At 59.3% G+C, this 57,671-nt stretch carries 51 protein-coding genes, 7 tRNA genes and 1 pseudogene (1 of these 59 running past the window's edge); 16 read left to right on the top strand and 43 right to left on the bottom strand.

Features of this window, described 5'->3' with window-relative positions; genetic code table 11:
- The 5 genes from DW754_RS05365 to DW754_RS05345 form a co-directional block, all read right to left on the bottom strand.
- Positions 1–1,266 carry the 5' portion of a PTS transporter subunit EIIC gene (locus tag DW754_RS05365; RefSeq protein ID WP_158561615.1) on the bottom strand. Its footprint begins 399 nt before the window's first position, so the window shows 1,266 of its 1,665 coding nt (coding positions 1–1,266); the start codon lies at positions 1,264–1,266; its stop codon lies beyond the left edge, outside the window.
- A gap of 314 nt (positions 1,267–1,580) precedes the next feature.
- A complete protein-coding gene (gene feoB, locus DW754_RS05360; protein WP_117758639.1) occupies positions 1,581–3,941 on the bottom strand; it encodes a ferrous iron transport protein B in 2,361 nt (786 codons plus the stop codon).
- Positions 3,942–4,062: 121 nt separating this feature from the next.
- On the bottom strand, positions 4,063–4,383 hold the full coding sequence (locus DW754_RS05355; RefSeq protein WP_117637613.1) for a hypothetical protein: 321 nt from the start codon (positions 4,381–4,383) through the stop codon (positions 4,063–4,065).
- Positions 4,384–4,845: 462 nt separating this feature from the next.
- Positions 4,846–6,309, bottom strand: coding sequence for a basic amino acid/polyamine antiporter (locus tag DW754_RS05350; RefSeq protein WP_117756912.1), 1,464 nt, complete (start codon positions 6,307–6,309; stop codon positions 4,846–4,848).
- Between the two features lie 109 nt (positions 6,310–6,418).
- Entirely contained in the window at positions 6,419–7,195 is a 777-nt protein-coding gene (locus DW754_RS05345; RefSeq protein WP_117583089.1) for a dimethylarginine dimethylaminohydrolase family protein, read from the bottom strand.
- Between the two features lie 254 nt (positions 7,196–7,449).
- Between DW754_RS05345 and DW754_RS05340 the strand changes: the two genes are divergently transcribed.
- On the top strand, positions 7,450–8,100 hold the full coding sequence (locus DW754_RS05340) for a GntR family transcriptional regulator (protein ID WP_117758640.1): 651 nt from the start codon (positions 7,450–7,452) through the stop codon (positions 8,098–8,100).
- Positions 8,101–8,372: 272 nt separating this feature from the next.
- On the opposite strand, the gene DW754_RS05335 is transcribed toward DW754_RS05340, so the two are convergent.
- A complete protein-coding gene (locus DW754_RS05335) occupies positions 8,373–9,275 on the bottom strand; it encodes an alpha/beta hydrolase (RefSeq protein ID WP_117758641.1) in 903 nt (300 codons plus the stop codon).
- A gap of 246 nt (positions 9,276–9,521) precedes the next feature.
- Between DW754_RS05335 and DW754_RS05330 the strand changes: the two genes are divergently transcribed.
- The 11 genes from DW754_RS05330 (at position 9,522) to DW754_RS05280 (ending at position 21,485) form a co-directional block, all read left to right on the top strand.
- Positions 9,522–10,085: a PTS glucose transporter subunit IIA gene (locus tag DW754_RS05330; protein WP_117583092.1), complete on the top strand. Its 564-nt coding sequence runs from the start codon at positions 9,522–9,524 to the stop codon at positions 10,083–10,085.
- Positions 10,086–10,266: 181 nt separating this feature from the next.
- On the top strand, positions 10,267–11,670 hold the full coding sequence (gene asnS, locus DW754_RS05325) for an asparagine--tRNA ligase (protein ID WP_117758642.1): 1,404 nt from the start codon (positions 10,267–10,269) through the stop codon (positions 11,668–11,670).
- Between the two features lie 249 nt (positions 11,671–11,919).
- Complete coding sequence (locus DW754_RS05320; RefSeq protein ID WP_117758643.1) at positions 11,920–12,705, top strand: hypothetical protein; 786 nt, start codon at positions 11,920–11,922, stop codon at positions 12,703–12,705.
- Between the two features lie 160 nt (positions 12,706–12,865).
- Positions 12,866–13,846 carry an ABC transporter substrate-binding protein gene (locus DW754_RS05315; RefSeq protein ID WP_117758644.1) on the top strand — a complete coding sequence of 327 codons (981 nt, stop codon included), beginning with the start codon at positions 12,866–12,868 and terminating at the stop codon, positions 13,844–13,846.
- Positions 13,847–14,049: 203 nt separating this feature from the next.
- Complete coding sequence (locus DW754_RS05310) at positions 14,050–14,973, top strand: ABC transporter permease (protein WP_117758645.1); 924 nt, start codon at positions 14,050–14,052, stop codon at positions 14,971–14,973.
- Positions 14,966–15,760 carry an ABC transporter ATP-binding protein gene (locus tag DW754_RS05305; protein WP_022093887.1) on the top strand — a complete coding sequence of 265 codons (795 nt, stop codon included), beginning with the start codon at positions 14,966–14,968 and terminating at the stop codon, positions 15,758–15,760. Before DW754_RS05310 ends, DW754_RS05305 begins: the two co-directional genes overlap by 8 nt.
- 333 nt (positions 15,761–16,093) lie before the next feature.
- Complete coding sequence (locus DW754_RS05300) at positions 16,094–16,861, top strand: mechanosensitive ion channel family protein (protein ID WP_117758646.1); 768 nt, start codon at positions 16,094–16,096, stop codon at positions 16,859–16,861.
- A gap of 93 nt (positions 16,862–16,954) precedes the next feature.
- Complete coding sequence (locus tag DW754_RS05295; RefSeq protein WP_117758647.1) at positions 16,955–18,874, top strand: BMP family ABC transporter substrate-binding protein; 1,920 nt, start codon at positions 16,955–16,957, stop codon at positions 18,872–18,874.
- Complete coding sequence (locus DW754_RS05290) at positions 18,871–19,581, top strand: metallophosphoesterase (protein ID WP_117639531.1); 711 nt, start codon at positions 18,871–18,873, stop codon at positions 19,579–19,581. Before DW754_RS05295 ends, DW754_RS05290 begins: the two co-directional genes overlap by 4 nt.
- A gap of 232 nt (positions 19,582–19,813) precedes the next feature.
- Entirely contained in the window at positions 19,814–20,374 is a 561-nt protein-coding gene (locus DW754_RS05285) for an RNA polymerase sigma factor (RefSeq protein WP_117583099.1), read from the top strand.
- The gene (locus tag DW754_RS05280; RefSeq protein WP_117758648.1) at positions 20,355–21,485 is read left to right on the top strand and encodes a DUF4179 domain-containing protein; all 1,131 of its coding nucleotides are present in this window, start codon (positions 20,355–20,357) and stop codon (positions 21,483–21,485) included. The genes DW754_RS05285 and DW754_RS05280 overlap by 20 nt, the downstream gene beginning before the upstream one ends.
- A gap of 351 nt (positions 21,486–21,836) precedes the next feature.
- On the opposite strand, the gene DW754_RS05275 is transcribed toward DW754_RS05280, so the two are convergent.
- From DW754_RS05275 to disA, 19 genes and pseudogenes are all read right to left on the bottom strand, one after another.
- Positions 21,837–22,487: an isocitrate/isopropylmalate family dehydrogenase gene (locus tag DW754_RS05275; RefSeq protein ID WP_233508878.1), complete on the bottom strand. Its 651-nt coding sequence runs from the start codon at positions 22,485–22,487 to the stop codon at positions 21,837–21,839.
- Positions 22,411–22,977 (bottom strand): annotated as a pseudogene (locus tag DW754_RS05270) (hypothetical protein). Before DW754_RS05270 ends, DW754_RS05275 begins: the two are co-directional and overlap by 77 nt.
- 465 nt (positions 22,978–23,442) lie before the next feature.
- The gene (gene rplA, locus DW754_RS05265) at positions 23,443–24,150 is read right to left on the bottom strand and encodes a 50S ribosomal protein L1 (protein WP_117736544.1); all 708 of its coding nucleotides are present in this window, start codon (positions 24,148–24,150) and stop codon (positions 23,443–23,445) included.
- Between the two features lie 117 nt (positions 24,151–24,267).
- Positions 24,268–24,696: a 50S ribosomal protein L11 gene (rplK, locus tag DW754_RS05260; RefSeq protein WP_022093893.1), complete on the bottom strand. Its 429-nt coding sequence runs from the start codon at positions 24,694–24,696 to the stop codon at positions 24,268–24,270.
- 120 nt (positions 24,697–24,816) lie between these two features.
- On the bottom strand, positions 24,817–25,353 hold the full coding sequence (gene nusG / locus DW754_RS05255) for a transcription termination/antitermination protein NusG (protein ID WP_006234984.1): 537 nt from the start codon (positions 25,351–25,353) through the stop codon (positions 24,817–24,819).
- Between the two features lie 3 nt (positions 25,354–25,356).
- Positions 25,357–25,695: a preprotein translocase subunit SecE gene (gene secE, locus DW754_RS05250; RefSeq protein ID WP_089572519.1), complete on the bottom strand. Its 339-nt coding sequence runs from the start codon at positions 25,693–25,695 to the stop codon at positions 25,357–25,359.
- A gap of 76 nt (positions 25,696–25,771) precedes the next feature.
- Positions 25,772–25,847, bottom strand: a tRNA-Trp gene (locus tag DW754_RS05245).
- Positions 25,848–25,860: 13 nt separating this feature from the next.
- Positions 25,861–26,010 carry a 50S ribosomal protein L33 gene (rpmG, locus tag DW754_RS05240; protein ID WP_022093895.1) on the bottom strand — a complete coding sequence of 50 codons (150 nt, stop codon included), beginning with the start codon at positions 26,008–26,010 and terminating at the stop codon, positions 25,861–25,863.
- Between the two features lie 279 nt (positions 26,011–26,289).
- Entirely contained in the window at positions 26,290–27,480 is a 1,191-nt protein-coding gene (gene tuf, locus DW754_RS05235) for an elongation factor Tu (RefSeq protein ID WP_089572520.1), read from the bottom strand.
- Between the two features lie 96 nt (positions 27,481–27,576).
- Positions 27,577–27,653 (bottom strand) — tRNA-Met (locus tag DW754_RS05230).
- 3 nt (positions 27,654–27,656) lie between these two features.
- Positions 27,657–27,732 (bottom strand) — tRNA-Thr (locus tag DW754_RS05225).
- Between the two features lie 10 nt (positions 27,733–27,742).
- Positions 27,743–27,824, bottom strand: a tRNA-Tyr gene (locus DW754_RS05220).
- 793 nt (positions 27,825–28,617) lie between these two features.
- Positions 28,618–28,692 (bottom strand) — tRNA-Thr (locus tag DW754_RS05215).
- A gap of 223 nt (positions 28,693–28,915) precedes the next feature.
- Positions 28,916–29,593 carry an NYN domain-containing protein gene (locus DW754_RS05210; protein WP_006234978.1) on the bottom strand — a complete coding sequence of 226 codons (678 nt, stop codon included), beginning with the start codon at positions 29,591–29,593 and terminating at the stop codon, positions 28,916–28,918.
- Between the two features lie 3 nt (positions 29,594–29,596).
- The gene (rlmB, locus tag DW754_RS05205) at positions 29,597–30,511 is read right to left on the bottom strand and encodes a 23S rRNA (guanosine(2251)-2'-O)-methyltransferase RlmB (protein ID WP_117758649.1); all 915 of its coding nucleotides are present in this window, start codon (positions 30,509–30,511) and stop codon (positions 29,597–29,599) included.
- A gap of 186 nt (positions 30,512–30,697) precedes the next feature.
- Positions 30,698–32,164 carry a cysteine--tRNA ligase gene (gene cysS, locus DW754_RS05200; protein WP_089572522.1) on the bottom strand — a complete coding sequence of 489 codons (1,467 nt, stop codon included), beginning with the start codon at positions 32,162–32,164 and terminating at the stop codon, positions 30,698–30,700.
- A 3-nt stretch (positions 32,165–32,167) separates the two neighbouring features.
- Positions 32,168–32,662, bottom strand: coding sequence for a 2-C-methyl-D-erythritol 2,4-cyclodiphosphate synthase (gene ispF, locus DW754_RS05195; RefSeq protein WP_006234975.1), 495 nt, complete (start codon positions 32,660–32,662; stop codon positions 32,168–32,170).
- Positions 32,652–33,380 (bottom strand): 2-C-methyl-D-erythritol 4-phosphate cytidylyltransferase, encoded by a 729-nt coding sequence (gene ispD / locus DW754_RS05190; RefSeq protein ID WP_117758651.1) that lies wholly within the window; start codon positions 33,378–33,380, stop codon positions 32,652–32,654. The genes ispF and ispD overlap by 11 nt, the downstream gene beginning before the upstream one ends.
- The gene (gene disA / locus DW754_RS05185; protein WP_369831362.1) at positions 33,380–34,420 is read right to left on the bottom strand and encodes a DNA integrity scanning diadenylate cyclase DisA; all 1,041 of its coding nucleotides are present in this window, start codon (positions 34,418–34,420) and stop codon (positions 33,380–33,382) included. Before disA ends, ispD begins: the two co-directional genes overlap by 1 nt.
- Positions 34,421–34,794: 374 nt before the next feature.
- On the opposite strand from disA, the gene DW754_RS05180 reads away from it, so the two are divergent.
- The 3 genes from DW754_RS05180 to DW754_RS05170 all read left to right on the top strand — a co-directional run bounded on the left by DW754_RS05180 (position 34,795) and on the right by DW754_RS05170 (position 37,237).
- On the top strand, positions 34,795–35,373 hold the full coding sequence (locus tag DW754_RS05180) for a manganese efflux pump MntP family protein (protein WP_117758652.1): 579 nt from the start codon (positions 34,795–34,797) through the stop codon (positions 35,371–35,373).
- Positions 35,374–35,500: 127 nt separating this feature from the next.
- The gene (locus DW754_RS05175; RefSeq protein ID WP_117775884.1) at positions 35,501–35,932 is read left to right on the top strand and encodes a helix-turn-helix domain-containing protein; all 432 of its coding nucleotides are present in this window, start codon (positions 35,501–35,503) and stop codon (positions 35,930–35,932) included.
- Positions 35,933–37,237, top strand: a complete 1,305-nt coding sequence (locus DW754_RS05170; protein WP_117758654.1) for a type II toxin-antitoxin system HipA family toxin — start codon at positions 35,933–35,935, stop codon at positions 37,235–37,237.
- A gap of 125 nt (positions 37,238–37,362) precedes the next feature.
- Here DW754_RS05170 and DW754_RS05165 read toward each other — a convergent pair whose 3' ends face one another.
- The 18 genes from DW754_RS05165 to asnB all read right to left on the bottom strand — a co-directional run bounded on the left by DW754_RS05165 (position 37,363) and on the right by asnB (position 56,939).
- The gene (locus DW754_RS05165; RefSeq protein ID WP_117758655.1) at positions 37,363–38,820 is read right to left on the bottom strand and encodes an aminoacyl-histidine dipeptidase; all 1,458 of its coding nucleotides are present in this window, start codon (positions 38,818–38,820) and stop codon (positions 37,363–37,365) included.
- A 148-nt stretch (positions 38,821–38,968) separates the two neighbouring features.
- Positions 38,969–39,490, bottom strand: a complete 522-nt coding sequence (locus DW754_RS05160; RefSeq protein WP_158561616.1) for a PIN domain-containing protein — start codon at positions 39,488–39,490, stop codon at positions 38,969–38,971.
- Positions 39,487–39,846 carry a type II toxin-antitoxin system RelB/DinJ family antitoxin gene (locus DW754_RS05155; RefSeq protein WP_117758657.1) on the bottom strand — a complete coding sequence of 120 codons (360 nt, stop codon included), beginning with the start codon at positions 39,844–39,846 and terminating at the stop codon, positions 39,487–39,489. The genes DW754_RS05160 and DW754_RS05155 overlap by 4 nt, the downstream gene beginning before the upstream one ends.
- A 124-nt stretch (positions 39,847–39,970) precedes the next feature.
- Positions 39,971–42,613 carry an ATP-dependent Clp protease ATP-binding subunit gene (locus DW754_RS05150; RefSeq protein WP_117758658.1) on the bottom strand — a complete coding sequence of 881 codons (2,643 nt, stop codon included), beginning with the start codon at positions 42,611–42,613 and terminating at the stop codon, positions 39,971–39,973.
- A gap of 299 nt (positions 42,614–42,912) precedes the next feature.
- Positions 42,913–44,481 (bottom strand): threonine/serine exporter ThrE family protein, encoded by a 1,569-nt coding sequence (locus tag DW754_RS05145; protein ID WP_233508877.1) that lies wholly within the window; start codon positions 44,479–44,481, stop codon positions 42,913–42,915.
- 418 nt (positions 44,482–44,899) lie between these two features.
- Entirely contained in the window at positions 44,900–46,864 is a 1,965-nt protein-coding gene (lysS, locus tag DW754_RS05140) for a lysine--tRNA ligase (protein ID WP_117758660.1), read from the bottom strand.
- Positions 46,865–46,943: 79 nt separating this feature from the next.
- Positions 46,944–47,414 (bottom strand): transcription elongation factor GreA, encoded by a 471-nt coding sequence (greA, locus tag DW754_RS05135; RefSeq protein ID WP_006234960.1) that lies wholly within the window; start codon positions 47,412–47,414, stop codon positions 46,944–46,946.
- A 106-nt stretch (positions 47,415–47,520) separates the two neighbouring features.
- Positions 47,521–47,796 (bottom strand): twin-arginine translocase TatA/TatE family subunit, encoded by a 276-nt coding sequence (gene tatA / locus DW754_RS05130; protein WP_022094895.1) that lies wholly within the window; start codon positions 47,794–47,796, stop codon positions 47,521–47,523.
- 112 nt (positions 47,797–47,908) lie between these two features.
- A tRNA-Pro gene (locus DW754_RS05125) sits at positions 47,909–47,985 on the bottom strand.
- 52 nt (positions 47,986–48,037) lie between these two features.
- On the bottom strand, positions 48,038–48,931 hold the full coding sequence (gene ispE / locus DW754_RS05120) for a 4-(cytidine 5'-diphospho)-2-C-methyl-D-erythritol kinase (protein WP_117758662.1): 894 nt from the start codon (positions 48,929–48,931) through the stop codon (positions 48,038–48,040).
- 2 nt (positions 48,932–48,933) lie between these two features.
- Positions 48,934–49,230: a Veg family protein gene (locus tag DW754_RS05115; protein ID WP_006234957.1), complete on the bottom strand. Its 297-nt coding sequence runs from the start codon at positions 49,228–49,230 to the stop codon at positions 48,934–48,936.
- A 183-nt stretch (positions 49,231–49,413) separates the two neighbouring features.
- On the bottom strand, positions 49,414–49,860 hold the full coding sequence (gene dtd, locus DW754_RS05110) for a D-aminoacyl-tRNA deacylase (protein ID WP_089572532.1): 447 nt from the start codon (positions 49,858–49,860) through the stop codon (positions 49,414–49,416).
- 3 nt (positions 49,861–49,863) lie between these two features.
- Positions 49,864–50,505, bottom strand: a complete 642-nt coding sequence (gene rdgB, locus DW754_RS05105) for an RdgB/HAM1 family non-canonical purine NTP pyrophosphatase (protein WP_022094898.1) — start codon at positions 50,503–50,505, stop codon at positions 49,864–49,866.
- A gap of 143 nt (positions 50,506–50,648) precedes the next feature.
- Positions 50,649–51,374 carry a ribonuclease PH gene (rph, locus tag DW754_RS05100; RefSeq protein WP_117758663.1) on the bottom strand — a complete coding sequence of 242 codons (726 nt, stop codon included), beginning with the start codon at positions 51,372–51,374 and terminating at the stop codon, positions 50,649–50,651.
- 54 nt (positions 51,375–51,428) lie between these two features.
- Positions 51,429–52,313 carry a glutamate racemase gene (murI, locus tag DW754_RS05095; protein ID WP_035137557.1) on the bottom strand — a complete coding sequence of 295 codons (885 nt, stop codon included), beginning with the start codon at positions 52,311–52,313 and terminating at the stop codon, positions 51,429–51,431.
- 51 nt (positions 52,314–52,364) lie between these two features.
- Complete coding sequence (locus tag DW754_RS05090) at positions 52,365–53,276, bottom strand: HAD family hydrolase (protein WP_117758664.1); 912 nt, start codon at positions 53,274–53,276, stop codon at positions 52,365–52,367.
- Positions 53,277–53,383: 107 nt separating this feature from the next.
- Positions 53,384–54,946, bottom strand: a complete 1,563-nt coding sequence (locus DW754_RS05085; RefSeq protein WP_117758665.1) for a Mur ligase family protein — start codon at positions 54,944–54,946, stop codon at positions 53,384–53,386.
- A gap of 112 nt (positions 54,947–55,058) precedes the next feature.
- Entirely contained in the window at positions 55,059–56,939 is a 1,881-nt protein-coding gene (asnB, locus tag DW754_RS05080; RefSeq protein WP_117563808.1) for an asparagine synthase (glutamine-hydrolyzing), read from the bottom strand.
- Positions 56,940–57,126: 187 nt separating this feature from the next.
- Here asnB and DW754_RS05075 point away from each other — a divergent pair.
- A tRNA-Val gene (locus DW754_RS05075) sits at positions 57,127–57,202 on the top strand.
- Positions 57,203–57,671: the final 469 nt, after the last annotated feature.

The following is a 57,671-nucleotide window of genomic DNA, read 5'->3' as shown; positions in this document are numbered from 1 at the left end:
AGTAATAAAGAACCGGAAGAGGAAGAAAGCTGCCAGGAAAAAGGCGGGGAGCAGAATAAGGTACGGAAGCAGATTAAGCTTCTCGGGGCGGAATAAGAATGGGATCAGGTCCTTGATATTTCCCTGGTACACCGAAACGCCCATTGCCTCCGAGAGAACTTCACCCAGTCCGGAAAGCGGAGCGTAAACGCCAAAGTAGAGCCAGGGGGCGGCAAACAGGAACGTAAAGAGAATGGGCTCCGTAACGCCAAAGAAAACAGTCGAAATCACTGTGGGGATTAAAAGGCCAGCAACCTTCTTGCGGTTCTGGGGCTTGGCACAAGACCACATAGCAAGGGCGATGCCTGGGAACAACGCGTAATCGTTAATGCCATAGCCAGCCATGAAGGCCCTAACCAAGAGCTTGTCGCTGCTGGGAGAAGCGAGCTGTGCAAGCTGAATGGCGCTATTGCCCACCACGCGCGTTCCATCGACGACCATGGAGCCGCCAAGCTCAGTCCAATACATGGGCGTCTCGAGCAGCGGATGCAAGCCAAACGGCACAAGGCTCTCGAGCACCCAGCGATAGACAAACGTACCGACCAGACCGGAGCCTTTCACGAACGTCGCAATACCCGAAAAGCATCCACCGATGACGGGCCAGACGAAGTACATGATGCCGCCCAGGATGCCACCGGCGACCAGCGATACAATGGGGACCGTTCGACTGCCCGCAAAAAACGCCAACGCCGTTGGAAGCTTGGTCTTGTAAAAACGGCCGGTGATCCAGGCGACCAGGCAGCCCACGATAATGCCGCCAAAGACACCAGAGCTGTAGCCAAAAAAGCCGAGCGAGGTAGTGTAGAGTGCGGACTGCTCACTCGCCTGAATGGACGTAAGGCCGACCTTCTGAAGAGCTTCCACCGTTGTATTGTCGGCAGCCAAGCCAGCTGCTCCAAGCAGAATCTCAACCGTCTTGAGCATGGTGAGATAGCAGACAAGGGCAGAAAAGGCAGCCCAGCCCTTCTCTTTGCGAGACAAGGAGAAGGCGCAGCCGACGGCAAACAAAACACCGAGGTTTCCAATGATTACCTCGCCGAGACCCTTAAATACCGAGAAGAACGTAAAGAGCGGCGAAGCGGCATACCAGTCCCAATTAACGCCAAGGGACACAAGGGTCAGTTCGGTCGTAAAAACGCTACCGATACCCAAAAAGAGACCGGAAATGGCAATGAGCGTAATCGGAACGAGCATTGCCTTTCCGAACGATTGGAATTTTTCTTTCATCAATTCCCTCCTCAATGAGCCTCTACAAACGACTATTGCACCCCACGTCCCCACACAGGCGAAACGGAAGACATGTTCGGCAATAGACACAAAGTGATTGTAGAAAGGGGCACACAAAATGCGCATCGGCATCGCGTAATGCGGTTAAATCGACCGACGATTGCAAGTATTTACGAATCCGTAAACGGCAGCAAATAGGCAGCGAACGGCAACCTGCAGCGTAGGACAGTCCCCGCAGGCCGACAATTACCGGTATTTTGGCTCATATTTATTGAATTGTTGCTCGCCCAAAAGCGCGGAGCATCAACGCGCCCCTAAGCCAACCCCAGCAATATGCCCGCCGAATGCACGACAAACGCCACGATCCAGGCGACCGTCACCTGAAACGCGAATACGGCCACGGCATAGCGCGCGCCCAACTCGCTCTTGACGGCGCCGATGGACGCCACGCAAGGCGGGTACAGCAGCGTAAAGACCAAGAACACGTAGGCGGTAAACGGCGAAAACATGGCTGACAGTGCCGCGGGAGAGGTTGCGCCCAAAAGCACCGTGAGCGTCGAGATGACGCTCTCCTTGGCAATAAGTCCCGTGACGAGTGCCGTCGAGGCGCGCCAGTCGCCAAAACCGAGCGGGGCCAACACCGGCGCGATGATGCTACCCAGACCGGCAAGCAGGCTTTGCGACTGGTCGGCGACCACGTTAAAGCGGATATCGAACGTCTGCAGGAACCAGATGACCACCGTAGCGGCAAAGATAATGGTAAAGGCCTTGGTAATAAAGTCCTTGGCCTTATCCCATGCCAGCGTCACCGTCGTCTTGACGCTCGGCAGGCGGTAATTGGGGAGCTCCATGATAAACGGCACCGGGTCGCCCTTAAATGCCGTACGGTTGAGCACCAGAGCCGCAATGCAACCAACCGCAATACCAATCAGATAGAGCGAGACCATGGCGGGAACCGTCGCCTGTGGGAAAAACGCCCCGCACAGCAAGCCGTAAACCGGCAGCTTGGCCGAGCAGCTCATGAACGGTGTGAGCATGACCGTCATCTTGCGGTCGTGCTCGGATGGGAGCGTACGGGTCGACATGATAGCCGGCACGGTGCAGCCAAAACCGACGAGCATGGGCACAAAGCTGCGGCCCGACAGGCCAAAGCGACGCAGCACCTTATCCATGACAAAGGCCACGCGTGCCATGTATCCGGAGTCTTCCAGAATGGAGAGGAACAAGAAGAGCACGACGATAATCGGCAGGAAGGTCAGCACGCTACCCACGCCCGTAAGCACGCCGTCGACAGCCAGCGAGCGCACCACGTCGTTGGTTCCGAACGCCTTGAGGCCCGCATCGGCCGAGGCGATGATGGCAGCGATACCGTCCTCCATGAGTCCCTGCAACGCCGCGCCGATCACGCCAAACGTCAGCCAAAAGACGAGGCCCATGATCACCAGAAACGCCGGAATGGCTGTGTAACGACCTGTCAGGATGCGGTCAATCTTGACGGAGCGCACGTGCTCGCGGCTTTCGTGCGGCTTGACGACGCAACGCCCGCACACGTCGCCGATAAAGCTAAAACGCATATCGGCCAACGCAGATAGGCGGTCGGTGCCGGCCTCGCCCTCCATCTGGGTAATGATGTGCTCGATAGCGTCGAGCTCATTGCGATCCAGGTGAAGCGCCTCGGTTACCAGCTCATCGCCCTCGACCAGCTTAGTCGCCGCAAAGCGCACCGGGATGTGCGCCGTCACGGCATGGTCCTCGATCAGGTTAGCAATACCGTGGATGCAGCGATGCAGCGCACCGCCGTCCGGACCGTCGGGCGCGCAAAAGTCCAGGCGACCAGGACGCTCGCGGAACCGTGCCACGTGCAGGGCGTGGTCCACCAGCTCGCCGATGCCCTCGTTGCGGGCAGCGCTAATGGGGACAACAGGCACGCCCATCAGGCTCTCGAGCAAGTTGACGTCTACGGCGCCGCCGTTGGCGGTCACCTCGTCCATCATGTTGAGCGCGATGACCATGGGACGGTCAAGCTCCATGAGCTGCAGTGTCAGGTACAGGTTACGCTCAATGTTGGTGGCGTCAATGATGTCGATGATGGCGTCCGGGCGCTCGTCGAGGATGAACTGACGGCTCACGACCTCTTCGCCTGTGTACGGCGACAGGGAGTAAATGCCAGGCAGGTCGGTAACGCTCGCCTCGGGATGGTTACGGATGGTGCCATCTTTGCGGTCGACAGTCACGCCGGGAAAGTTACCGACGTGCTGGTTGGAGCCCGTCAGCTGGTTGAATAACGTGGTCTTGCCGCAGTTTTGGTTGCCAGCGAGGGCAAAGTGCAGCGGCGCGCCCTCGGGCACGGCCGTCTTTGCCGCACGGGGCGAATACGTCCCCTCGCCCAGGGCCGGATGCTCCGTCGTGCCGATTGCGGCGTTAGCGCGCGGACCCGTATCGGTGTCGTGAATACCCACGAGCTCGATGCGAGCGGCATCGTCCTTGCGCAGCGTCAACTCGTAGCCACGCAGGCGAATCTCGAGCGGGTCGCCCATGGGGGCGTACTTCATCATGGTGACTTCGGTGCCCGGCGTCAGGCCCATGTCCAAAATATGCTGACGGAGCGCCTGGTCGTCGGATGTCACCGATGCGACAACGGCGTCCTTTCCAATCTCGAGTGTATCGAGCTTCACGCGCTCATCCTTTCGTTAGACGCGGTTAACCGTTTACCGGGGTTAACCAACTCGTAACGACAAATGATAGCGCTCTGAACTATTTTATAAAGTCAAATACCGATGTTTACCTGCGCAAACTTTATGCGGTGCGCCCCGAAGGCTCTTTACGCATACCGCTCAGCGAGATCGAAACGGAACCCGACCGCGCGGTAGCAGTGAGTCGATCACCCTCGACCGACCCCGTGCATGTAAAGGGCGCCTTGCCCATCAAGACGTGGGAGATAGTACCCAAGAGCTCAAAGAAATCGCCCTCAGCACGGGCACTCGAGAGAGCAATATTGAGACCCCTGACGTTTAGTACTGCCCTGAGCGCGCCGTTCACCCCATGTGAAAACGTCACCTCGCCGCGTCTACTCCCCACCGGCGTCTGGGCCGAAACCACATACGTACCCTCAAGCATGGTTCCTCCTCTGAGTAGGCTTTTTGAAATGGCCATCTAGTCTACTTTGCTGCGAGACGGCTTGCCCAGAAACTGCAAGCACATAACAACGTTCAACCAACAGATTGCTGCAAGGAGGACAAGCGTGCAAGGAGGGGCAGATTGCATTTGGCACCACTTGCGCCAACGGACGGGATGCGGAGCGACTGTGCAGGTGGATTCCGGATCGCCGCTTCCTCCGTCCCCCAGCGAATCAAAACAAGTTGCGGTGGAATAGTTCCTGTTTGATGCTTTAACCAGCAAAAACAGGAACTATTTCGCCGCAACAGCAAAAGCCCGCGCTGGCAACAAATGTCACCTGCGCGGGCTTGGTGGGCGCTCACAAAGGCACGTTACAGAGGCCCACGTCAGTTATGGATTACCGAACGGCACCGGCACGCGACGCCTCCGTCGGCTTACCAAGCGATGAAGCTTGCCGCAGTCTTAGACTATCGGCGCAATGCCGGCAAAGTGCAGATACAGCGAGATGACCGCCACGACAATGACCACCGCTGCGATCAGCTTGTCGTGCAGGTGCGGAAGTACCGGCTTACCGCGACCTCGCTCGCCCAGCATATAAACGGGAATGGCCGGAGCAAAAAGGATCGTCGTGATCATGACGCCCTGGAGGCCCGTCGACCACACAAGGAACAATGTGTAAATGAAGCCGAGCGTGCCGAAGAATCGCGCCTTGCCGACGCTTGGCGCATGCGGTCCGTCCAAATGCTCCTTCTTCCAACCAATCACCATGTAATAGGCAGCCGAGCAGACATACGGAACCAGAATCGTGTTGACTGCGCAGCTATAGAAGAACTGGTAGGTGCTCGCCGCCACATACGACACGATCAAGAAGAGCTGCGTAATGCCGGAGCTCACGAGAACCGTTACCACCGGGGCGTCGTGCTTGTTCGTCTTGGCAAACGCCAGAGGGAAGGATCCCTGGCGCGCCGCCTCGAACGGCGTCTCGGACGCAATGATGACATAGCCCAGCAGCGCGCCGACCAACGAAAGGATAACGCCAAGGTTTACGATGGCAGCACCAACCGGACCGATTGCGCACTCGAGAATTCCCGCCATGGAGGGCGTTGCAAGCTGTGCCATCTCCTCGCGCGGCATAATGCCGAGCGACAGCATCGAGATGATCAGATACAGCGTGAATACAGCCGCAAATCCGAGCGCCGTCGAGCGGCCGACGTCACGCACGTACTTAGCACGGCCCGAGATAACGACAGCGCCCTCGATGCCCGTGAAGACCCAGACAAGGGCAATCATGGTCGAGACAACCTGCTCGCCAAAGCCAGGACCAGCCGGCTCTCCCCAGAAGTTGTCCATAAAGATATCGACGTTGAACTTACCCAGGAGCACGATACTCAGCACAAAGAGCCCCAACGGCACCAGCTTCGCCAACGTGACGATTGTGTTAATGCCCGCAGCCTCCTTAACGCCACGAAGCACAAGGGCGGTAAGGAACCACAAAAACACGCTGGCGCAGACGATAGAAAGCAGGTTGTTACCCGCGCCAAACGCGGGGAAGAAATAGCCCAGCGCGCTAAACAGCAAGAGCGCAAAGCTCACGTTGGAAAGACATGCGCTGATCCAGTAGCCCCAAGCGGAGTTGAATCCAATGTAATCGCCAAAACCGGCCGCAGCGTATGCATAGATGCCGCCGGTCAGGTCGGGACGGGCCTGAGACAAACCGTTGAACACCATCATCAGCGCAAAGACGCCAATAAAGCAAATTCCCCACGAGACGATAACCGCACCGGTATTTGCCCCGCCTGCTGCCATATCGCCGGCAAGCGAAAAAATGCCGCCACAAATACTGGCGGTAATAACCATCATGGTCAGACGAAAGAGATCGAGGCCATTAGGGTCGATAATCTCTTCATTTTGAGCTTTAGAGGCCATTGTATGTGCACCCCCTTCATCATGTGATCGAACGAAAGATGGCCCGGACGTCCCGAATCGGGTGCCGGGCCATCGGTCAAGCGATCATCAGACTGTTACAGCTATCGCGTTAGAAGCGCAGCGACAGGCAAGAAAGGCCGCCGTCGACCTTGCGATACTCGGAGGTGTCAACGACGAGTGTCTTGTAGCCCAGATCCTGCACGGCCTTGAGCACAGTCGGATAGCCCTCGGCAACGATGACCGTACCGTTGACCCAGATGCAGTTTGCGCCGTACGCCTCGTCCTCGGGCACGACGATCTTGTTGTACTGGGCAAAGTCGGGCTTATCGATGAACTCACCAGAGACGAGCATGTTGTTGTCCTCGATGTAGTTGACGCCCGTCTTGAGGTGCAGGACCTCCTCCAGCGGAACCTCAGAACCCTCGAGGCCCCAGCCCTCGAGAATCTCGCAGAACTGGCGAATGCCCTCTTCGTTGGTACGAGCGGAGCGACCGACGTAGAAATGGTCACCGACCATCATGACGTCGCCGCCGTCAAGCGTGCCCGGAGAAACGATGTGCTTGACATGCTCGTCGTCAAAGAAGCGACGGACGGCCGGCTCAATCTCGTCCTTCTCGCCGTTGCGGCTATCGGCGCCGGGGTTGGTAATGATGGCGCCGCAGCGAGTGATAACGGCCGGATCTTCGACGAAGCAGCTGTCGGGATACTGCTCGAGTGCCGGCAGCACCGACACGTCAACGCCGCACTGCTCGAGTGCGTGCTCGTAATCGTAATGCTCCTCGATAGCGCGCTCGTAGATGGGCTGGCCAAGCTCGGGAGCGCTCGTGATGCCATTGCTCAGGGACTTGCCGGGACGACGGATGATGACGTGGCTGAACTTGGTCATGATGATCCTCCTTGGATCTCATAGTACTGAGCGGACTTCCTTGCGTCCGCCTTCCTTCCGATGGCTTTATCTTAGGGTGTCTTTGCTGTTTTGTATATTGTATACAATCCCGAACGGTAGATAATCCTCGGTAAGCGTATTCCTGCTTATCGGCGCAAAGTAGCACGATTTAGCTGGTCGTTCTATAATTCGACTGAGCTATTCAAGCGAAACGTATTTAATTTTAGAAATATACCGTTAAGGAACACAAGCTCATGGAAACGCTCAGAAGGCCCCTGAAGGACCACGTATACGACTATATTTCGAGCCGTATTGACGCCGGCGAGTTGTCCGCCGGCGACCGGCTGAGCGAGCAAGCGATCTGCGATGCCATGGGCGTGTCGCGCACGCCGGTCCGCGAGGCGCTCATCCAGCTGGCAAGCGATGGCTACCTGGACAATCTCCCCCGCCGCGGATTCCGCGTCCGTGGGTTCGATCAGCAAAACGCCGTTGAAGTCTTTGAGATTATGGGGCCGCTCGACGGGCAGGCCGCATATCTCGCCTGTTCGAATCTAACTGACGACGATATTACGCAGCTGAAATTTCTCGTCGGCTCCATGGACCTCGCGATCCAAGGCGGTCTCATCCGTAAGTATGACGACATTCAGCGAGACTTTCACCTTACGTACTTCAACCGCTGTGGCAACGACCGTCTGCGCGATATGATCTCGCAGCTCGAGCGTTGCTTTATCAAGCGCGATTACGAGACTGTTGACCAGGAGACGGCGTGTAAGCTGCTCAATAAAGCCAACAACGAACATGCTCATATTCTTGAGTTGTTCGAAGCACGAGATGCGACGGGCGTGCGCGACTACGTTCGCGATGTCCATTGGAACACGGAAAACGCCCAGTTCACTGTCTGGTAGGAAAGCAACAAGAGACAACGTCGGTCTTAAACCTTGGCGCCAGCACCGCCCAAACTGATCCGTTTTCCTCCGTCCCCGAGGGGTCATTCTTTTGGCAGCCAAGACAACACCGATATTTTGACGCCGACAGCAAAAGCCCGCCAGAGCGAGCAAGGTGACGCGAAGCGAGGCGGCATTGACTTTCTGGTCATGCCGCCTCAGTTGAAAGGCAGATTGCCGCTCTGGCGGGTTTGCAGCGTCGAGCTGTTACGCGGTTTGGTAAAACCGCGTAACTAGAAGCCGTGGCGCTCCAGGAAGCGGAAGGCTAGGCGAATCCAAGGACGGACCGCCACCTGCTTGTCCTCGTTGTCGACCGCGGTGTTGGCGTTGCCGAGCGAAAGGCCGTGACCGCCCTGGTCAAAGACGTGCATCTCGCATGCAACGCCCTCCTCGGCCATGCGCTGCGCAAACGGGTAGACCTGCGCGACCGGCGCCGTCTTGTCGTCCGAAACGCCCCACACAAAGGTCGGGGGCATCTGGCGCGAAACGTGCGTGGTAGGGCAAATGTCGGCCAGGTGCTCATCGGTCGCCTCGCCGCCCGTCACCATCGACAGATAGTCGTTGAGCAAATCGCGCCCTGTCTTGCCACCCGTCTTGGGCACGCGCAGGTCGATGCGCGGGTCACGCGTCTGCATATCGCGCACATAGGCAAGGTCGAGCAACGGATAGCCCAGCACCACGGCGTCGGGACGAATATCCTCCGGACGAGCCCCGGCAAGGCCCGCGAAAGGTCCGGTCTTCCACTGCGTTGCCAACGAGGCGCAGATCATGCCGCCCGCCGAGAAACCCACGATGCACACGCGCTTGGGATCGACATGCCACTCGTCGGCGTTGGCGCGCACGGTAGCGACCATCTTGGCGAGGTCCGCCTGCGGGTGCGGAAAGCTCACGTCGCCCGTGGCGCTCGTCACATAGTTGAGCACAAAGGCCTGGTAGCCGCGGTCCAAAAACGCAAACGCCACCGGGTCCTGCTCGTGCGGAGCGATATGCGTAAACCCGCCTCCGCCGCAGATGATCACCGCGGGGCGGCGGCCATTGGGCTTGTCGGGCAGCGGCTCGGCACCCAGATACGTAAACGTCGCCGGATAATCCTCGGTCGGCTCCTCGCCCCACAGCGCATGGTTCTCAATAATCATAGGTGCTCCCTCCGTGCGATTCGTGCGCACTCGTTTTTCGCACCTTAGCGTACCCCACTTGAGCCCGCGGCGCAGAAACACCCCCGCAATAAGTTGGCCTTCAACTGATATATCACAAAATCGCTGTTCAGAGGTATCGTTGGACAGCGTAAAATAGGAGCGCTGACCGTGCTGGGAAACACGTACGAAACGTTTCCGGCAAACCACACGCGTGCAACATGCGCGCCTGATACGTTGGAGGCATCTATGGGTCTGCTCGATTCGCTCAAGTCCACGTTCACTTCGTCGGGCGAGGCGTCCGTTCCGCCCGCAGCAAGCTTCGCCACCCGCGAAGGCGTCATCTACGCTCCTGTCAACGGCGTGCTCGTCAATCTGAGTGAGGTTCCCGACGAGACCATCGCCTCGGGCATGCTCGGCCAGGGCTACGGCATCGAGCCCATTACCGGCACCATTTACGCCCCCGCTAACGGCCGTATCGGCGCCACCACCGTCACCAACCACTCCATCGGCATGATCACCGAGGACGGTCTTCGCGTGTTCATCCATGTTGGCCTGGGCACCGTGGAAATGAACGGCAAGGGTTTTGCCCGCTTTGTCGAGATGGGCGACACGGTCAAGGCCGGCCAGCCGCTCATCAGCTTCGACCGCGACGCTATCAAGGCCGCCGGTCACGAGGACATTGTGACCGTCATCATCTCTGAGCTCGACCGCCTCAAGAGCATCGACCACGTCGGCGAGTCTGGCACGCTTATCGGCGGCAATCCGCTCGTCAAGCTTGGCGATCCGCTGCTGGTTGCCAAGACCAAGTAGCCAGGCCCCGCGCCACACAGCCAAAAGGCACCTCGTCAGGCGCCCGCGACCATTTGGCCGCGGGCGCTTTTCGTTTGAAAAACCATCCCGCCAATGCCTTATCTGTATAGCCCAAATGAGCCGAGCTGCTAGAATATCGAACTGTATGGATAACTATCATTCAACCGTTATGGGAGGATACGTGAACCGCACCAAAATCGCGCAGCTCTATGCCGATGCCGAGTCGCTCGGCGGCCAGACCGTCACCGTCGCCGGCTGGGTCAAGTCCGTCCGCGACATGAAGAACTTTGGCTTTGTCACGCTCAACGACGGCAGCTGCTTCCGCGACCTGCAAGTCGTCATGAACCGCGAGGCACTCGACAACTACGACGAGATCGCCCATCAAAACGTCTCGGCCGCACTCATTTGCACCGGCACCGTCAAGCTGACCCCCGATGCACCCCAGCCTTTCGAGCTTTCTGCCACCTCCATCGAGGTCGAGGGCGTCAGCGCCCCGGATTACCCGCTGCAGAAGAAGCGCGCAACCGTCGAGTTCCTGCGCACCCAGCAGCACCTGCGCCCGCGCACTAACCTGTTCCGCGCCGTGTTCCGCATCCGCTCTGTCGCGGCTGCCGCCATCCACCGCTTCTTCCAGGAGCAAGGCTTTGTCTACGTCAACACCCCCATCATCACCACGAGCGACTGCGAGGGTGCCGGCGAGATGTTCCGCGTGACCACGCTTGACCCCAAAAACCCGCCCCTCACCGAGTCCGGCGAGGTCGACTGGAGCCAGGACTTCTTTGGCAAGCACGCGAGCCTTACCGTATCCGGTCAGCTCAATGCCGAGAACTTTGCCATGGCCTTTGGCGACGTGTACACCTTTGGCCCCACCTTCCGCGCCGAAAACTCCAACACCACGCGCCACGCCGCCGAGTTTTGGATGATCGAGCCCGAGATGGCCTTTGCCGACCTGAACGACTACATGGATAACGCCGAGGCCATGCTCAAGTACGTCCTTAAGGACGTTATGGCCACCTGCCCCGACGAGCTCAACATGCTCAACAAGTTTGTGGACAAGGGCCTGATCGAGCGCCTGGACCATGTGGCAAACTCCGACTTTGCCCGCGTTACCTACACCGAGGCCGTCGAAATCCTGGAGCAGGCCGTCGCCGCCGGTCACAAGTTTGACTACCCCGTGAGCTGGGGCATCGACCTGCAGACCGAGCACGAGCGCTTCCTGACCGAGGAGCACTTTAAGCGCCCGACCTTCGTGACCGACTACCCGGCCGAGATCAAGGCCTTCTACATGCGCATGAACGAGGACGGCAAGACCGTCGCCGCCGCCGACTGCCTGGTTCCCGGTATCGGCGAGATTATCGGCGGCTCCCAGCGCGAGGAGCGCCTGGATCTGCTCGAGGCCCGCATCAAGGACCTGGGCATGAATCCCGAGCAGTACAAGTACTACCTTGACCTGCGCCGCTACGGTTCCTGCAAGCACGCCGGCTACGGTCTGGGCTTCGAGCGCTTGGTCATGTATCTGACCGGCGTGGGCAACATTCGCGACGTCCTGCCGCACCCGCGCACCGTGGGCAACGCCGACTTCTAATCGCCACAGCGCCACCAAACGCGTTCCAGCGCATCACGCCAGCGCCTCTCGGCAAGCCGAGGGGCGCTTTTTTCAACAGCATCCGTCAAGCTTTTGGCAAGTTTTTGGTCAGTTGGGCAGGGCTGTTGAAAACTCGACCCGCCGCTTGCCGACGGCTACCGACCGCCCAGGGCGTCCTGCACCCCTGGGAAAGCCCCGCGTCCTAGGCTCCATACCGTCGCCACCCAAAACGGAAAGGACGTGGGCGCCATGACCGAAACCGCTGTTGAAACTTACGAGACCACGACGAGGGGCGCCGCCTCGATGGCAGCCTATCGCGCCGTTCGCATCCTGCAACTATTAAGCGAAAACACCGGTGAGGACAAGGCCATGCTTTCCGATGAGTTGATCCGGCGCCTCGCCCATCCCGACGACCCCGCCCGCATGCCCATCTCGGCGGCGCGGCGCAGCATCTACACCGCCATCTCCGCACTTCGCCATGCCGGATACGAAATTGAGTACAAGCGCGGCGTGGGGTATCGGCTCTTGACCCGTCCGCTCACCGACGAAGAGATCATCCGACTCCACGGCATGGTCATGCGCAACCGCTCTACGCCCATCGCCATTCGAAAAAGCATGGCGCAGCACCTGGTCGCCATGGCGAGTGCCGACGTTCGCGGCTACCTCGATGCACCCGAGCCTGCTCCAAGCGCAGGCGGCAAATCCACCAAGGCCACACGCACGCCCGTCAAGCGCATCGATGCCTGCGAGCTCATCGAGCAGGCCATCGACCACGGAACCACGGTGAGTTTTGATATTTCGAGTGTCACGGCACGCGGAGAGGTCGAAGTGGCACGGATGACACTCCGTCCCTTTGCCATCAAGCAACGAGACGGCATCTCGTATTTGCTGGGAACGGTCTATGACGCGCGAGGCGCCGATGACACGTTGCGTACCGTAGAGATCGGCCGAATGAGAAACGTCACCACACGTCTCCTCGACGGCAAGAAGCTCTTCGCCGCCCTGGACGAGGACGATGCCTCCTCCGCCGCATAAGACCCTCCGCCGCCCATTCGACTACCCGTACCGCCCATCCGATTCTGTATTAAAAAACCCGCCAGGCTGTTGTAAAAATGGACATCAGCGCTACTATAGTTCCACTTGCACTTTGTCCCAGTGCAGTGTTTCCAGCCATTTTTATACTGGGGGTAATGATATGAAGGACATCACCATCAGCCGCAGGAGCCTTCTGGTCTCCGCCGGTCTGCTCGCGCTCGCCCCGCTCGCCGGATGCGGCGGCAACTCTGGTTCCGGCTCTGCTGCCGCCGGTTCCGACTACACCATCGGCGTTCTGCAACTCACCGAGCACTCCGCACTCGATGCCGCCAACGACGGCTTTGTCAAGGCCATCAAGGAGAGCGGCCTTAAGGTCAAGATCGACCAGAAGAACGCCCAGAACGACCAGTCCACGTGTAAGTCCATTGCCGACAAGTTTGTGGGCGACAACGTCAACCTGATTTATGCCATCGCTACGCCCGCCGCGCAGGCTGCCGCCGGCGCCACGGCCGATATCCCCATCGTGGGCTGTGCCATCACCGACTACGCCGCCTCCGGCCTGGTCCAGGACAACGACAAGCCCGGCACCAACGTCACGGGTGCTTCCGACCTCACCCCGGTCGCCGAGCAGCTCGAGATGATGCAGAAGGTCCTGCCCAACGTTAAAAAGGTCGGCCTGCTCTACTGCACCGCCGAGTCCAACTCCGACGTCCAGATCAAGGCCGCCAAGAAGGAGCTCGACAAGCTGGGCCTGGAGCACACCGACTTCACCGTCTCGAGCTCCAACGAGATCCAGTCCGTCGTAGAGTCTGCCGTGGGCAAGATCGACGCACTGTACTCCCCCACCGACAACACCATCGCCGCGGGCGCCTCGCAGGTGGGCCAGATCTGCAAGGAGAACAAGCTCCCCTTCGTCACCGGCGAGGAGGGCATGTGCAAGGCCGGCGGCCTGTTCACCCTCTCCATCAACTACGAGGACCTGGGCTACGCTGCAGGCGAGATGGCCGTTAAGATCCTGAAGGGCGAGGCTAAGCCCGAGGATATGGCTATCGAGCACCTCTCGAGCAAGGACCTGGTCGTCGTCAAGAACGACGAGATGGCCGAGGCGCTGGGCATCGATCTTTCCGCCCTGGACGAGTAGCACCATGCGCCGTAACGCATCTAGGGTTCGTTCTCGCGCCATAGCTGCGTTATTCAATATCTGAGCCATTGGGGCGAACGTCATAGACCGGCGTTCGCCCCAATGGCTCAGATATAACAAAACGTTTGCCTGCCGTTCTTATATTCATTGTTACCGCTATTATGGAACATCACGTGTCCACCCTATCCTAGGAGGTATGAAGCATGCTCATTGCATTGCAGGGCGCCGTTTCGCAGGGCGTCCTCTGGGGCATTATGGTGCTCGGCGTGTTTATCACGTTCCGCCTGCTCGACATCCCCGATATGACCTGCGACGGCAGCTTTGCCCTCGGCGGCTGTGTTTGCGCCGTGCTCATCGTCAACAATAACGTCGACCCCTTGCTCGCCGTGCTGGCCGGCATGTGCGCCGGCGCCATCGCGGGCGCTGTCACGGGCATCTTGACCACCGTTTTTGAGATTCCTGCAATCCTCGCCGGAATCCTTACGCAGATCAGTCTGTGGTCCATCAACCTGCGCATCATGGGTAAATCCAACACGCCCATCCTTGCCAAGGGCACCATCTTCTCATCCGTCAGCCACATGACGGGCCTGCCGCAGTCCACCGTTGCCATTATCTTGGGCATCTTGCTCGCCGTGGCTATCGTTGCCATCCTGTATTGGTTCTTTGGCACCGAGATCGGCTCGGCGCTGCGTGCCGCCGGCAACAACGAGTACATGATCCGCGCCCTGGGCGTCAACACCAACTCCACCAAGATGATCGCCCTCGTGCTCTCCAACGCCCTCATCGGCCTCTCTGGCGCGCTTATCTGCCAGAGCCAAAAGTATGCCGACATTGGCATGGGCACCGGCGCCATCGTTATCGGTCTTGCCGCTATTGTTATCGGCGAGGTGCTCGGCCGCCTGCTGCCCGGCGGTCTCACGCAGTTTAGCGTCCGTCTTGCCTCCGCCGTCTTTGGCTCTGTGGTGTACTTCCTCATCCGCGCCATCGTGCTGCAGTTGGGCATGGACGCCAACGACATGAAGCTGCTCTCCGCCGTGATCGTCGCCGTGGCCCTGTGCGTGCCCGTAGTTTGGGAGCGCTATAAGCTCCGCAGCTCCTACACGAAGGGAGATGAGGCAGATGCTTAAGCTCTCGCACGTCAAGAAGACCTTTAACAAGGGCACCGTCACCGAGAAGCGCGCGCTCACCGGCGTCGACCTTACCCTCAACGACGGCGACTTTGTAACTGTGATCGGCGGCAACGGCGCCGGCAAATCCACGCTGCTCAACATGATTGCCGGCGTATATCCGCTCGATTCGGGCGTTATCGAGCTCGACGGCACCGACATCTCGCGCCTGAGCGAGTCGCAGCGCGCCAAGTACCTGGGCCGTGTGTTCCAGGATCCCATGCGCGGCACCGCAGCCGACATGCAGATTGCCGAGAACTTGGCCCTCGCCAAGCGTCGCGGCCAGCGTCGCGGCCTTTCGTGGGGCGTCACCAAGGCCGAGAAGGACGAGTACGTTGAGTTGCTCAAGCGCCTGGACCTTGGCCTGGACACGCGCCTCAACGCCAAGGTCGGCCTGCTTTCGGGTGGCCAGCGCCAGGCACTCACGCTGCTCATGGCCACGCTCACCAAGCCGCGCTTGCTGCTGCTCGACGAGCACACCGCGGCACTCGACCCCAAGACCGCCTCTAAGGTGCTCAATCTGACCGAGGAGATTGTCGACGAGAACCACCTGACCACGCTCATGGTCACGCACAACATGAATGACGCCATCCGTCTGGGCAATCGCCTGATCATGATGCACGAGGGCCACGTTATCTACGACGTGGCGGGCGACGAGAAGAAGTCGCTCACCGTCGCCGACCTGCTGCAGAAGTTCGAGGAGGTCTCGGGCGGCGAGCTCGCCAACGACCGCATGCTGCTGAGCTAAACCTACCAAAAGGGACAGGTTTATTTTGGCAGGTTTTATCTGCGCAAACGTCAAAACCGCCGCAAAGGAACAGATACCTTTGCGACGGTTTTCGCATATCATGTCGATAATCCAGCGTCAGCAGGAACCACTGGTTAAGAACTAAGGAAACTGCCATGAGAAGACTCCTTCCCCGTCTTGCTTGACCGCCGCACTCCTTGCCGGCGTGCTCGCCGGCGGCCCAGCTTACGCCACCGCGGCCACCCCATCTCAAGTTATCGGCCCGTCCGATGTGATCGGACGGGCTTTTTGGTGGGTATCATGGTTGAATGATCATTAGGAGGTTTTCCCTACATGGAATTGTTTGAACCGATTCTTCATTTCTTTGAGCAGCGCTGGGTCCACAACATCATCTGGGCCGTCATCTTGGTAATAGTCACCGCCATCGCCGCCAAGGTGGCATCCAAGACCCTGCGCCACCTACTCAACCGAGACGACAACCCGCTTCCCGCATCGAGCATCTTCATCAACATCGCGCGTGCCGTCATTTGGATGATCGGCGGCAGCTTTATCCTCGACAACTGCTTTGGCATTAACGCAAACGCGCTCGTCGCCGCTCTTGGCGTCGGCGGCATCGCCATCTCGCTCGGCTTTCAGGACACGCTATCAAACCTTATCGGCGGCATGCAAGTGACCTTTATGGGCATCATCAAGCCCGGCGACAATATCGAGGTCGGCGGCGTGTCGGGTGTGGTCCAGGACATCACTTGGCGCCACACGACCATCGAAGATGCCTGCGGGCAGACCATCATTGTGCCCAACTCCAACATCTCCAAGAACACGCTCGTGCATCTGATGCCCTTTGGGCGCGTGGCCGTGCCCGTTGCCGTAAAGGACACGTCTAAGTGGGCCTCGCTGGACGCGCTGGCAGATGAGCTTACCGACGCCACCAAGGCCGCGGTGCTTCCCATCTCTGGCTTTGACAAGGAGCCGTACGTGCTCTTTAGCGAGATCGGCGACTTTGGCGTCAAGGGCAAAATCATCTTTATCGTCAGCGACGATAGCACCACCTTCACGGCAACCGACGCCTGCATTCGTGCCATCGCCCCCATCGTCGCCTAAACTACCACAAAGGGGACAGGCACCTTTGTGGTAGTTTCGCATCGTGGTACCATGGTTCATATCGTTGTTTAAACGACTAAGGGAGTAGACACCATGGAAGAGGCCTATCGTCAAGCACGCAAGCGCGGCGAGCAAGGACGTCGACGCGCCATTAGTCAAAGCGAGCATCCGTACCTCACGGACCTCGATAGCTTAGTTGCTCAGCTCCCCTTAGGCCAGCGAGAGAATGTCGGCCTGAGAGACATTCCGCTCGAAATGGTCGTCGGCACGGTTACCAAGGGCCGTCAGTCCGCCTTTTCATGCAACTTTATGCCCTTGCTGCCGTTTGGCACCGAGTTCGCCCGCAAATGGTCCAACCTCTACGACATCCAGGTGACCGAGGGCTATCGCGACCCCATCATCGTCACCGAGTTCATGCATCGGTTCTATGTCCAGGAAGGCAACAAACGTGTCAGTGTCCTCAAATTCCTGGACGCCCCGACGGTTTCGGCCAAGATTACCCGTCTCTACCCCGGCACATGGGATTCCGTCGAAAGCCGCCTGTACGGCGAGTTCTGCGCGTTTTGGCGCGTCTGCCCCCTATACGAGATCGAGTTCTCTCGCGAGGGAAGCTACGAAACGCTCGCCAAGATGCTCGGTCAGAACCTTATCGAAAAATGGCCGCAGAAAAAGGTCGACTACCTGCGCCACACCTTCCTGCTCTTTAAGCGTGCCTACCTTCGCGCGGGCGGCGACCACCTGGACATTACGCCCGCCGACGCCATGCTCGTCTACCTCAATGTGTACAACCAGGACCGCCTGCTGGATACGCCAACGGATATCGTCGTAAACCGCCTGTGCAAGATCTGGCGCGAGCTGGTCATCGCCGGGAAAAGTGACGAGGACAAGGTCGATCTTGTCGAAGCGCCGAGTGTCGATGAGGAGGAGTCGCCCGCCAAGTCCACCTCCGGTGTGCTCAACTTCTTTATGGGCAAGACCGTCTATTCGGCGGCCAATCCCCTGCGCATCGCCTTTATCCATGAGTTCCCCTGTGCGACGTCGAGCTGGGACAGCCTTCACGACCAAGGGCGTCAGTATCTCGATGAGCACTTTGGCGGCATCGTGCGCACCGAGGCGTTCGAGGACTGCCACGATCCGGACGTGTTCTACGCCGCCGTGGAGACCGCCGTCAAGCACGGGGTGAACGCCATCTTCTCGACTTCACACCGCCTGATGGAATATACGCTCAGAGCCGCCGTTGAGTATCCCCAGGTGCGATTCCTCAACTGCTCTATCGGCCTTCCCCACCAAAGCGTCCGTTCGTACTTTGGCAAGATGTACGAGGCCAAGTTTCTCCTGGGCGCCCTTGCGGCCAGCATGGCGGACAACCATCGCATTGGCTACCACGCGTCGGTCTTTGCGTCGGGAGCGCTTAGCGAGATCAACGCCTTTGCCATCGGCGCCTCGCTGCTCGACCCTCGTGCGCAGGTAATCCTCACCTGGGGCGATGTACCCGCCGGCGGTCTTGCCGAAGCCATGTGTCGCGAGGGCGTGAGCGTCATGACCGGCGCCGATATGTCCAAGTCTCTCGAGGACCCCACCGCCTACGGGCTTCACCGTCTGGTAAACGGCAAGGAAGTTACCGGTATTGCTATGCCGGTATGGAACTGGGGCCGTTACTACGAACTCATCGTACGCAGCCTACTGCACGGCACATGGGACGAGACCGCCGATGACCAGCAGGTGCGCGCCGTCAACTACTGGTACGGTATGAGCTCCGGCGTCATCGATATTCGCTACGCTCCGGGCCTACCCTATCAGACGCGTAAACTTGTGCAGCTGCTTCGCAACGGCATTGTCGAGGGCTCCATCAACCCATTTGGCGGCGAGCTCCACAGCCAGGACGGCGTGGTTCAGATTGAGGGCTTCCCTCCCCTGCCGAGTACGCAGATTGTCGAGATGAACTGGCTGGCTGACAACGTTATAGGCTCGATTCCGCAGCTCGATAACGAGCCGGAGGTCCGTGCCCTATGAATATCCTAGCCATTGCCGATGTAGAGGAGCGCTGCCTGTGGGAATGTTTTCGCAAGGAGCGCTTTGAGGACGTTGACCTGATTCTATCCGCAGGCGACCTGGATCCGGACTATCTTGAGTTTTTGGTCACTGTCATCAACAAACCGCTTGTGTACGTTCGTGGCAACCACGACGACCGCTACGCGCGCCATGCACCGGGCGGGTGCATTTGTGTTGAGGACAGCGTATATGTGTACCGAGGTATTCGCATTGCGGGTCTGGGCGGTTCCATGCGCTACCGCGACGGCGCGAACATGTATACCGAGCGCGAGATGGCAAAACGCATGCGCAAGCTATCGCGAAAAATCGCACTGGTAGACGGATGCGATATTCTACTTACCCATGCACCCGTCGCAGGCATGGGCGACCTGGACGACCTGCCGCATCGAGGATTCGAGTGCTTTAATGCGGCTCTTGAGTCTTGGGGTCCCGACTATATGATTCACGGGCATGTGCACCAAAGCTACGGCCCCAACTTTCAACGCGAGCGCCAACACCCATGCGGAACGAAGATTGTCAACGCCTGCGGCTATACCAAGATCGAAATTGACGAGGCGCGCTACCCCACGCGCGGTTGGAAGGCCGCTTGGCTCAACTCGCAAACCATGCGCCGCGAGCTCAAACGCCACGAAGCAATCGAGTCTTCAACCGCCAGAACCCCCTGGTAACTGCCAACAACCACCACGAAGGGGATAGGCACCTTTATGGTGGTTTTGCTGACTCGTCCGACCTGTCCATCACGGTGCTTGTGTAATTAACGAGAACACTCATTGTTTTGTAAGGACGGCGCTCACGTGCCGTCTTTTTTTGTCAACTTATGCAGTCTCGACCGTGTTGTATGTAGAGGGACCTCGCGAGACGCCTTCCCTATATCCACCACGACCAATTGGAGGTGACACTATGCCTGCACGCCGTAACCGCAATAGCACGCTCCGATGCGATGCCGATCAGATCGAGCGGGAAGCAAAGCGCTTGGTCGACACGTATTCCGACCTCATCCTTCGATTGTGCTATTCGGCCCTTGGATCCGCTGACGACGCTCAAGACATCTGCCAAGACACGCTGATCAAGATTCTCCAACGCACTCAACCGTTCGACTCGCTCGAACACGAACGTGCTTGGGTGATCCGAGTCGCACTGAACGCATGTCGCGATATCGGCCGTACGCACGCGAATCACCCGGTTGTCGACCTCGATTCGCTCCCCGATTTCTGCGCACCCGTAACACATACCGAGCAAGAATTCGCGCAACGCGACTGCGCCATTCTTTCCGCTGTCACGGCCCTGCCTCAAGCACAGCGCATCGCCATCTTTTTGCACTACTACGCAGGCATGAGCATCAGGGAAATCGCAGACGCCGTTCACGCGACGCCAGCTGCAACCGCCCAGCACCTTAGCCGCGGACGTGCGTCACTTCGGCTTTCCTTGAAAGGAGACCACAATGACTACGAATTCGAATGACTATCGCCACGCCCTGGAGCACATTTCGTTTACCGATAATGCGAAGCAGCACATGGCAAACTCGATTGCTCAGTCCGTCGCCTCGAGCGATGCGGCGACCGCTCAAAGCAACTTTAATGGCACGCGACGCAAGCCGCGCATCGCCCGCCATCCCGTAAGAACAGTCGCTCGCATTGCCGCTGTAACGGCAGTCCTCGCTATCGTCATTGGAGGCGCTGGCACGGCTATGGCAACAGGCGTCCTGCCGCTTCCTTCTGACATGCTTTCCGACATCTTTGACGGACCTGCTTCTCAAACCGAGATCATCGACCGTATTGGCCGGCCCGTCGGTGCTAGCTGCTCCAACAACGGAGTCACCGTGACCGCCGACGCCATCATGGGCGACAAGGATATGGTTACCATCGCCTATACGCTTACGTTCGACGATCCCGCTGCCCTGAAAAAGCTTTCCGAGCCGGGCGAGAACGGAACTATCGCCGGAAGTGTCGATGGAAACGTATACGTTGATGGCGAGCATGGCGGCCAAGGCCAATCATGGCTCATTGACAAGAACCCCAATGACTCCAGCATTCAATACTTTACACAGTTCAGCGTTGAATCACCCGGCCTTATGGGCAGGACCGTCCGCACGCATATCAACTCTCTCGTTGTGCCACGTGCTGGCAAAGAGCTTCCCGAGTATAAGAAAATACTTACGGGCCCATGGGATCTTAAGTTCCAGCTGAATTACGAAGATACATCCGTTACGATTCCCGCGCCCAAATCGGTCAACTTTAACGGCACCAAGGCGACGATTCAAGAGGCCACCGTATCCTGCGTTGGCGTTTCAGTCCGCTACAACATAGATCGTTCCATCGAACACGACAACAACAGCGGCAAGATGTCTCAAAACATGGAGGAGTCTATGGATGCCGTTGGCAACATACCCCTCATCGTGACGTTCAAAGACGGTCATGTTGAGGACGCAACCAGCCACAGCGGCTATTTCGCAAATAAACTGGATAACGGCACCACTGATGTCCACAAGACCTGGCCGTTCTCGCAAGTTTGTGACACAGACAAGATTGCAAGCGTACAAATTGGCGATACGGTCATTCCCATGAATTCGTAACGCTACGCGGCTCGTATATGCACCCGGTTCCGCGCTTCGCGTCTAAAGATGCGCTGTCATCGAGCAGCGTGAGCGCAAGGCCGCCCGTATGGTCGGCTGGGAACACCTCGTTGCGCTAAAAACCACCACGAAGGGGACCGGCACCTTTGTGGTGGTTTTGCTGACTCGTCCGACCTGTCCCAACGGTTTGTCTCAATCTGTAACAGGTAGGGCCCAAATAATCGGTTAGCTGTTACAGATCGAGACAGACCACGGATGCTCAGCCGAAAATCTCAATCTGTAACAGGTAGGAACGATTTTGCCCCTTAGATGTTACAGATTGAGATATTTGACAGCTTGAATCGGCATCGCCTACAGCGCGGCGACGACCTTGTCGCCCATCGTCGTGGTGCCGAGGATCTTATCTGCCGGGGTGTTGACATCGGCGATGTCACGGGTGCGCCAGCCCTCGTCGAGCACGCGCGCCACGGCGCTCTCGATCCACGCGGCTTGCTCGCCCATGTCGAGCGCGTAGGTCAGCAGCATCGCCACCGACAAGATTTGAGCCAGCGGATTGGCCACGCCGAGCCCCGCGATGTCAGGAGCGCTGCCAGCGCTCGGCCCAAACAGCGATACGCCATCATCCAGCGAGGCAGAGGCAAGCATACCGAGCGATCCGGTAATCTGAGCCGCCTCATCGGACAGGATGTCGCCGAACATGTTCTCCGTCACCACGACGTCAAAGTCTGCCGGTCGACTGTTGAGCTGCATGGCGGCGTTGTCGACGAGCAGGTCCTCAAGCTCCACGTCGGAGTACTCCTCGTCTTGCACGCGATGCACGATCTCGCGCCACATGCGGCTCGTCTCCAGCACGTTGCGCTTATCAACGCTCGTCACCTTGCCGCGACGTTTGCGCGCCGCCTCAAATGCCTGGCGCGCAATGCGCTCAATCTCGTACTCGCGATACTCCATCACGTCGACCGCACGCTGACCGGCCGCACCCGCAGCGCCCGCGCAGGTCACGGATGCGGGCGCCAAAGTCCCACGGCATGTTGTAGCCCATCGTATCGGGGATGTTCACGACCGTGGCACCGGCCTTTACGGCCGCCTCGATAATGCGCACCAGAAACTCCTGATCGGAGCGGCCGGCATCCTCGGCATAAAACTCAACATCGTCAACGAACTTGCGAGCATGTTTGACGGCATGGATCGCTCACTCAATTGCCCTTTCCTCAGTCATATGGAGCTTGTCGCGCAGGTGACTGGTGCTCACACCCAGCCCTGTATGGATACGGGGCCTCTGGGCCGTTTTGAGCGCCTCTGCAGCCACTTCGATACCCCTGTCGACAGCGCGCGTCAGGCCGCATACCGTGCATCGGTCGCCCGCAATCTTGCCAATCTCCTGTACGGAGCGAAAGTCACCAGGACTCGAGATGGGAAAGCCCGCCTCGATAACGTCCACGTTCATGCGCACCAGCTGGCGGGCGATGAAGAGCTTTTCCTCGGTATTCATGCTGGCGCCCGGCGACTGCTCACCGTCGCACAGGGTGGCGTCAAAGATTGTGATTTTGTGGCTTATATGTTCCTCCTGATTGACCGTTTTATGACAGATGGCTTTCAGGAGAGAGAGAAGGCCTAGAGATAGAAAAATACCCGTGTCGCTCATCACGCCTGAAAGCGGCAGACGATAGCGCACCCGGGTACAACAAATCGTTATAGCGAGATTACAACCCTAGCGCGCTATCCAATCTAGTAGCGCTAGGCCTAGGAGCTGTTGCGTGTTCTTAAACATGTTGGGCTCCCTTCGGCCTCGGGTAGTACTACATCGCGCTAAAGTACAACACAAGTAAAACCACCACAAGGGTGCCTGTCCCCTTCGTGGTGGTTTCGTTGACTCAAAAGCAAGAGACCCGGTCCTGCACGAGGCAGAACCGGGTCTCTTTAGCAATGCTTGCTTTGCTCAGGCAGTAACTGTTAGTTACTCAGCCAGGAAGTCGCGCTGGATAGCGGGATCGACCTTGACGCCAGGGCCCATGGTGGAAGACACGGAGATGGACTTGACGTACTTGCCCTTAGCAGAAGAGGGCTTGACGCGCAGGATCTCGGTGTACAGGGCAGCGTAGTTCTCGACGAGCTGCTGCTCGGTGAAGGACTTCTTGCCCAGGGGCACGTGGCAGATGCCGTAGCGGTCGGCGCGGTACTCAACGCGGCCAGCCTTGAGCTCGGAGACCATCTTGGCGACGTCCATGGTCACGGTGCCGAGCTTGGGGTTCGGCATGAGGCCACGGGGACCAAGGATCTTACCGATGCGGCCAACCTTGGCCATCATGTTCGGCGTAGCGATAGCGGCGTCGAAGTTGATCTCGCCCTTCTGAATCTGGGCGACAAGCTCGTCGGAACCGATGATGTCGGCGCCGGCAGCCTCAGCCTCGCGGGCCTTCTCGCCCTCGGCGAAGACGGCAACACGAACGGTCTTGCCGGTGCCGTGGGGCAGGGAGATGGAACCACGGATGTTCTGGTCAGCCTTACGAGTATCGATGCCCAGACGGAAGTGGGCCTCGACGGTCTCGTCGAACTTGGCGGTGTCGAGCTCCTTAATGAGCTTGGCAGCCTGAAGGGGGGTGTAGAGCGTGGCGCGATCGATCTTCTCGGCAGCGGCGTTATAGCTCTTACCATGCTTAGCCATGTGCATTACCTCCTGTGGTTAAACGGGCGTGAGCCCTCCCACATCGTATCGTGTGCCCTATTGCACACATTTAACGGGCGCCCAGGTCGGAGCACCCGTCGTTACCATAAGAAATCGCTACTCAGCGATGGTGACGCCCATGGAACGGGCGGTACCGGCGATGATCTTCTTGGCGGCGTCAATGTCGTTGGCATTGAGGTCCGGCATCTTGATCTCGGCGATCTTGGTGAGCTGCTCCTGGGAGAGCTGACCAACCTTGTCGGCCTGGGGCTTAGCGGAACCAGACTTGAGGTTCAGCTCCTTCTTGATGAGGTGAGCCGCCGGCGGGGTCTTGGTGATGAAGGAGAAGGACTTATCCTCGTAGACAGAGATCTCAACGGGGATGATGTCGCCCTTCTTGTCCTGCGTCTCGGCGTTAAAGGCCTGGCAGAACTGCATGATGTTCACGCCAGCAGCGCCCAGAGCGGGGCCGACGGGAGGAGCGGGGTTAGCTGCACCAGCAGGAATCTGGAGCTTAATGACGTTGGCAACCTTCTTCTCAGCCATGGTCATTCCTTTCGAATCACGAGTGTGAAGTACTTGCTATATCGTAAGCACGCACGTGTTAGAAGCACTCCTGAGATGAGCAGTCACAGAAGAAGCACGCTCGCGCGAACGGACGAAAACTTAAGCGATGACAGCGACCTGGTTAAAGTCGAGCTCGACCGGCGTCTCGCGGCCAAAGATCATCAGCGTGACCTTGAGCTTGCCAGCCTCGGTGTTAACCTCGGAGACCTTGCCATCAAAGTCGGTAAGCGGGCCATCGGTGACGCGGACGGACGTGCCGACCTGAATATCAACCGAGGTGCGCTTGGGCGAATCGCCCTTACCGGGACGACGAGTCATCTTGTTGTACTCGTCGCGGGAAAGCGGAGCGGGCTTGCCGTTGCCGCCTAGGAAACCGGTGACGCCGGGCGTGTTGCGAACACACGTCCACGCATCGTCATCCATCTCCATGCGAACCAGGACATAACCCGGAAAGATCTTAGAATCCTTGGTCTCGCGCTTGCCGCCCTCTTTGATCTCGGTGACGCGCTCCATAGGAATCTCGATATCAAAGATACGGTCCTGCATGCCCATAGTCTCGATGCGATGCTCGAGATCGGACTTAACGCGGTTCTCGTATCCAGAGTAAGTGTGAACGACGTACCAACGCTTAGACATGGTTTAGCCCCTCAATCCAGAGAACAGAGCAAGAGCCTCGCCAAAGCCAGCATCGAGCAGAGCGATGACGACGCCGACGACGATCAGAGAAGCGCAAACGACGACCGAGTAGTTCACGAGCTCCTTCTTATCGGGCCACGTGACACGCTTCATCTCGGACTTCACCGAAGCGAAATACTTCTTGGTGCGGGCGAAGAAACCAGGCTTCTCGTTCTTCTTAGACTTCGCAGCCTTCTCGCTCTTCTTGGCAACGGCCTTCTTGGCCTCAACCTTGGAGTTGGCGGCAGCGTTGTTGGCAGGCGCCTGCTGCTGTGCCTTCTTCTTGTTCTTCTTGTTGGCCATTTGGGTTACCTCCGCGCAATGCGCTTATACATGAGTAAACCGTAAGCCCCCAAGTGGGAGCTTACGGAATAATGACTGGCACGCCAGGAAGGACTCGAACCCTCAACACTCGGTTTTGGAGACCGATGCTCTACCAATTGAACTACTGGCGTATATGACTAGAGACTAGCGAGTCTCTTTGTGCAGCGTGTGGTGACGGCACCAGGGGCAATACTTCTTGATCTCCATACGATCAGGCATGGTCGACTTGTTCTTGGTGGTCGTATAGTTGCGGCGCTTGCACTCAGTGCACGCAAGAGTAACTAGAGTACGCATGTATCCTGAACCTTTCATTTCCGCCCCGTACGGGCACGAGTTGTTACTTTATCAGCTCCACGTAAGTGCTGTCAATGAAAACCTCGAGTCAATTGGTTCTCGGTGGATCCATTCATATTTGGAACACATCAATGAAGCCATCGAGATCTAATCGACGGTGCATCCAGGACCATTATCGATCCTCTCGACACCAGCAACGGCTCAATATCCATTGCAGAAAAGAACCCGGCACCCAAATAAGTGCCGGGTTCTCTAAGTCAGCTATATCAAAGAGCTAATTTACTCAATGATCGTGGAGACGATGCCCGAACCGACGGTGTGGCCACCCTCGCGGATAGCGAAGCGCAGGCCCTCCTCCATGGCGATCGGGTGGATGAGGTCGCCCTCGATGGTGATGTGGTCACCAGGCATAGCCATCTCGGTGCCCTCGGGGAGCTTGACCGTACCGGTAACGTCGGTGGTACGGAAGTAGAACTGAGGACGATAACCATCGAAGAACGGGGTATGACGGCCGCCCTCCTCCTTGGTCAGAACGTAGATCTCACCGGTGAACTTGGTGTGCGGGGTAACCGAACCGGGCTTGCAGAGAACCTGGCCGCGCTCGATGTCCTCGCGCTTGATGCCGCGGAGCAGCAGACCGACGTTGTCGCCAGCCTCGCAGAAGTCCATGGACTTACGGAACATCTCGATACCGGTAACGACGGTGTTCTGGGTATCCTTGATGCCGACGATCTCGACGGGCTCGTTGAGCTTGAGCTCACCGCGCTCGACACGGCCGGTAGCAACGGTACCACGGCCGGAGATGGTCATAACGTCCTCAACGGCCATCAGGAACGGGAGGTCGTTGTTACGAGCAGGCGTCGGGATGTACTCGTCGACGGCGTTCATGAGCTCGCGGATAGCGTCCATCCACTTGGCGTCGCCCTCGAGAGCGCCCAGAGCGGAACCACGGATGACGGGGATGTCGTCGCCGGGGAAATCGTACTCGGAGAGGAGCTCACGGGTCTCCATCTCGACGAGGTCGATAAGCTCGTCATCGTCGACCATGTCGCACTTGTTCAGGAAGACGACGATGTAGGGAACGCCGACCTGACGGGCGAGCAGGATGTGCTCGCGAGTCTGAGCCATGGGGCCGTCGGTAGCAGCGATGACCAGGATAGCGCCGTCCATCTGAGCAGCGCCGGAGATCATGTTCTTGACGTAGTCAGCGTGGCCCGGGCAGTCAACGTGAGCGTAGTGACGGGAAGCGGTCTCGTACTCGACGTGGGAGACGGAGATCGTAATGCCGCGCTCGCGCTCCTCGGGAGCCTTGTCGATGTTCTCGAACGCAGTGAAGTCAGCCTTGCAGCCCTCGGTCTCGGAGAGAACCTTGGTGATGGCGGCGGTCAGCGTGGTCTTGCCGTGGTCGACGTGACCAATGGTGCCGATGTTAACATGCGGCTTAGTGCGCTCAAACTTCTCTTTGGCCATAAAGCCCTCCTCTTAACAGGTCGTCCCCGGACGGGACTTTGCCTTTATACCATAGTGGCCTCTCAACATACTATTGAGAAGCCACCGTGTTACCTATGGTAGCGGTGACTGGATTCGAACCAGTGACGCCACGGGTATGAACCGTGTGCTCTAACCAACTGAGCTACACCGCCGGATGGAGCCTGCAACCAGACTTGAACTGGTGACCTCTTCGTTACCAACGAAGTGCTCTACCGACTGAGCTATACAGGCACTTGACGGGTGGGAGCTATAGGATTCGAACCTATGTAGGCAGAGCCAACGGGTTTACAGCCCGTCCCCATTAACCACTCGGGCAAACTCCCAATCGTTCAAGTATCCGCAGGTCCTTTGGTCTTTTGGACCGCCGCCCCCGCGAACGAAAAAGATAATACGATGCAACCTTGGGGGCTGTCAACGAAAACCTCTAGATACACGGTTCCGGGCGTATCTATATAGCCGTGACCTGCGGTTTTATTGAGTTTGGATATGAAGGACGGTGGTTTTGGATACAGAGGTGACATTTCCCAAGGTAACACTTTGGCGTAGTGGAGTACACCTTCAGGATCGAACTTCGATAACAGCCTATTTGCACCTATATATAGGTCGAGATCGGGCTTCCGTGGCAGATTCGAGTGTGGATTTTCTTCCGTTTGAAATCGAGCGTGGACAATCTCCCACTATTGGCGTGCCCCCAAGGCCAAAGTGGCAGATTATCCACGATCATTCACTAAGCGGGAGATTTTCCACGCTCGTACGTCCGATAATCCACGCTCAGGGGGGGGCAGCCGAGCTCGACACGGCTTTTGTCTCGATCTGTAACATATAGAGAACATTTTCTCCCCTATCTGTTACAGGTCGAGATATTACGCAGAGACCCCAGCTTACGTCTCAATCTGTAACAGTAAGAACGGTTTTCAGCCTCTTCGTGTTACAGACCGAGATGTTATCGTCCGTCCCTTGGCAATGTCTCGATCTGTAACAATAAGGAGGGTCTTCAGCCCGCCCGTGTTACAGATCGAGACAAACCTAAAGCCTGGTGGGAGTCAAACCCGCTGACATGTCAACATAAATAGAAACGGGCCCTGTCCCATATAGAGACAGAGCCCGAAACTCTCATGGAGCCAGTGACAGGAATCGAACCTGCAACCCACTGATTACAAATCAGTTGCGCTACCGTTGCGCCACACTGGCACACTTGGCGCTTTCGCGCGAAGCCAATTAAGAATAAAGGAATTGCTGACAAGGCGCAACAGACCCTTTGACCGACCACATCTCAAAACTATTCGTCAGAACGAATAGTTTTATCCGTTCGCCAAAACCAAAAACTATTCGTATTGGCGACGGCAACCCACAGTCCATTGATTACAAATCAACGGGCCGGCCAATTGGGAAACGGGTCTCTATGGATACTCCCCTACCGGCCGCGCAGGGCCTTGAGCTTGGCCAGGGCATCGGGGCTCAGGCGACTGCCCAGAGTCATCTTGATCTGCGGGGCTTCCTCTGCCTCGTGAACGTCGTTATCGATCTGTTTGATCTCGTCCACCAGCATGCGGCTCGAGATGCGCGTGACGCCCTTGCCCATGACGACGGCCTGGATCGTGCCGTCGCTCGACACCACGGAGCACGCGCGACCTTCCTCGCGCGCCTCGATGCAGAGCTTCTGCACCACGGTATCGGCAGAGACGCCCGTCGGCGAAAACTCGATGCGCACGCCGCGGGCCGGCAGGTTGGGGCGCTCGCTGGAGATGTTGCCCGCGCCGTCGAACACGATCACGGCCTCGTAACGGCCCTGGGCAAACGCCGCGACATCGTTGATGAGCGCAGTACGAGCCATATCGTGGACGTCGCTGGAATACGGATCGTCGGAATGGTCGTACACGAGCTTTTCGTAGCGCGGCGTGCAGTGAATCACGTTGTAGCCGTCGACCACCAGCAGCTCGGGCTTATTGGAGTGCACCGTCGAGACCGGATCGGCGATAGCCTGCGCAAACGCATTGCCGCCCACGCCATAGGTCGCGGCCGAAACAATTGGCTTGGCCGAGCCCTCGCCAAAGCGCTTGGCCTTGGACTTGGCGCGGTTCTTCTTGGACATGCGCTACTCCTCCCCCATGAGCTCGCCGGCATTGCGGCGCAGCCACTCAAAGCACAGCGCGGTGGTCGCCTGGGCCACATTGAGACTCTCGGTCATGCCGCGCTGGGGAAGCTTGGTCAAAAAGTCGCATTTCTCGAGCACCAGGCGCGAGATGCCGTCGCCCTCGGAGCCCATGACGAGCGCAACGCGGCCCTCGAAGGGAGCATCCCAGCAGCTGCCCTCGGCGTGCTCGGAAGCACCGCCCACCCAAAAGCCAGCAGCCTTGAGGTCGTCGAGCGCTCGAGCGATGTTGGGAACCTGTGCGATGGGCAGATGCATAACGGCACCAGCAGAGGTTTTGTAGCTGCCCACGGTCACACCGGCGGCGCGCTTGTTGGCAATGATGACGCCCACCGCGCCCACGACCTCGGCAGAGCGCACGATGGCACCAAAGTTACCGTCGTCGGTCACATGGTCGAGTACGACGACGAGCGCCGGGCCGTCACCCGCGCGGTCAAGGATATCGGCGACGTCCGCATAGGGGAAATTACCCACCTCGAGCGCAATGCCCTGATGAGCGCCATGGCTCGACAGCGCATCGAGCTGCGCGCGCGGCACATACTTAATGCGGACGTCCGCGGCGTTGAGATCGTCGACCAGGCGCGACAAGGCAGCATCGCGCTCCCCGCCCTCGGCGATGAGCGCGCACTTGATGGGAAAACCAGTGCGTAGCGCCTCGGCGGCAGCACGACGACCTTCGATAAACTCGCCCTTGGGAACCTCGACGTTATCGCGGCTACGCTCGCGCTGCGAGCGAGCAGCCTGTGAGCGCTCGCGCTGGCCCTTGGGAGCGGCAGCGCGGTCGTTGCAGCGAATCGGACGCGAGCCAGAAGCAGCCTGCTTGCCTCCACGCGGTGCACGTTTGCGATTGTCGGCCATAAAACGGCCTCCTTAACACAATTATCAAACGAAACAAAATAAACGACCGCCCATGAATATTAATTCGGGCGGTCGGTACGGGTTTTCCAAGTGCCCGAGATGGCCGTGAAAGAGGAGCGACGCGTACTTGAGTACGCGAGCGACGGTTTGAACGGCAAGGTCGGGCGCTTGGGAAACCCGCGGGGATTAGAGAGATTTGATACGGGTGCCGGCGGCGGTATCTTCAATCGTCAGCCCGAGGTCCTTGAGCTGGTCGCGGATGGCGTCGGCCAGATCCCAGTTCTTGGCGGCACGGGCCTCGGCGCGGGCCTCGAGAATCTTGGCAGCGGCCTCGTCCACGTCGTCACCCGTGTAGGCGACCAGGCCGGCGGCAACGCCCAGCAGGCCCAGCGGCAACTCGACCTTGGGCTCGGGGAGCTCGACGCCAAACGTATCGAGCAGCTCGACCAGCGTATCGGCAGCAGCAAGCGCAGCGGCCTTGTCGGCAGCATCGCCCGCCTGCTCCAGGTACTGGTTGCACTCGGTCACAAAGCCAAAGACAGCACCCATGGCACCGGCAGTGTTAAAGTCGTCGTCCATGCACTCCTTAAAGGCGGCACGGGTCTCGGCGGCCTTGGCGGCAAACGCCTCAGATGCTGCCTCATCGGCATCGGCCGCCGCATGGTTCGCGGCCCAGCGCAGGTTCTCGACCGTACCGGCGATACGCGTAAGCGAGTTCTCGGCACCCTCCAGGCGCTCCCAAGAAAAGTCGAGCGGCGAGCGATAGCTCGTCTGCAGCATCAGCAGGCGCAGGGCCGCAGCAGAGTGCTGTTCGAGCACCTCGGCCAGCGTAAAGAAGTTTCCGAGCGACTTGGACATCTTCTCGCCGTCTACCAGCAGCATGCCCGTGTGCATCCAGGTGTTGGAGAAACCCTGGTGCCAGGCGCAGGTGGCCTGGGCACACTCGTTCTCGTGATGCGGGAAGGCAAGGTCGGAGCCGCCGCCGTGGATGTCGATCGGGGTGCCCAGGTAGCGATGCACCATGGCGGCGCACTCGGTGTGCCAACCGGGACGGCCTTCGCCCCAGGGGCTCGGCCAGCTGGGCTCGCCGGGCTTGGCGGCCTTCCACAGGGCAAAGTCGAGCGGGTCGTTCTTGTCCTCGTTCTCCTCGATGCGCGCGCCAACCATCAGATCGTCGATGTTGCGGCCCGAAACCTGACCATAGTTGGGATCGCTGCGCACGGCAAAGTACACGTCGCCGTTATCGGCGGCGTAGGCATGGCCCTGCTCGATAAGCGTCTTGATCATAGCGATCATGGGGCCGATCTCCTTGGTGGCGCGGGGGCGCACATCGGGATCGAGCACGTTGGCGGCACGCATGACGCCGATGAACTTGTCGGAGAACTCCGTCGCGACCTCGGCGGCCGTGCGGCCCTGCTCGTTGGCGCGCTTGATGATCTTGTCATCGACATCGGTGAGGTTCTGGGCGAACGTGACCTCGTAGCCGCTCGCGATGAGCCAGCGACGAATCACGTCAAAGCTGATGAACGTGCGAGCATTGCCGATGTGGATGTTGTCGTAGACCGTGGGGCCGCACACGTACATGCGAACCTTGCCGGACTCGATGGGCTGGAACTCTTCCTTTTTATGGGTAGCGCTGTTGTAGATACGCATTCGTTACTCCTTAACGGTTTTCTGTAGCAGGCAGACGGCCCAGGCGCCAATTCCCTCGCCTTGGCCTTCCCAACCGAGCTTTTCGGTCGTGGTGGCGGCGACGCCCACGTTTTCGACGTCGACACCCAGGGCATGGGCAAGGTTGGCGCGCATGGCATCGCGGTGCGGAGTGATCTTGGGTTGCTGGCAGGCAATGGTGCAATCGGCATCGACAAACTCAAAGCCAAGCTCGCGCGCATAGTCCATCACGCGAGCGAGCAGCACCATCGAATCGGCACCCTCGTAGGCGGGATCGGTGTCGGGGAATAGCTTGCCGATATCTCCCCCGCGGCAGGCGCCCAGAATGGCGTCGGCCAAGGCGTGCGCGAGCACATCGGCATCCGAGTGGCCCAGCAGGCCGCGCTCGTAGGGAATGTCAACCCCGCCGATGATACATCGACGCCCCTCCACCAAACGGTGGACGTCGTAGCCGTGGCCAATGCGCAGGTTACTGAACATGGGGAAGGTCCTCTCCCTCGGCCATGCGACCGAGCAGAATCGCGGTTACGGGACGCAGGTCCTCGGGCACCGTCACCTTAAGGTTATCGCGCGGGCTCTGGACACAGCGGACGCGCCCGCCCATGCGCTCGACCAGCGATGAATCGTCGGTGCCGATAAAGCCCTCGGCGATAGCAGCGGCGTGAGCGCGCTTCATGGCGTCGACGCTAAAGATCTGCGGCGTCTGCGCGGCCCAATAGAGCTCGCGCGGCGGCGTCTCGACGATGTTGTCGCCATCGACGATCTTGAGCGTGTCGATGGCAGGCTGGCCGCACACGACGCCGTCGAGGGCACGGTCGCCCACAAGCACGTCGATCGCATGATCGATGGCCTCGGTCGTAATGAGCGGACGGGCGCCGTCGTGGATGGCGACATATTCGAAACCCGCCGGAGCCGCATGCACGCCGGCACGGGTGGAATCCTGGCGGGTCTCGCCGGCATCGGCAAAGCTGATGGGCGTGTCATAGTCAAACGGGTCGATGGCCAGGCGGCGCATCTCGGCACGGCGCTCGGAAGGACACACCACCACGATGTGGCCGACCTTATTGCTACGGTCAAATGCGCGGATAGACCAGCTCATGAGCGGACGGCCCGCCACGTTAACGAGCTGCTTGCCGCCGGGATTTCCAAAGCGCTGGCCACTGCCGCCGGCAACGACCACGGCGCATACGGGCGCCATTATGCGTTCCCCTGTTTGGTGCCCTTCATGCGGTACAGGGAGTCCGCAAGAATGGCAGGGTTGTTGACGCCAAAGTCGCCTAGGCGCTCCGGATCCTCGCTGATGTCGTCCATGAGCTCCTGCAGCGATCCATACTCGTCGACGATCTTCTCGGCCACGCCGTCGCGCACGACGGACACGCGCGAAAGCGTGCGCAGGCCCAGCGGTGTCATGACGGAGTCCTCGTCCAGGTCGTCGTAACCCAGAACCGCCGCCACATGCTGCGGGTCGGACAAGTCCTTGGGCGTCATACGGCTCAGGTTGGCGCGGATCTTTTCGGCATTGGCCTCGGAGGAATCGCTCGCATAGTCGCGAATCATCAGGTCGTACTCGGTATCCATGCTGGAGCCGGCGAGCTGCTCGAGCTGCATCTGCACGAGCTTGCCCTGGTTGCCCAGCTTGACAATGCAATCCTTAAGTTCGGTCTTTGCCTGCTGCATGATCTCGAAGCTCGAGAAAATCCCGGTAATGTCGGCGAGCGTAACGTAGTCGTCGAGCTCGAGGGCCGTCAGGCGCAGCAGGGAGCGGTCGAGCGACTGACGGGTAGTCTGGAGCGTGGCGACGAGCTGGTTGACCGAGCTCATGATGGTGGTGACGGGCTGGATCTCGTAGCTCTTGCCGTGAACGTACACGTTGACGACGGCACGACGGGCCGAGACCGAGATCACGATGGCATCCGTGAGCACCGACATGCGGGCGGCGGTGCGGTGACGCATGCCCGTCTCACTCGTGGCAAGCGAGGGATCGGGATTGAGGTGGAAGTTGGCGCGCAGGATCTGGGTGAGGTCGCCGTCGATGACGATGGCGCCGTCCATCTTGGAAAGCTCGAACAGGCGGTTCGAGGTAAACGAAATGTTGAGCGGGAAGCCGTCGTTACCAGCAGCGAGCACGTTTTCGGTGTCGCCGACGCAAATAAGAGCGCCCAGGTGACCAGCAATGATCATGTCGAGGGCGGTGCGGATCGGCTGGCCAGGTGCCGTCAGGCGGATGGCCTGTTCCATACGCTTTTGCAGCTCGTTCTTATCCAAGGCATCGCTCCCATCGTATACGCTCCATAAACGTCAATAAGTTTCTCACGGTTTGCCTCTGTGACGCCCGCAAAATCCGATGCTTACAGAATGAGCGAACACAGCTGAGAGCCCCAATCCAAATGAGCTGCTTATGTGGTAGCATCGGGATTCGCATAAATGAGGGAGTAGTCGCGTGATCGGGTTCGCCTCCGGTGGCGCGGCAAGTCAACACACTGGCCGATGCGGCCTGGCTTGCCTTAATGAACGAGACTCGTGGCTGTGCGCGCAACGCGTACGCCACGGGTCTTTTTTGTTACTCCCCCAAGAGGTACACGCGGGCCCGCCCGCAGAGAGGGAGCCAGACTATGGGACTCGCAGAGCTCGTGCTGCTCGCCGTTGGCCTTTCGATGGATGCCTTTGCCGTATCCATCTGCAAGGGCCTTGGCATGAAGAAGATCAACCTTAAAGTCGCCGTGGTGCTCGGCCTGTTCTTTGGCGGCTTTCAGGCCGGCATGCCCGTAATCGGATGGGCGCTTGGCAGTCAATTCATGGGCATCATCGGACCCATCGACCATTGGATTGCCTTTATCCTTTTGGCCTTTATCGGCGGCAAAATGCTGTGGGAAGCCTTTACCGAGGACGAGAATGAAGGCGACGGCAAGGATGCCGAAAAGATTGACCTGGGCGAGTACCTGATCCTCGCCATCGCCACCTCAATCGACGCCCTAGCCGTAGGCATCTCATTTGCGGCGCTCTCGGTTGACATCGTTCCCGCTGTATCGCTTATCGGCGTCACAACGTTTATCTTCTCCGTCGCCGGCGTAGCGATCGGCCACACCTTTGGCGCGCGCTACGAAAAACCTGCCACCATCGTGGGCGGCATCGTGCTCATCCTCATCGGACTTAAGATCTTGCTTGAGCATCTGGGGATTTTGGCGCTGTAACGCCAAACACAATCGCTCAAAACTCAACGCCAGTACAAGGCCTCATGCAAAGTTTTGCATGAGGCCTTTTCGTGCAGACTTTTGCATGTCATACTGATATGCAAAAGTCTGCATGTTGGAGATCGCCATGGATACCCTTCCCATCACCACACCACGCCAAGCTGGCATCTATGTGCGTCAGGCACGCGAGTCGCAGGAAATCACCCGTGCGGCCCTCGCTAAAAAAGCCGGCGTTTCGGAGCGCCTGCTCGCATCGCTCGAGCTAGGAGACGCCACGGGTATTCGGCTCGACAAGTTGCTGTCCGTCTTTAATGCACTCGGCATAGGTCTCTTTGCGCAAAGCGATAACGACTCCATCGCATCGCCCTCCGAACATCCGACGACGAAAGCGGACCTCCCTATCGCGAACTCGAATGCCCTGCCAAAGCCAAGCGTAGGCAGACGACCCGCTCGACAGGGAACGCCATCTTCCTATGGTGCCTTGCTGGCCCAAATCGCAGCCGAGCAAGGCCTTTCCGGCACTTCAGGCCTCTCCTTTGGCTGTAAGGTTGTGAAATAAATGGCAGAGATGGAGCTTGCAACCCTCATTTGTGGCGAAATCGCAGGCACTCTCCGGCAAGACAAGCATGGACTCTGCAGCTTTGTATACGCCCCAACCTATCGCGGAGCACCGCTATCGCTAACAATGCCGCTTTCCAATCGCACGTATGGCCATAACATCGTCCGCCCGTTCCTATTTGGCCTTTTGCCCGACAGTCAAGAGCAGCGTCGCGCTATTGCCGCCGAGTATGACGTTGCATCCAACAACCCCGTCGCCCTCTTGTGCCATATCGGTCTTGACTGCGCAGGGGCCGTTCAGTTTTGTCGAACCGATCAATTAGGCGCCGCCCGCGGCAGGGTCTCGGCATACCGCCCGCTTACCAATTCTCAAATCGCTCACAAGCTCAAAGCAATTCGCGATGACGAAAGAGAGACATGGATGGGCTCCAACGAAAGCTGGTCCCTGGGCGGCAACCAAGGCAAATTTGCACTAGCTTGGCATGATGGCCAATGGTGCGAATGTCTAGGGTCATCCCCCACTACCCATATCTTCAAAAATGGTGTCGTTGGGTTCAAACATCAGGCCTTAAACGAATTCGTCTGCATGAAAACGGCTCGGCGTGTTGGCATTCCAACTGCCAACGTCTCCTATTGCACATTTGAAGACGAAGCCGCGCTCGTCGTTGAACGGTACGACAGAATGGTCAATAGCAGCGGAAATATCGAAAGGCTGCATCAGGAGGACTTTTGCCAGGCGCTCGGTGTATTGCCAAGCCAGAAATACACCGCCGACGGAGGACCAACCACACGAGACATCCAAGAACGACTGATTAACACAGTCCCCCACCACATGAATCTTGTGCTTTTTACCTATATGTTGTTCTATAACGCCATTATCGGAGCGCCTGACGCACACGCTAAAAACTACTCGCTCATCCTAGGTAAAGGCACAAACGCAGCGCTCGCACCCATGTACGATGTCGCATCGGGCTTGGCGTACGAGCGTATGCGCCGCCGGGCGCGCCTTGCCATGAGCGTTGGCGGCGAAAATCGAGTGGGGCGCATCGGTCCAGGCGCTATCCGCCGATACCACGGTATGGGCGACCCCGCGCTGGAGGCGGCGCTCACCGATGCCGGGCTATCCGAGAAGTTTTGCTTTGCGACCATGATGGACCTCGCCTACGAGGTGCCCATTTGCATGGAAGAGATCATGGACGAACACGCCGACCTGCCCGGCATGGCGGACCTGCGCGAGCACATGCTCGGCCCCGTCCGCGAAAACTGCCAGCGCACCCTCGACCTCATCAAGGCGGATATGGGCTAGGCGCCAATCAATCCACATTTCTTAAAAGAAGAGGGGGGCACCCGTCGCAAAAGTTCGGATGCCCCCTCTCGTAATGTCATTTGCAATCCGCTAGCACGTGGCTCGAACTGCTGCTAGCGCGACCCTTACGCGGCAAGGCGCTTGAGGACGTCGATGAGCAGCTCGTAGAAGCGCTCGGCAGAAGCGAGCTCCATGCTCTCGTCCGGGGTGTGGACATCGGAGAGCGTCGGGCCCACGGCGATGGCGTCCAGGCCGTGCAGGGCCTCAGCAAACAGGCCGCACTCAAGGCCAGCGTGAATGGACTCGATGCGCAGCTCGGAGCCAAAGAGCTCGCGATAGCTCTCGACAAAAACGTCGCGGACCGGCGAATGCTCGGCATAGCTCCAGCCGGGATACTCGAACTCGAACTTGGCGTCGAAGCCCAAGACATCGGCCAGCGTCTGCAGGCGGTCCTTGAACTCGTTCTGCAGTGAGGTGATCGAGGAGCGCGGGGACAGCATGATCTTGACCTGGTCGTCGGAAGTGGCGACCACGCCGATGTTGGAGGAAACCTCGACGGAGCCGTCGGTGGCGACGTTGCGGCGAATCACGCCATTAGGGGCAAGACGCAGGGCGCGGATGAGGGCAAGCGCGGACTTCTGATCCATGGCCTCGACCTCGGCGTCGTCGGCAATCTCGACGGTGCAGGTAAAGCCGGGGTCGAAGACCTCGAGCTCGGCAGTGACGTCGGCGATGATGTCCTTTGCGATCTGGGCCGCGGCCTCGGCGGCAGCGTGGTCGGCGTAAACCAGCTCGGCCTTGCACTCACGGTTGATGGCGTTGTCCTTAGTGCCGCCGTTAAAGCTAACGATGGCGGGCTCGCCGGCGACCATCAGGCGGTCGATGATGCGGGCCATGATGAGGTTGCCGTTGCCGCGCTCCAGGTGGATATCGCTGCCGGAATGACCACCCAGTAGGCCGGAGATGTCGAGCGTGAGGGTGCTGCCGGTCTTGTGCTCGCGCACGATGGGGCAGGTGTAGGTAACAACGACGCCGCCGGCGCAGCTGACGGTGGCAACGCCCTCTTCCTCGGAGTCAAGGTTAATCATGGTGCGGGCGCTAATCTGGGACTTGTCGAGCGTCTCGGCGCCGACCAGGCCAGTCTCCTCGTCGGTGGTGAATACGCACTCGAGGGCGGGATGAACGATCGAATCGTCGTTGAGCACAGTAAGCATCAGAGCGACAGCAATACCGTTGTCGGCGCCCAGGGTGGTGCCGTTAGCGGTGAGGACGCCGTCCTTGACGACCAGGTCGATACCGTCGGTCGTAAAGTCGTGCTCAACAGAGCCCAACTTGTCGCACACCATATCGATGTGGCCCTGCAGCATCACGGTCGGGGCATTCTCGGCGCCGGCAGAAGCGGGCTTGCGAATGATGACGTTGTAGACCTCGTCCTGGTACACATCGAGGCCGCGCTCCTTGGCAAACGCAACCAGGAAATCGCTGATGCCCTTCTCGTTGCCAGACCCACGGGGGATCGCGCTGACCTCCTCAAAGAAATGGAACAGCTGGGCGGGCTCGTAGCCGGTGATCTTGTAATCCATGGTGCCTCCTTGGCGCAACTGGTTAGACAGTAAGACATGCGCCTTGTATATTCCCAGACTTTGCGTGCATAAACCAGTCGAAAACGCCGAGCGCCCTTGCATCATCGGCTAACGGTGGGGAGACGCCACTTTATTAAGATAAAGCAGGTTAGACGGGCCGCGCCGAAGGGACGTTGAATCCTTCAACCAACCTCAACGCCTGTTGAACATTAATGCATACACCATTGGTATGTTTAATAAGATTCTTGTCCTCCGTCACAACGTAATCGGCATCAATGCGATTGGCGACGCCCAGCATCAGGTCGTCCTCAAAGTCATTGTGGTGGTACTTGAACACAAAGGAGTCGAAGACCTCGTCTGCACCGACCGGGGCGATGAGGGCTAGCTCGCGCATCTGTCGAACGCATGCCCAAGCCGTTTCGTCTGCCGCCGCAATGGCGTTATCGCTCAGTGAGCCAGTCTTTCTTCGGCACTCCTGCTTGATTGCCGCCGAGACAAGATATGAAACGTCTTTGACCGAAAGCGACGAGGCAAACAGGGCAATCCGCTCCGAGGCGTCGGCAATCTCGATCAGATGGACGACATTTGCCGTACGGTCGGACCTGCCAGACAAATAATCCATCCATACGTTGGTATCGATTAACAGCTTGAGGACGCCTTCTGTGCTCATAGTTCCACCCATTCGGGATAGCGCTCCGCCATGGCCTCCTCATAGAGGTCGTCATAGTCTCCCGAGAACTCAGGGATGGGGATGCCGTATTTGAGGCACGAATCGCGAACGATATGGCTGCCTTGCGCGGCCCTTGACTCCATGCGCTGGGGCTCCACTCCGTCAGAAACCGGAGCCGCCGCGTCTCCCTTCGAGGGCATGCGTCCGTTAACGACCAGATACTCCCAAAGTGTCCGAACGGCTTGTGACGGCGTCATGCCAATATGAGTCAGGACGGCGTCTCCCGCCTCTTTGAGCTGGCGATCTATACGCACGTTCATCTGAACTGGCCGCGTGTCGAGTATTGACGTAGGCATATCAGCTCCTTTGCTATACTAAATCTCGATTTTAGTATAGCACAGCAGATTGAAGCGCATTTCAATAGAAATGAGGGCGCTTCCTTATCGGAAACGCCCCCGTTATACAAGGTATGTTTAATCCCTACAGCGCACCAGAGCCGGCTTGCATCATGCCGCCGGGGCCCGAGGTCACGCCGCCACTTACGGGCGCGGCGCTGCCAGTGTGCGGTGCCGCCGGGGCGGTATCGCCACCGAGCGTGCCCGCCGGACGCGGTGCCGGAATCTCGCCCGTGCCGTGGCTAAAGACGAACTTGCCATCGGCCACGTCGCACAGGACGGTATCGCCCTCGCCCCACTCACCGGCCAGAAGCTCCTCGGACAGCGGGTCCTCGATGAGCTTTTGAATAGCACGGCGCAGCGGACGCGCACCGTTGGTGAGGTCGGTGCCCTCGGCCACGATCTTGTCATAGGCCGCATCGGTGAGCTTGATGTTCATGCCGTTGGCAATCAAACGCTGACGCAGATCGTCCACCAGCAGGTGCGCGATCTTGGTGAGATTCTCGCCCGAGAGCTTCTGGAACACCACGATGTCATCGATGCGGTTGAGCAGCTCGGGGCGGAACAGGCGCTTGAGCTCGCCCATCGCGCGGCCGCGGATCTCACTCGAGGTGAGGCCCTGCTCGCCGGTGGTGCCAAAGCCAACGCTCGCATCCTGTGCGATCTCGCGGGCGCCCACGTTGGACGTCATGATGATCACGGTGTTGCGGAAGTCGACCGTCTTGCCCTGGCTATCAGTCAGGCGACCCTCCTCCAGCACCTGCAGCAGGATGTTGAAGATATCGGGGTGTGCCTTCTCGATCTCGTCGAACAGCACGACCGAGTACGGGTGGCGACGAACGGCCTTGGTGAGCTGGCCGCCCTCGTCGTGACCGACGTAACCCGGAGGGCTGCCGATGAGCTTGGAGACCTCGAACTCGCTACCGAACTCGGACATGTCGAAGCTGATGAGTGCGTCCTTGCTGCCAAAGAGGTACTCGGCGAGCGTCTTGGCAAGCTCGGTCTTGCCCGTGCCGGTGGGACCAAGGAAGATAAAGCTGCCGCCGGGGCGACGCGGGTCCTTGAGCGGCGAGCGGCTGCGGCGCACGGCCTTGGCAACGGCCTCGACAGCCTCATCCTGACCGATGATGCGCGTCTTGAGCACGCTTTCGGTCTGCAGCAGGCGCCGGCTCTCGCTCTCGGTAAGCGAGGATACCGGCACGCCCGAAGTCACGGACACGATATCGGCGATCTGACTCACATCGATGGTGAGCGGGCTGGCGTCGAGCTCGGCGGTCCAGGCAGCCTTGGCCTCGGCGAGTTCAATCTCGGCAGCCTTCTGCTGCTCGGTGATCTCGGCGGCCTTGTTCATGTCGTCGCTCTCGGTGGCCTCCTGCGCGGCGGCCTTGAGCTCCTCTATGCGATGCTCGGCCTCGCGCACCGGCTCGGGCGCGCGGTTGGCGGCGATGCGGGCGCGGGCACCGGCCTCGTCAATGAGGTCGATGGCCTTATCGGGCAGGAAGCGATCCTGAATGTAGCGGTTGGAAAGGTTCGCGGCGGCCTCGATAGCACCCTGCGTATAGCGCACATGGTGGTGCTCCTCGTAGCGCGGCTTGAGCGCGGTCAGGATCTTGACCGTGTCCTCGACGCTCGGCTCCTCGACATCGATGGTCTGGAAGCGGCGCTCAAAGGCCGGATCTTTAGTGAGGTACTTACGGAACTCCTCGGCCGTGGTGGCACCAATGATCTGGAAAGCACCGCGCGCGAGCACGGGCTTGAGCATAGAGCTCGCATCGATAGAACCCTCGGCAGAACCGGCACCGATGATGGTGTGCATCTCGTCGATAAACAAGATGACGTCGTCGGCTTCGGTCGCCTCCTGGATCACGTTCTTGAGGCGCTCCTCAAACTCACCGCGATACTTGGCACCCGCGACAAGACCCGGCAGATCGAGCGTCCAGATATTCTGGTTCATAAGATTCTCGGGCACATTGCCAGCAGCAATCTGCTGCGCCAGGCCCTCGACGATAGCCGTCTTGCCCACGCCGGGATCGCCCAGGATAAGCGGATTGTTCTTGGTGCGGCGCGAAAGGATCTCCATCATGCGCTGGACTTCCTTTTCGCGGCCAATCACGGGATCGAGCTCGCCGTCGCGCGCCTTCTGCGTGAGGTTGGTGGCGAACTGCTTGAGCGTGTCGGTGCCGCCCCCCCTTTGCTGAGAGGCATCCGAGCCGCTAAAGAACGGCAAGCCCGCACCGGGGCGACCGGCGCCGGCTCCGGCGAGCGGACGCTTCTTGTCCTGATCCTTGGCGGTGAGTTTCTCGATAGCCTTTTTGATGGAGGCGGACGACACACCCAGGCGCATGAGGATGTCCATGGCCATGCCGTTGCCCTCTTCGACGATGCCGATCAGCAAGTGCTCGGTCGACACGTAGGTCTGGTTGTTCTCACGCGCCACGCGGAAGGAGCGCTCCATCACGCTAATGACGAGCGGCGTAAAGGCAAGCTTGGCAGCCTCGGTCTCCTCGCTGGGCTCGGGAACCGTGGTCTGGACCTCTTTGAGGGTATCCATGATGTCGTCGTAGGAGATATCGAGCGAACGCAGAGCCTCGGCGGCAATGCCCTCGTCCTCCTTGGCGAGTGCGAGCAGCAGGTGCTCGGTACCCACCTTATTTGAGTGAAGATCGAGCGCTTCTTGCTTGGCCATGGACATGACCTTACGCGCGCGATCGGTAAAACGGTCTAACATGCTAGTTCCTCTTAGACGAGCTAGTTTTTTTCAAACGCAAAGCGCCACTCGTGGCGGCGCTTTGGTCTCTTTACCCATATGGAGTATATGTTAACCGCTGGGGCCTTTTCCGCATGCAGCCATACGACAACGTCTACAAAAAAGGAATTGCCAGGTGCGTCTGCATCGGCCCAACGAGCGTGGATTTTCGGACACCCATTCCACGAGCGTGGATAATCTCCCGTTTTGAGCCCGTAAACAGGCCAAAAACGGGAGATTATCCACGTTCATGTTTTGCGGATCAGTTTCATTTGCACCAATTAGCTGGTGTGGCGCCAGCGAGGGTCGGTGAGCGTACGCGCCACACCCAGGCCAACGGGCAAAAACGCCACGATGAGCACTGCACGCACAAACCAGCCGAGCATATTGACCGTGTCGAAGGTGCACATGTAATACATCGAGCGATACAGATACAAGCCCGGCACCATAATGACAATCGATGGCACCGTGAGGGCGATACGTGGGTAGGTGAGCTTGATTTCGGCTAAGCTCGCGAGCAGCCCCGATACCAGCGCGCCAATAAACGCTGCCGCCTCGGGAGGCATACCTACGCTCAGGCCCAGGAAGGGAAACAGCGCCGGCGCATCGACGAGCGTAAGGCGCAAGGTATTGGACACGGCGCCGATCAGCCCAGCTGCCGCGGCCATCTTTACCGGGCTGTTGAACATCACCGAGAAGCCGAATACGCCAACGAAGCTCATCACCACGCGCAGGAGCGTAAGGGCAAGCGGCGAAAGGCCGAGCGGGGCAAAATCATCCGGTGCCAGCCCCACACACTCTGCAACCATCCAGCCCACAAGGGTCGCCATCACAATAATCGACACGGCATACGAAAGACGCTCAATGCCGCTTCGCATATCGAGCTTAGCGATGTCGAGGCCTGCCGTAATGAGGGGAAAGCCGGGAATCACAAAGAGCATGGCGCCGATATAGCCTTCTTGGTGCGACATTGCCCCCGGTACGACCTGGCCAAGGCCGAGCAATGCCAGCAGATACGAAACGCAAGCGAGCGCAACGCCAATCGTCAGCGCGCTAAACTGGCCAAGACCCTGCTTGAGAATATGAGAGCGAGCAAAGTTGCCAACACCAGCGCCTACGAATGCGCAGGCCATCTCGATAGGGCCGCCGCCGAGCAAAAAGACGAAGGCGCCGCAAGCACAAGCTGCCGCAAGGCCCTGTTGCCAGGGAGAGTAATCGGGTTTTGAACTCTCAACGGTCTTGAGCATCTCGTGGTATTCGTGCACGGTAAACCGGCGCCCATACGTCTCGATTTCCTTTAGGAAGCTCTCCATCATCCAAATGCGATGGGTATTGACTCCCGTTGTGGGCAGGCTGACAACCTCGTTAAAGCAGTGGCCATCTTCGATGCAGGTGCACTCAAACGACAGAAGACTTAAGTCAACGTGGACGGTGACACCGAGTACGGCGGCAACGCGATTCATGGTATCGCGTACACGCCAGGCACCCGTTCCGCTCGCGAGCATAAGCATACCGGTGCGGCAGATGATGGATGACTTATCGGTGAGCGGCGCATCGACGGCAAGCTCATCGCCTGCCGTCACGATCTGGTGCCAGTCTGTTTTCATATGGAGTGCGCCGGCACGAACACCGTGGTGCATGGGGGCTCTCGAAAGCAGCGAGTCAAGGCGCGAAGACTGTGGGGGCTCCGTTGATCCGACCTCGTCCTCGTCGGGCTCTTCATCAACAAGGTCGAAAGTATCGAGCGCCGCCGGCTCGCGACGGTCGATCAATTCCTCGTCCTCATCATCAAAGTAGTTGAACTGATCGAGCATGTCCTCTTCGATTGCACGCTCGCTCGCGTCGTCCATATAGACGCTCCCTTCCTGCCGACTAACTCCCATCCTAGGCAGCGACGGCTAAAGGAAACATAAAACAGACGACTGTCATGCATGGAAGGCGTAAACCCCCAATGCACCGGTAGACCCCAGGCGGCTAGGACCGTCCCCAAGTGCCGGCACAAGAGGAACGTCCCTAAGTGCCAACCAGGGCAACGCCACAGGTAGAGGACGGACAGCGAAAGCCCGCCAGAGCGAGCAAGGTGCCTTCAAGCAAAATGGCGCCGCAGGTTGAGCATAAGTCAGCGAGCGGGTCGCATTTGAGACAAGGTGACGTGAAACGAAAGGGCGCTGACCTTCTGGTCGCGCCCTTGAAGTTGAACGTCAGATTGTCCAAATGCGGCCCGCGCAGCGTCGAGCCGTTACGCGGTTCTACGAACCGCGTAACTAGTTAGTACATCTTTGCGCCGGCGGGGATGGAGGCGTCGAGCTGGATCAGGTTGAGACGCTCCTCACCATCCTCCTCGTGGATAGCGCTGATGAGCATGCCGCAGCTGGGAATGCCCATCATCTTGCGCGGAGGCAGGTTGGTGATGGCGAGCAGCGTCTTGCCGACCAGGTCCTCGGGCTCATAATAACCGTGAATGCCGGAGAGGATGGTACGATCGGTGCCAGTGCCGTCGTCGAGCGTAAAGTTCAGCAGCTTCTTGGACTTCTTGACGGCCTCGCACGCCTTGACCTTCACAGCGCGGAAATCGCTCTTGGAGAAGGTATCGAAGTCGACGAACTCCTCAAACAGCGGCTCGACGGCGATCTTGGAGTAATCAACCGTGGGCTTGAGCGGCTTGACGAACGGGCTCGCGGTGTTGCCGGCCTCGGCAGCCTTAGCGGCAGCGGCACCGGACTGGAAACCCTTCTCGGGCTTCATGTGCGGGAACAGTAGCACGTCGCGGATGGAAGCCTGGTTGGTGAGCAGCATGACCACGCGGTCGATACCGATACCGATGCCGCCCGCGGGAGGCATACCGTACTCGAGGGCGCGCACGTAGTCCTCGTCGTACTCCATGGCCTCGTCGTCGCCGCCAGCCTTCTCAGCCATCTGGGCGGCAAAGCGCTCGGCCTGGTCGACCGGGTCGTTGAGCTCGGAGAACGCGTTGGCGTACTCGTGGCCGGCGATAACCAGCTCAAAGCGGTGCGTCAGGCGCGGGTCGTCCTCAAAACGCTTGGCGAGCGGGCTGACCTCGATGGGGTAATCGCACACGAATGTCGGGTTGACGATGGTGTCCTCGCCCAGCTCATCGTAAACCTCGGCGATGATCTTGCCGGCGGTCCACTCGGGCTTAATCTCCAGGCCCTTCTCGCGTGCGGCGGCAGCAAGCTCCTCGACCGGCGTGTCGATGGTGACCTGCTTGCCGAGCACGTCGGAGACGATGTCGGTCATGGGACGGCTGGCCCACTCACCAGAAAGGTCGATGGTCTGGCCCTGGTACTCGATGACCTCGGGATTGCCGATGGCCTTGTTAGCCGCCTTAATAACGCCCTGGGCGAGCGCCTTCATGCCCTCGAGGTCGGAGAAGGCACGGTAGGCCTCCATCGTGGTGAACTCGGGATTGTGGGTAAGGTCCATGCCCTCGTTACGGAAGATACGGCCGATCTCGAACACGCGCTCAAAACCACCGACGATGCAGCGCTTGAGGTGCAGCTCGGTGGCAATACGCAGGTAGCACTCCTGATCGAGCGCGTTGAAGTGCGTGATGAACGGCTTGGCAGTAGCGCCGCCCTGGATGGTCTGCAGGATGGGGGTCTCGACCTCCATGTAGCCGTCGGACTCCATAAAGCGACGGAAGGTGGAGAGGATCTGCGAACGCTTACGGAAGGTCTCGCGAACGTCGTCGTTGGCGATCAGGTCGACATAGCGCTGGCGATAGCGGGTCTCCTTGTCGGAAAGACCGTGGAACTTCTCGGGCAGCGGACGAACGGCCTTGGCAAGCAGGGTCGCGCTCTTAGGGGCAACGGAAAGCTGGCCGCGCTGGGTGCGCACGACCACGCCGGTCACGCCCAGGATGTCGCCCAGATCGAGGGACTTGAGCGTATTCCAGGCAGCCTCGTCCATGTCGTTGATTCGGCAGAACAGCTGAATCTCGGCAGTCGCATCGCGCACGACGATGAACATGATCTTGCCCTGACCGCGCTTGGCGACCACACGGCCGGCGATCTTCACGACGTCCTCGGTGTCCTCGCCATCGGCAAGCTCGGCGTACTTAGTCTCGATATCGGCAACGTAGTCCTCAAGCTCAGAGTGCTCGGGATAGGGGTTCTGGCCCGCCTCGAACAGGGCGGCGCGCTTGGCCAGGCGGGTGGCGCGCTCGTCGTTGAGCGTCGATGCCTGATCTGCGGCGTTCTGGTTCTCTGCCATAAGTTAGCTCCTCAAACTAAAACGCTCCCCAGGATTCGGTCCCAGGGAGCGAAAACATACCTTTACGCGGGACCGTGGTCTAGCGTGCAATCTTGGCGATGGTGTAGACGCGGGTCTTGCCGGAAGGCGTAACGACCTCGACGGAGTCGCCCTCGCCGTGACCGATGATGGCGTGGCCGACCGGAGACTCGTTGGAAATCTTGTGCTCGAGCGAGTTGGTCTCGGTGGTACCGACGAGCGTGACTTCCATGACCTCACCGTTGGGATCAATCAGAGAAACGGTGGAACCGATGGAGACGGTCAGATCACCTGTGGTGGCAGCAACCTGAGCGTTGGCAAGGATGGCCTGGATCTCGGCAATACGAGCGGCGTTCTGGGCCTGCTTGTCCTTGGCGGCATCGTACTCGGAGTTCTCCGAAAGGTCGCCGAACGCGCGGGCTTCCTTGATGTCCTCGACGATCTCCTTGGCGTAATCGCCCTCACGCCAAGCGAGCTCCTCGACGAGCTTCTGGCGGCCCTCAGCGGTCAGTACGATCTGGCTTGCGTCCATACGGATATCTCCCCAACTCTGATCAAACAATCAACTGTCAACAAAACGAAAAAGACCGGCTAGCCTGCGGGCAAGCCGGTCAGGTGCTCACCCCAAAGGGATGGGACTACTCTGCGTCCGCGTCGCTGTCCTCTGCCTGCTTCTTCTTGGCAGCAGCGAGCTTGGCCTCGAGCTCAGCGATCTCCTTGTCCTCCTCGGACTGCTCGACCACGACCTCCTCGGCCTGCTTGGTCTCGGCCTTATCGTCGCCCTCCATACCCTCGCGGATATTCTTGACGGTAGAGCCGAGGGACTTGCCGAGCTTCGGCAGGTTCTTGGGCCCGAAGATAATCAGGACAACGACGAGAATAATGATGAGCTCAGGAGCCCTCAGTCCAAACATGTAGACCTCCACAATACAGCGAGACAAGCTCGAATGAGTATACCGCGGGTATCGCGGTATCACAACAGTAGCTAAAAAAAGGGACCGCAAGAAGCGATCCCTCCTCATGCTCTGGTCGGGTTGACTGGATTTGAACCAGCGACCCCTGCGTCCCGAACGCAGTGCTCTACCAAACTGAGCCACAACCCGTTAGCTCGACTATAGTAACAAAGATTTCCGTCGTGTGCTAGAGAAATTTTTACTACTTTGGCACTTCGATGCGAACCGTGTTGGGAATGAGCTCCGTCGCGCAGGACCACCAGCCGTTTTGCAGGGCAGCGTCGGCAAGCCTTTCGGCCGTGGCGGCGGTGTCGCAAATGGCAAATGAGCAGGCACCCGATCCGCACACATCTACAGCAACGGTGCCGTCCTGTTTACGCAGCCAATCGAGAACCATTTGAATCTGCGGCTCCATCTGTGCGGAAATGACACCTAGGTTGTTATGGATGAGCGCATATGCCGTCTCGGCATCACCAGCATGCAAGGCAGAAGCTATCGCGCCGGGCTTGTCTGCAGGCACCGGAGCCTCGTCAAAACGTCGATAGGCTTCAATTGTTGAAACGCTTGCCTCGCGCGGCTTGACCAACACGACGGGCGTTGCGGGCAGCGCGGGATACTCAGTTGCCAGCACGTCTCCCCCACCTACGTAGAACGCAAGGCTCGCGTGCAAAAAGAACGGGACGTCAGCACCAATACCCCGCGCAATGTCGTCGAGCGCGGGGTCGGTGCGATCAATTCCCCAGAGCTCCGCCAAGGCGACAATGACCGCGGCCGCATCCGTCGAGGGGCCGCCCAAGCCGGCGCACAATGGAATGCGCTTCTCAATCGTCACGCAGATGTTTGCCTCGCGACCATAATGCTCGGCCATAGCAACCGCAGCCCGATACGCCGTATTCTTTTGCATGGGAAAATCTGATGCCGGAACCGTCTGGACGGTCAGCGCCTGCGCCGGCGCGACCGTCACGGAATCGGAAAGACCGACGGCTGCCATCAGGGAATCGACCCTGTGGTAGCCGCGGTCATCGCGCTCGGTATGAACCCCCAGGTAGAGGTTAATCTTTGCCGGCGCGGAAAGAGTCAGGGACCGATCGGTCACCGTTAGTGCTCCTCGAGCTGATTGCCGAGCGGGGTAAAAATGTGCTCACCGCTCTCGGGGTCGAACAGCTCGACCTGCCCGGTGAGGACATCGATATACTGGTAGGACTGACGCGACTTGCGGCCGCGACGTTCGTCAACCTCGACGATAAAGACGGCGGGGTGGACGCTCTTGATGGTGCCCATGCGCTCGACGACGCGGGTGCGGCCCATGTTGGCCTTCACCTTGACGCGATCGCCCACCATATCGGTCAGCTTCTCGTGGATGTCGTCGACGTGATTGACTTCCATCTCTTCCATGAACAGGGCCTCCAGAAGGTGCAATTCAAAAAGGGGATAATACCCCTAAGATAGACAAAACTCTAATACTATAGCACCCTGCTGCCGCCATATGCAAGTAGCTAAATAAACCCCGTCCCAAATACGTACCAGACGACAACCTCGCATGACCAGTTGTTACGCGGTTTGGTAAAACCGCGTAACCTAAAGGTTGTCCGTGTCCAAGACGATGGTGAATGGGCCGTCGTTGACCAAGTCGACTTTCATATCGGCGCCAAAGATGCCGTGCGCCACGTGTTCGACATCTTGACGAACGAGCGTCAGGAAGTACTCGTAGAGCTCGTTGGCAACATCGGGCGCGCCTGCATCGGTAAACGACGGACGGCGACCGTGGCGGCAGTCAGCGAACAGCGTGAACTGCGACACCACGAGCACCTCGCCGTCGACATCGGCAAGTGCCAGGTTGGTCTTGCCGTTCTCGTCCTCGTTGATGCGCAAGCCCCGGAGCTTGCCCCACAGCTTATCGGCCTCGGCGCGCGTGTCGCCGTGGCCCACGCCCAGCAGCACCAGATAGCCGCGCCCAATTTTGCCCACGCACTCGCCGTCGACCGTCACGCCGGCGTTGAGTACGCGCTGCACCACCGCACGCACGGCCTACTCCTCGCCCGTCAGTTTGGCGGACAGATGCTCGAGCGCGTGGAAACGATGGCTGATGGCGTTCTTCTCGTCCGCCGTCAGCTCGGCCATGGTCTTGCCCGGCGTGTCGACCGGCAGGAACAGCGGGTCATAGCCAAAGCCGTGATCGCCGCGGCCCTCGTGTGCGATAACGCCCTCGCAGGCGCCCTCGCCATAGGTGACCAGACCATCCGTGTCGATAAGCGCAACGACGCTCATAAAGCGCGCGGTGCGGTCCTCGTCCGCCACGCCTTCCAGGTTAACGAGAAGCTTGGCGTTGTTGGCGGCATCGTCTCCGTGCACGCCCGCATAGCGCGCGCTATACACGCCCGGCTCGCCGTCAAGCGCGTCGACGACCAAGCCCGAATCGTCGGCAATGGCCATGAGCCCCGTCTCTTCGACGGCAGCCTGCGCCTTGATGATGGCGTTCTCCAAAAACGTCGTGCCGTTTTCCTCGGGGTCCTCAAAATCGCCCAGCTGGCCGAGCGCCACAAAGCGAACCTCGGGCATGACCTTGCCCAAAATGGCCTCGATCTCGGTGAGCTTATGGGCGTTGCCCGTTGCCACGACAATGGTCGCCGCCGGGTCGAGGGTGTCGATGTCGATCTTCTCAAGTGCCATGAGTGGTCTCCTTGTCTCTATAGCAATGCCGCGCCGAGGGCGACGAGGGCCTCCGCCTCTCCCCTCTCAATCAACGGCAGTCTTATACTTCGACGTTTTCCCAGATAAAACCTGCCAAAATAAACCTGTCCCTTTTTGGCAGGTTAGGCGAGGGCCTGGCGCTGGAGCTCGATGAGCTCGGCGATGCCTTTGTCGCCCAGGTCGAGCAGGGCGTTGAGGCGCTTACGGTCAAAGGGCGCCTGCTCGCCGGTGCCCTGGAGCTCGATCATCTCACCGGTGTCGGTGGCGACGAGGTTCATGTCGACTTCGGCATGGCTGTCCTCGGAATAATCGAGGTCAAGCAGCGTATTGCCGTCGACAACGCCCATAGAGATGGCAGCAACCTGGCCCGTGAGCGGGATGCGCTCGATCTTGCCGGCCTCGACCCACATAGCAAGGGCGTCGTGCAGCGCCACCCAGGCACCGGTAATGCTCGCCGTACGCGTGCCGCCATCCGCCTGGATCACATCGCAGTCGACGGTAACGGTGTACTCGCCGAGCGCCTTCATGTTGACGACGGTACGCAGGCTGCGGCCAATGAGGCGCTCAATCTCCATGGAGCGGCCCTTGCGGTTGGCGTGCTCGCGCTTGCAGCGCTTGCCGGTCGATGCCGGCAGCATGGCATACTCTGCGGTTACCCAACCGGCCTTGGCACCCTTGCGCCAGCCCGGCACGCCCTCCTCGATGGTGGCGGCACAAAGCACGCGCGTGTCGCCGAACTCGGCAAAACACGAGCCGTGGGCGTGCTTCATGACGCCACGGGTGAGCTTAACGGGGCGCAACTCGTTGGCGGCGCGACCGTTGGCGCGGTTGACCTGCATGTACTCCATAGAAAAATCCTTTCGGCAAAAGGTGTGGCGAAGGCTCTGACGGCGGCCTTACATCTATTTCAGCTCATCGATATCGATATGCTCAATGCTCTTGAGCGGCTGACCAAAGATAAAGCTGCCCGCCACCGCAAACTCGGCAATGTTATCGGCCGTCGTGGCAAAACGATGCTGCGGCTCGGCGGCGTCGCCCGCCAGCTGCTCGCGGCGCGTGAGAATATCGGTCAGCTCGCGCGTGGTCTCCTCGGCGGAACTCACGACGCGCACCCCAGGCCCCAGCGCATGGCGGATAGGTCCCACCAACAGCGGAAAATGCGTACAGCCGAGCACCACGGTATCGATACCGTGGTCGCGCAGTGGCTCAACCGTGGCACCCACCAGCGCACGCACGGCAGGCGTATCGAAGATGTCCTCGTTCTCGAGCCACTGCTCTTGCAGATGCGCACCCGAGGCGAGCTCGTGTTCGACAACCTCAACAAAGCTCGAGGCGGGGCAGCCGTATACGTCGACGCCGGCATCTAGGTCCTGAATGGCGCGCGTGTAAGCGCCCGAGCGAATGGTGAGGTTGGTGGCGAGCACGCCCACGCGACGCGTGCGGGTGCTGTTGATTGCCGCACGGGCACCCGGCGCGATCACGCCGATCACGGGAACGTCGAGCACCTGCTGGGCCAGACGCAAGGCCGCAGCTGTCGCCGTGTTGCAGGCGATGACCATAATCTTGACGTCGTGCTTCGACAGCCAACGGCCCGCCTGCAACGCAAACGAGCGCACCTCATCCTCGGTGCGCGTGCCGTAGGGGCAGCGTTTGGTGTCGCCGAAGTAGTAGACGGACTCATGCGGCAGCGCCGTCGCGATGGCGCGCGCAACCGTCAGACCACCCAAACCAGAATCGAACACGCCAATCGGGCGCGTGTCGCCTGCCGGATTCTCGATATCGGACATTACCTCACCAGTCTCTCTCGAAAAGACATGTCCAAGTGCGGCGACGCCGCGCTACGAACGCGCCGCGACCAGCAGCTCTGCCGTCGCCGCCCAACCGTCGACAATTTTGCCGCGCGTAACGAAAGCGTTCTCGCAAGCAGCCAGGAACTCGGGCGCGCCGGCGCTCGTCAGGCCATTCTCGACCAGGCAGAACGTGCCCACGTGATCGGCCATGTAGAAGTCGGACTCGGAGTCGCCGAGCGCGAGCGTCTCCTCGCGCTCGATCCCCAGGTGCTCGCAGAAACGTGCGATGGCAACGCCCTTGTTGAGGCCCGCGGGGTTGATGTTGAATGCGCGACCGTCCTCGACGCGATCGAGCTCGAGCGTCGTCGGCTTGGACAGATGCGTCAGGTGACCGTTACAGGCCCACACCAGGCCGCAGCCGGCCTCGTCGAGGATGGCCTGCGCCTCGTCATCGGGGATGTCGCCGCGCATGCCGACGGTAACCTCGCGGTACTTGTAGCCGGTCGACATGTCGTTGTGATACTCGATCCTGTGCGGCCAGCGGGCGAGGATCTTCTCGCACACGCCAGTCTGCTCGATCACCTGGTGCGGCGTGAGACCGCAAGATGGGTCGTAGGGCATATCGCCGGTCAGATACTCCCAATCGTTGGCCTTGAGATCGTACATGACCAGGCCACCCATCTCACCAATGTAGGAGTTGAGGCCGAGCACGCGCGCATCCTCGTGGATCATGGTGCGGTTGCGGCCCGAGGTGGGAACCACTTGGATGCCGGCGCGAGCAAGTGCCACGACAGCCTCGACGAGCTTGGTCGAGGGGTTGCCGTCGTTGTCGCGCAGCACGCACGAGCCGGGTGCGAGCATCGTAGCATCCAGGTCGGTAAAGACGTACTTAACCTTGGCCAAGCGCTCGCGCATCTCGCCCGAAAGCTCGGCGACGGTCGGCAGGGTGTTGTGGGACATGGTTACTCCGTTTACGTAGAAGGGTTTGGGCTTGGACGGCATGTTTTGATTGAGGGAACACGTTTATGGCGACAGCGCACTCAGGGCGCCTTCGCCATCATGGTTCATTAGTCAAACTGGGTAACATCGATCAGGCGATTGGCCAACGAAAGGTCGCTCTCGATGGGCACGAACTCGTCGCCCACGTGCATGAGCTCCTCGTCACCCTTTGCCAGCAGCAAGACAATGGTGGGAGCATTGGGGTTGACGTACTCCTCGCGCGCCGCCTTGAACGCCGCATGCACAGCGGCTTCACGGTCGAGGATGATCTCGTTCGGCGTATCGTCGGGAACATGCTCGGCAAGCTCGCGACAGACCTTCATCGGGTCCTCGTGAGCCGGGTCCTCGTTGGCAAAGATCATCAGGTCGGAATATGGTGCGGCCTCGCGCGGAAGCTGCTCGCGGCGCTCCTGCGCCTTGCCGCCGGCAGCGCCAAACACTGCAATGACTGGACTAGTGGGAAACGCGCGCTTGACCGACGAGAAAAGCGAACGGAACGAAAGCTGGTTGTGCGCATAGTCAACGACGCAGATCACGCGGCCGTCCTTCGACTCCACGACCTCCATACGGCCCGGCACACGCAGTTTGGAGAGGCCCTTTTTGATAGCCTCGATACCGATGCCGATCTCGCGCGCAGCGGCGATAGCGACCAACGCGTTTTCCACGTTAAAGTCGCCCGCGATGCCCAGCAGGACCTTCTCCCCCGCCTCGGACTCGTCAGCACACAGGCCATGCAGGTTAAACTCGATGCTAAAGCCGAGCACGCGGACATCGCTTGCCCACAGGCTTGCCTCGGGATGCTCGACGCCAACGGTCACCAAGCGCTCGGCCGTCGACGCTGCCTCCAGCACACGGTCAACCTCTTCGGTGCCCAGATTCACCACGGCGGTCTTTGCCTGGTCAAAGATCCTGAGTTTGCTCTCAAAATAATCCTCAAACGTGGGGTGTTCGATCGGCGAGATGTGGTCGCGGCCGATGTTGAGGAAGCACGCCACGTCAAACGGCAGATTCTCGACGCGTTGGTACTTGAGCGCCTGGCTCGAGACCTCCATGACCATGGACTGGCGACCGGACGTGCGGCAGTTGGCGATATGGCGCCAGACCTCGGGGGCCTCGGGCGTGGTGTTGGTGCTCTCGTAGCACTCGATACCATCGTCGGTACTCACCGAGCCGATGATGCCGCAGGACTCGCCCGCCGCCTTGATAATCGACTGGAGCATAAAAGCGGCAGTGGTCTTTCCCTTGGTACCGGTGATGCCCACGATCTTGACGTCGTGGTCGGGACGGTCGTAGACCTCCGGCGGCAACAGGGCCATGGCCGTGCGAACGCTATCAACAACCAGCATCGCAGCACCGCTCTCCTGCGCCAGCGGTTCCAGAGACTCAACCAGCGACTCTTCGCACACAAATGCGACGGCGCCCGCATCGAGCGCCATGCTCAAAAACGCGGGCTTAAAGGCAGCGCCTTTGCAAAAGAACACGTCACCTGCCGAGACCGCGCGCGAATCAAACGAGCAGCCGGTCACGGCACGCTCGTCAACCTGCTCTGATGCGCGCAGCTCGCCGAACACATCGAGAAGCTTGGCAAGCGTATCGACCGTGGTCACGGTCGCGGAATCCGAATGGTGCATCTTTCACCTTTCTCAGCCATTTGGCAGGGACGGTTTTTATAGTAACTGAAACGCACCCACGCAAAAACGGCTCCCGGAGGAGCCGTTACGCGCAGGCGTTCGTAAGCCGAGGCTAGGCAGCCTGAACAGCGGGCTGGTCCTCGTCGATAAAGAAGCGCTTGTACCACACCAGGAACACGAGCGGCGTATAGATCTTGCGCTGGAAATCGCCCTTGCCCGCAAAGTGCAAATCGAGCAGGTGCATGAGCTCGTCGGTATCGAAGAACTCGCTTGCCCACGGCGCGGTGAAGTACTCCTTGACATAGTCGTACCACTTTTGCTCGCGCAGCCAGTAGACAATCGGCACCGGGAAGCCCACCTTGGGACGGGTGGCCCACTCATCGGGCAGCGACTTGTTGGCAGCGTGGCGGAGTACCTGTTTGTTGCCGTTCTCGTTGATGCGGTAGCGGTCGGGAATGTGCTCGGCGAACTCCATGACTTTGCGGTCCAGGAAGGGCACGCGCAGCTCCAGCGAATGTGCCATGCACATCTTGTCGGCCTTGAGCAGAATGTCGCCCGGGAGCCACATGTTCATGTCCAGGTACTGCTTCTTGACCAGCTCGGGCTGGCCCTTCACGCGTGCGTAGATGGGTGCAGCGAGCTCAAAGGCGCCGTCGCCGGTGTTGTACTCGGGCTTGAGCACGCCGTCGACCTCGCGCTCCGGCCATACCAGAGCCTGTCCCAGGAACGACTTCTCGGGGATCTCGGCACCCTTGACCAGGAAGTTATGTCCCTTGAAGTACGGCATATGCAGCGCCAGGTTACCGAGCGCGCGACGGATGGGCAGCGGCACCATCTTTTTGTACTTGCGGACCGGAACCGTGTCCTCGTAGTAGGCGTAGCCGCCAAAGAGCTCGTCGGCGCCTTCGCCCGAAAGCACGACGGTGACGTCCTTGCGGGCCATCTCGGCCAAGAACCACAGCGGCACGGAAGACAGGTTGGACTGCGGCTCGTCCATGTGATACTGGATGTCCTCGAGCGCACCGAAGAACTCGTCGGCGGTAATCATCTTGCGGACATTCTCGACGCCGAGCTTGTCAGAAAGTTCCTTGGCGTAGTTAGTCTCGTTGAAATTCTTGTAATCGAAGCCCACCGAGAAGGTCTTGTCGGGCATGAGGCAAGCGGCGATGTAGCTGGAGTCGACGCCGCCGGAGAGGAACGACGCGACCTTGACGTCGGCGATGCGATGGGCCTCGACGCTCTCGTGCACGACCTCATCCAGCTCGTCGACGTACTCCTCGAACGGCTTCTCGACGGCAGAGTAATCGCAATCCCAGTAGCGCTCGATGTTCATCTTGCCGGTCGGGATGTCTACGGTAAAGTAATGCGCCGGCGGCAGCTTGTAGACACCCTCGAAGAAGGTCTCCTCGGTTGCCGAATACTGCAGCGTCATGTACGGACGCAGGGCCTTTTTGTTGACCGCCTTGTGGAAGTGCGGGTAGTCCAGGAAGCTCTTGATCTCGGAACCAAAGAGCACGCCCGGAGCGCCGTCGCCCGCATCGGCCATGGGATAGTAGTAGAGCGGCTTGATGCCAAAGATATCGCGGGCGCCAAAAAGCTTGTTCTTCTTCTTGTCCCAGATGACGAAGGCGTACATACCGCGCAAGCGATCGAGTACTGCCTCGCCCCACTCCTCGTAGCCGTGCAGGAGGCTCTCGGTGTCGGCGCCGCAGTGGAACTTGTAGCCCTTGGCCTCGAGCTCGGAACGGAGTTCTTGGAAGTTGTAGATCTCGCCGTTGAAGACAATGACGACGCTACCGTCCTCGTTGGCCATGGGTTGGGCGCCAGCCTCGGTCAGGTCGAGGATCGACAGACGGCGGAAGCCGAGGGCAACGCGGCCGTCGATAAACTGACCGCCCATGTCGGGACCGCGATGGACGATGCGGTCCATCATCTTGGTGAGTACCTCGGATTGGTTATCCGTCCCACCGACAAAACCGACAAAACCGCACATATACTATCCCCTCTGCTGTTGCTGGGCATCAAATCGAATCAGTAGCTTTTGAGTATACCCGAGGGCGTAAAGAGGGGCGGAATGTTCAGGCAATCTCAACTGAATCAGCTCCGCTGTGACACGCGACGGTTACCTTTAATGGATATGAGATGAATGAGGCGATTGTTTTGCTATACTCTCTCCGCACGGGCGATTGGCGCAACGGTTAGCGCAGGTGCTTTACACGCACAAGGCTGGGGGTTCGAATCCCTCATCGCCCACCACTGATTTGGAAACGGTCCTCGAAAGGGGACCGTTTTTTGTTTGGGCCCATTTCATGGGATTCGAACCCGCAAGGGTGCGGAGCTGAGGAAACGCGAAGCGTTTTCCAGCGCAGCACGCGAGGGCCGTAGGCCCGAAGCGAGAGCGGGCGGCGTCAGCCGCACGCGACATCCCTCATCGCCCACCACTGAATTGTTAGGCCTCCAGCGATGGAGGCCTTTCTTTTTTTCAGGCCCAGCGCATGGGATTCGAACCCGCCAGCACGTCTGTCACAAAGGCCGTGGCCAGAAAATGGCAAAAATGAGTACTGCTACCTTGCTTACAACATATCAAAAGATAGTATTTGCTTAAGTTACGCAACATATGTCCATTATAAGGACTAACAATTAGATCAAAATCGTGCATTCATCGCCATTTCGACGGTGGCGCGCGCAGACGTGGTGTAAGAGCGTCCCGAGGTCCGTCGCTGCA

The sequence above is a fragment of the Collinsella sp. AM29-10AC genome (assembly GCF_003469085.1).
Taxonomy (GTDB): domain Bacteria; phylum Actinomycetota; class Coriobacteriia; order Coriobacteriales; family Coriobacteriaceae; genus Collinsella.
This window is presented reverse-complemented; position numbering and strand designations above follow the sequence as displayed.

Excerpts from the sequence above, each read along its gene's own strand:
- murI (WP_035137557.1), bottom strand. The coding sequence starts at position 52,313 with ATGTCCGATATCGAGAATCCGGCAGGCGACACGCGCCCGATTGGCGTG.
- DW754_RS05160 (WP_158561616.1), bottom strand. The coding sequence starts at position 39,490 with ATGAGCACAGAAGGCGTCCTCAAGCTGTTAATCGATACCAACGTATGG.
- DW754_RS05175 (WP_117775884.1), top strand. The coding sequence starts at position 35,501 with ATGGATACCCTTCCCATCACCACACCACGCCAAGCTGGCATCTATGTG.
- nusG (WP_006234984.1), bottom strand. The coding sequence starts at position 25,353 with ATGTCTAAGCGTTGGTACGTCGTTCACACTTACTCTGGATACGAGAAC.
- DW754_RS05290 (WP_117639531.1), top strand. The coding sequence starts at position 18,871 with ATGAATATCCTAGCCATTGCCGATGTAGAGGAGCGCTGCCTGTGGGAA.
- DW754_RS05090 (WP_117758664.1), bottom strand. The coding sequence starts at position 53,276 with ATGTCCCACAACACCCTGCCGACCGTCGCCGAGCTTTCGGGCGAGATG.
- DW754_RS05285 (WP_117583099.1), top strand. The coding sequence starts at position 19,814 with ATGCCTGCACGCCGTAACCGCAATAGCACGCTCCGATGCGATGCCGAT.
- DW754_RS05145 (WP_233508877.1), bottom strand. The coding sequence starts at position 44,481 with ATGGACGACGCGAGCGAGCGTGCAATCGAAGAGGACATGCTCGATCAG.
- DW754_RS05310 (WP_117758645.1), top strand. The coding sequence starts at position 14,050 with ATGCTCATTGCATTGCAGGGCGCCGTTTCGCAGGGCGTCCTCTGGGGC.
- DW754_RS05315 (WP_117758644.1), top strand. The coding sequence starts at position 12,866 with ATGAAGGACATCACCATCAGCCGCAGGAGCCTTCTGGTCTCCGCCGGT.
- lysS (WP_117758660.1), bottom strand. The coding sequence starts at position 46,864 with ATGGCAGAGAACCAGAACGCCGCAGATCAGGCATCGACGCTCAACGAC.
- DW754_RS05180 (WP_117758652.1), top strand. The coding sequence starts at position 34,795 with ATGGGACTCGCAGAGCTCGTGCTGCTCGCCGTTGGCCTTTCGATGGAT.
- ispD (WP_117758651.1), bottom strand. The coding sequence starts at position 33,380 with ATGGCGCCCGTATGCGCCGTGGTCGTTGCCGGCGGCAGTGGCCAGCGC.
- greA (WP_006234960.1), bottom strand. The coding sequence starts at position 47,414 with ATGGACGCAAGCCAGATCGTACTGACCGCTGAGGGCCGCCAGAAGCTC.
- secE (WP_089572519.1), bottom strand. The coding sequence starts at position 25,695 with ATGGCCAACAAGAAGAACAAGAAGAAGGCACAGCAGCAGGCGCCTGCC.
- DW754_RS05155 (WP_117758657.1), bottom strand. The coding sequence starts at position 39,846 with ATGCCTACGTCAATACTCGACACGCGGCCAGTTCAGATGAACGTGCGT.
- tatA (WP_022094895.1), bottom strand. The coding sequence starts at position 47,796 with ATGTTTGGACTGAGGGCTCCTGAGCTCATCATTATTCTCGTCGTTGTC.
- DW754_RS05295 (WP_117758647.1), top strand. The coding sequence starts at position 16,955 with ATGGAAGAGGCCTATCGTCAAGCACGCAAGCGCGGCGAGCAAGGACGT.
- DW754_RS05170 (WP_117758654.1), top strand. The coding sequence starts at position 35,933 with ATGGCAGAGATGGAGCTTGCAACCCTCATTTGTGGCGAAATCGCAGGC.
- DW754_RS05345 (WP_117583089.1), bottom strand. The coding sequence starts at position 7,195 with ATGACCAAGTTCAGCCACGTCATCATCCGTCGTCCCGGCAAGTCCCTG.
- rlmB (WP_117758649.1), bottom strand. The coding sequence starts at position 30,511 with ATGGCCGACAATCGCAAACGTGCACCGCGTGGAGGCAAGCAGGCTGCT.
- DW754_RS05355 (WP_117637613.1), bottom strand. The coding sequence starts at position 4,383 with ATGCTTGAGGGTACGTATGTGGTTTCGGCCCAGACGCCGGTGGGGAGT.
- DW754_RS05150 (WP_117758658.1), bottom strand. The coding sequence starts at position 42,613 with ATGTTAGACCGTTTTACCGATCGCGCGCGTAAGGTCATGTCCATGGCC.
- rplK (WP_022093893.1), bottom strand. The coding sequence starts at position 24,696 with ATGGCTGAGAAGAAGGTTGCCAACGTCATTAAGCTCCAGATTCCTGCT.
- tuf (WP_089572520.1), bottom strand. The coding sequence starts at position 27,480 with ATGGCCAAAGAGAAGTTTGAGCGCACTAAGCCGCATGTTAACATCGGC.
- DW754_RS05330 (WP_117583092.1), top strand. The coding sequence starts at position 9,522 with ATGGGTCTGCTCGATTCGCTCAAGTCCACGTTCACTTCGTCGGGCGAG.
- ispF (WP_006234975.1), bottom strand. The coding sequence starts at position 32,662 with ATGTTCAGTAACCTGCGCATTGGCCACGGCTACGACGTCCACCGTTTG.
- DW754_RS05085 (WP_117758665.1), bottom strand. The coding sequence starts at position 54,946 with ATGCACCATTCGGATTCCGCGACCGTGACCACGGTCGATACGCTTGCC.
- DW754_RS05280 (WP_117758648.1), top strand. The coding sequence starts at position 20,355 with ATGACTACGAATTCGAATGACTATCGCCACGCCCTGGAGCACATTTCG.
- rdgB (WP_022094898.1), bottom strand. The coding sequence starts at position 50,505 with ATGGCACTTGAGAAGATCGACATCGACACCCTCGACCCGGCGGCGACC.
- DW754_RS05165 (WP_117758655.1), bottom strand. The coding sequence starts at position 38,820 with ATGGATTACAAGATCACCGGCTACGAGCCCGCCCAGCTGTTCCATTTC.
- DW754_RS05305 (WP_022093887.1), top strand. The coding sequence starts at position 14,966 with ATGCTTAAGCTCTCGCACGTCAAGAAGACCTTTAACAAGGGCACCGTC.
- DW754_RS05340 (WP_117758640.1), top strand. The coding sequence starts at position 7,450 with ATGGAAACGCTCAGAAGGCCCCTGAAGGACCACGTATACGACTATATT.
- DW754_RS05320 (WP_117758643.1), top strand. The coding sequence starts at position 11,920 with ATGACCGAAACCGCTGTTGAAACTTACGAGACCACGACGAGGGGCGCC.
- DW754_RS05210 (WP_006234978.1), bottom strand. The coding sequence starts at position 29,593 with ATGTCCAAGAAGAACCGCGCCAAGTCCAAGGCCAAGCGCTTTGGCGAG.
- rph (WP_117758663.1), bottom strand. The coding sequence starts at position 51,374 with ATGGAGTACATGCAGGTCAACCGCGCCAACGGTCGCGCCGCCAACGAG.
- rpmG (WP_022093895.1), bottom strand. The coding sequence starts at position 26,010 with ATGCGTACTCTAGTTACTCTTGCGTGCACTGAGTGCAAGCGCCGCAAC.
- rplA (WP_117736544.1), bottom strand. The coding sequence starts at position 24,150 with ATGGCTAAGCATGGTAAGAGCTATAACGCCGCTGCCGAGAAGATCGAT.
- cysS (WP_089572522.1), bottom strand. The coding sequence starts at position 32,164 with ATGCGTATCTACAACAGCGCTACCCATAAAAAGGAAGAGTTCCAGCCC.
- asnB (WP_117563808.1), bottom strand. The coding sequence starts at position 56,939 with ATGTGCGGTTTTGTCGGTTTTGTCGGTGGGACGGATAACCAATCCGAG.
- DW754_RS05350 (WP_117756912.1), bottom strand. The coding sequence starts at position 6,309 with ATGGCCTCTAAAGCTCAAAATGAAGAGATTATCGACCCTAATGGCCTC.
- DW754_RS05300 (WP_117758646.1), top strand. The coding sequence starts at position 16,094 with ATGGAATTGTTTGAACCGATTCTTCATTTCTTTGAGCAGCGCTGGGTC.
- DW754_RS05335 (WP_117758641.1), bottom strand. The coding sequence starts at position 9,275 with ATGATTATTGAGAACCATGCGCTGTGGGGCGAGGAGCCGACCGAGGAT.
- disA (WP_369831362.1), bottom strand. The coding sequence starts at position 34,420 with ATGGAACAGGCCATCCGCCTGACGGCACCTGGCCAGCCGATCCGCACC.
- DW754_RS05115 (WP_006234957.1), bottom strand. The coding sequence starts at position 49,230 with ATGGAAGAGATGGAAGTCAATCACGTCGACGACATCCACGAGAAGCTG.